Source organism: Pseudomonas mercuritolerans (assembly GCF_025706525.1).
GTDB lineage: Bacteria > Pseudomonadota > Gammaproteobacteria > Pseudomonadales > Pseudomonadaceae > Aquipseudomonas > Aquipseudomonas mercuritolerans.
Genome location: NZ_JAMSHA010000003.1, coordinates 457,802 through 513,959, shown reverse-complemented (window position 1 = coordinate 513,959; position 56,158 = coordinate 457,802). Strand labels below are relative to the sequence as shown.

The window sequence follows — 56,158 nt, the reverse complement described above, 5'->3', positions numbered from 1 at the left end:
TGGCATCATGATGCGCGACAGGTGCGGGTGGCCTTTGAAGTCGATGCCGAACATGTCCCAGACTTCACGTTCGTACCAGTTGGCGTTGGGCCAGATGCTGGTGACGGAAGGCATGCTGAGGTCGCCTTCGGACAAGGCCACCTTGATCATCACGTCACTATTACGCTCCAGCGACATGAGGTGATAGAACACGGTGAAATCGGCGCCGGTCGGCAGCCCTTGACGCTTGGTGCGCAGACGCTCGTCCACGCCGTGCAGGTCATAGAGCATGACGTACGGCTTGGGCAGGTTGCGCAGGAAAGTCAGGACTTCAACCAATTTGGCACGGGCCACCCACAGCACCGGCATGCCGGTGCGGGTTGCCTGCGCGGTGAACGCATCGGCGCCAAAACGGTTGTTCAGTTCGACGACCACATCCTGGTCGTCTGCCTTGTAAGGCGGGATGTACAGAGCACTGCCTGTAGTCATGGTTATTTTTTCGCTTTCGGTCAACGTAAAGAATGAAGCCAGCTTCTCGTTACTTGGAACAGAACTGGATCAGACTTCGTCAGGGCTGCGCAGATTGGTGACTGCGATTCGCTGTTCGCGGCGCTGTTCCTTCTGCGATGGCATGTCGGCGCGATACACGCCTTGATCACCAACGACCCAGGAAAGCGGACGACGCTCCTGTCCAATCGATTCCTGCAACAGCATCAAGCCTTGCAGAAATGCTTCCGGACGGGGCGGGCAGCCAGGTACGTAGACGTCCACGGGCAGGAACTTGTCCACCCCTTGAACCACGGAGTAGATGTCGTACATGCCGCCGGAGTTGGCGCACGAACCCATGGAGATAACCCATTTCGGCTCGAGCATTTGCTCGTAGAGACGCTGGATGATCGGCGCCATCTTGATGAAGCAGGTACCGGCGATAACCATGAAGTCGGCCTGACGCGGCGAGGCCCGGATGACTTCGGCGCCGAAGCGCGCGATGTCGTGGGGCGCCGTGAAGGCGGTGGTCATTTCCACGTAGCAGCACGACAGGCCGAAGTTGTACGGCCACAGGGAGTTCTTACGTCCCCAGTTGACCGCGCCACTCAGCACGTCTTCCAGCTTGCCCATGAAAATGTTTTTGTGGACTTGATCTTCTAACGGATCGGCAACGGTTTCCCGCTGGCCAATCGGATACTGCTCGTTAGGAGCATCGGGGTCGATCCTGGTGAGATTGTATTGCATTGCCAAAGCCTCATTGTTTCAGCTTCGCCTGCCGCTTGCGACGAGCTTCCGGAGCCCAGTCAAGGGCGCCCACTCGGAACAGGTAGACAAGACCTGCCAACAGAATTGCTATGAAAACGAGAGCTTCGACGAATCCGGTCCAGCCGCTTTCGCGGACGGACACAGACCATGCAAAGAGAAAGAGGGCTTCGATATCGAAGATCACGAAGAGCATCGCGACCAGATAGAATTTGGCTGAGAGCCGCAAGCGGGCGCCACCGGTAGGTAGCATGCCCGACTCGAACGGTTCGTTTTTGCTGCGACCCCAGGCTTTTGACCCGAGGAGGCTGGAGACGCCAAGCATGAAGGCACACAGGCCGACGACACCCAGAAGGAAAATGGCAAAGCCCCAGTTGTGGGCCATGAGTCCTGTCGCTTCGGGCATGCTGGTAATCCTTAACAGAGAGCAAAGGTCTCTGAGCTTGATAAAGAAATAAGGCAGTGACGATATGTCGCAGCAATCAATCGGGCTGATTTTATGGCTAAACACCCGGCAAGTAAAATTCCAAAGGCGAAATTATTTACCGGATTAAGGACATAGCGCCTCCTGAGGTCGCTGCGGCCCATGCGTTGCGGGCATTAGCCGGGTTTCCATCAATTATGTTTTGTAGGGTTTGTAACGAACATAGTTGCAGCTAAATGATAATTGATATCGTTTGGCGTGGTTTTGTAACTGTTTAACGAGTGAGTGGCTGGGAAGTTGTCTTACTTGCGCGTTACTGCAAGTAGCGAAGCCTACCGTTTTAGCGGAAATTTCTGACGCTTGTAGCGCTTCAGATCAATGTTTCGTCTCGCGGCTGACGGTAGCCCTGTGGGAGCGAGCCTGCTCGCGAAAGCGAAGGATCAGCCTCCAGATGTGCAAGCTGACTTATCGCCTTCGCGAGCAGGCTCGCTCCCACAGGGGATTTGTAGTGTCTTTGAGATTCCAACAGGCAAAAAAACGCCCCGATCCAGTCGGGGCGTCAATATTGCGGCTCTGCGGTTAGCTTTTATTCGATCCGCAGAGGCCGTTTGCTCAGGTGAAGCCGAATCAGTGGAACTGCTCTTCTTCGGTCGAGCCGGTCAGCGCGGTCACCGAGGACGAGCCGCCCTGGATCACGGTGGTCATGTCGTCGAAGTAGCCAGTGCCCACTTCCTGCTGGTGCGCAACGAAGGTGTAACCCTTGGCGGCGTCAGCGAATTCCTGCTCTTGCAGCTTCACGTAGGCAGTCATGTCGTTGCGGGCGTAGTCGTGCGCCAGGTTGAACATGCTGTGCCACATGTTGTGGATGCCGGCCAGGGTGATGAACTGGTGCTTGTAGCCCATGGCGGACAGTTCGCGCTGGAACTTGGCGATGGTCGCGTCGTCCAGGTTCTTCTTCCAGTTGAAGGAAGGCGAGCAGTTGTACGACAGCAGCTGGTCCGGGTATTCCTTTTTGATCGCTTCAGCGAAGCGACGGGCTTCTTCCAGATCCGGCTTGGCGGTTTCGCACCAGATCAGGTCTGCGTACGGCGCGTATGCCAGGCCACGGGCGATCGCTTGATCCAGGCCGGCACGTACCTTGTAGAAACCTTCCTGAGTACGCTCGCCGGTCACGAACGGCTGATCGTACGGGTCGCAGTCGGAAGTCAGCAGGTCAGCCGCGTTGGCGTCGGTGCGGGCCAGAATGATCGTTGGCGTGCCAGCGACGTCAGCGGCCAGACGGGCAGCGGTCAGCTTCTGTACGGCTTCCTGGGTTGGTACCAGAACCTTGCCGCCCATGTGCCCGCATTTCTTCACCGAAGCCAGTTGGTCTTCGAAGTGAACGCCAGCGGCGCCTGCTTCGATCATGCTCTTCATCAGCTCGTAGGCGTTGAGTACGCCGCCGAAGCCGGCTTCAGCATCCGCGACGATTGGCGCGAAGTAGTCGATGTAGCCGTCATCGCCCGGGTTCTTGCCGGCTTTCCACTGGATCTGGTCAGCACGACGGAACGAGTTGTTGATGCGCTTGACCACGGTTGGCACCGAGTCCACCGGGTACAGCGACTGATCCGGGTACATCGATTCTGCGGAGTTGTTGTCCGCAGCCACCTGCCAGCCGGACAAGTAGATCGCCTGGATACCGGCCTTGACCTGCTGAACAGCCTGGCCGCCAGTCAGGGCGCCCATGCAGTTGACGAAATCTTTCTCTGGACGGAAGGACGGCTTGGCACCCTGGGTGACCAGGTTCCACAGCTTCTCGGCGCCCATCTTCGCGAAGGTGTGCTCAGGCTGAACCGAGCCACGCAGGCGGACCACGTCGGCAGCGGAGTAAGTGCGAGTCACGCCTTTCCAGCGCGGGTTCTCGGCCCAGTCTTTTTCGAGGGCTGCAATTTGCTGTTCGCGTGTCAGTGCCATGGAGATAAACCTCGTCGCGTCTTTTATGAAAAGTTGTTCTGCGGTGGAAAATTCCTGCGCTCGCTGACCAGAAGCTTAGGTGGTCAAGTCGGATTCGGCGGGGTAGGCGACGGGATGAACGATGGGCTCGAGGGGAAGTGAGCAGGTAGTGGCGCGGTGCGGGCGCATTCCGGCGTCGTGGGCCTTTATACGGTCTGCAGCGTGAAGCCGGGTTACCTAAATACGCTTCCGTCCCTCGGGACAACTTCGTTCCAGTCGGCAACCTCGTCAAACACACCTTGTGGGCGGTACAGACACGAAACGGCTCGCGGGGTAGGTGCGAGCGGCGCTTCGAAGGCCCTTGCCAGGGCCTCTGATTAGCGGGAGCGAGGCCATCATGCCTTCGCTTTTTTTTCGCGTCAAACGTTTTGTAGTGCTTTTTTTCAAGCACTACATCTTTCGTCTAATACGACTAATCAGTCAGTTTTCGGTGCTTTAGTCCAGCGTGTCGACTTTCACCCGCAAGGTCATGTCATCACGGCCTTGAGTCGAGTAGCTGCGGGTCAGGCCCTGTTTATCGGCCTGAGTCTGGCTGTTGACGCCCGCCAGAGTGATCCACTCACCGAGGCGCCCGGTGACGGTTGTGTCGGTACTTTGCACGTTCACTACATCGGGACGTTCCTGGCTCATACGGTCACGGTTGGTACTGATCGCCAGATGAACGGTTTCGCCGGTGACGCTGGCGGTGACGTAGAAACCCTGGGTGACGTTGCGGTATTGGGTCTCGCTGCTGTAACCGCCGTAGGAATCGCTCTGGGTGTTGGTGATCGGCACGCTCTGGCCAACCTGGATCAGCGCCGGAGTGCCTTCACTGGTCTGCACTTGCTGAACGCCGCCGTTGCGGCTGGTGGTGCTGCGGCTGATGATCCGGGTCTGGTTCGGCTGAGCGCCGTTGACTGAATAACCTTCGTCGCCACGGCCATTGTTTTCGTTGGTGTCGACGGTGATCAGCAAGCGCTTCGGTGCGGTATCGAGTTGCGCCAGCAGATCCTTCAACTCCTGAATCTTGCCCGGCTCGGCTTTGACGATCAGTTGGTTGCCGTAAGCGCTGACCTGGCCGTCCTGGCCGATGAAATCCTGCGCGACCGGCAGCATGTCGGCGCTGGTGTGGTATTTGAGGGGGACGATTTCTGTGGCTGCCAGCACCGAAAAACTGCAGCCGAGCAGCAGGGTGGTGAGCAGGGTGCGTAGGGACATGTCCGTTATCTCCGCGTTCGAAAGGCTTGATATTGCCAGTTTGTCGGCCCGGGGTGGGGCAAGTTGAATCGTAGACAGCAAAACGCCCCGGCATCCGAAAATGGCGGGGCGTTTTGTGGTGTGCTGGCGGGTATTTGTGGTGAGGGGATTTATCCCCGCTCGGCTGCGCAGCAGTCGCCAAATCCAGCACTCTCGATTCAACAGGCATACCGAGTTTTCTGGATTTGGGGCAGCTTCGCAGCCCAGCGGGGATGAATCCCCTCGCCACAGGGCGCTAAAGGTGTCTCGGGATCGTGTGCTTGCGGGCTTTTGTGGTGAGGGGATTTATCCCCGCTCGGCTGCGCAGCAGGCGCCCAATCCAGCACTCTCGATTCAACAGGCATACCGAGTTTTCTGGATTTGGGGCAGCTTCGCAGCCCAGCGGGGATAAATCCCCTCGCCACAGGGAGCTACAGGTGTCTCGGGATCGCGTGCTTGCGGGCTTTTGTGGTGAGGGGATTTATCCCCGCTCGGCTGCGCAGCAGTCGCCGACCCAGCGCGCTCGATTTAACTGACTCACCGAGTTTGCTGGATTTGGGGCTGCTTCGCACCCCAGCGGGGATAAATCCCCTCGCCACAGGGATCTGGAGGTCTCGGAATCAGGCCGAATGCCGAACCATATCGACATGCGGTATCCCGGCCTCAAGAAACTCCTCGCTGACCAGGCTGAAACCCAAACGCTCGTAGAACGCCGTGGCTTGCACTTGCGCGCTGAGCATTTGTTGCTTCAGGCCGCGCGCTTCAGCTTCGGCGATGACCGCTTGCATCAGCGCGTCACCGACCTTCATCCCGCGCCAGTCTTTGAGTACCGAAACCCGGCCGATGTGGCCGTCGGGCAACAGCCGCGCCGTGCCGATCGGGAAGTCGCCTTCGAACGCCAGAAAATGCACGGCGGTCGCGTCATCGGCGTCCCACTCAAGCTCGGGTGGCACCGATTGTTCGGCGATGAACACCGTTTCACGAATGCGCCGGATCTCGGCGATATCCTTCTGCCAGTCTGCGACACGAACGCGAATTTTATTCATCGGCGAACCCCAGGCTCCCTTGCTTGACCAGTTCGCAGAGCAGGCTGCGGCCGTCTTCGTCGCTCAGCCACTCGCCGAGGTTGTCGGCGTGCAGGGCGTCAGCGGCGCAGATCAGCTTCAGCAGTTCGCGCAGCTTGCCCGGCAGGTAGCGGCTCTGGCCACTGGCGAACAGCAGCAGATCGTCGTCGACTTCCGACCAGGCCAGGCGCGCGCTCGGGTTGCGGATCAGCACGGCGCCGTCCTGCAGGGCGGCGAGGAAGTCTTCTTCTTCGACGTCTTCCGGGCCGACCACCAGTTCCGGGTAGCGCGGCTCGGTCATGTACTGGCCGAACCAGGTCAGCAGCAGACGCTCATCGCTCATGTGCTCGGCGAGCAGGCTTTTCAGGCGATCCAGCGCATCGTGTTGAATCTGGTGCGGATCGACCGCCGGCTTGGCGTCGGCATCGGTGTAGCGTTCTTCGTCGGTCAGGAACTGGCTGAGGAAGTCGGTGAAGTGGGTCAGCACTTCAGCGGCGCTTGGCGCGCGGAAGCCGACCGAGTAGGTCATGCAGTTGTCGACCGCGACACCGCAATGGGCCAGGCGCGGCGGCAGGTAGAGCATGTCGCCCGGCTCCAGCACCCATTCTTCGGTCTCGTGGAATTCAGCGAGGATGCGCAGGTCGGCGTGTTGCAGCAGCGGGCTCTCGGAGTCGCACATCTGGCCGATTTTCCAGTTGCGCTTGCCGTGGCCCTGCAGCAGGAACACATCGTAATTGTCGAAATGCGGGCCGACGCTGCCACCTGGGGCGGCGAAGCTGATCATCACGTCGTCGACACGCCAGCTCGGCAGGAAGCGGAAGTTTTCCAGCAGTTCGCTGACTTCCGGCACGAACTGGTCAACCGCCTGCACCAGCAGGGTCCACTCTTTCTCTGGCAATTTGCTGAACTCGTCTTCGGCGAACGGGCCGCGACGCAGTTCCCACGGACGCTCGCCGTGCTCGATGACCAGGCGCGATTCGACTTCTTCTTCCAGGGCCAGGCCGGCCAGTTCGTCGGCGTCGATCGGGCTTTCGAAGTCAGGAATCGCCTGACGGATCAGCAGCGGTTTTTTCTGCCAGTAGTCACGCAGGAATTCGCGTGCTGTGAGGCCGCCCAGAAGTTGAAGAGGAATATCGGAATTCATATGTAACCTATTGAAAAAAAGTACTTTTCAGACGGGAATAAAAACGCCCGGCGCGGCCGGGCGTCTCAAACGGGGCAAACGGTCGATCAGATGCGTTTGGCTTGTGCCACTGCGTTGCCGATGTAGTTGGCCGGAGTCAGTTGCTTGAGCTCGGCTTTGGCTTCGGCTGGCATGTCCAGGCCATCGATGAAAGTCTGCAACGCTTCAGGGCTGATGCCCTTGCCACGGGTCAGTTCTTTCAGCTTTTCGTACGGGTTTTCGATGTTGTAGCGACGCATCACGGTCTGGATCGGCTCGGCCAGTACTTCCCAGCAAGCGTCGAGGTCGGCGGCAATCTTCTGCTCGTTGAGCTCGAGTTTGCTGATGCCTTTGAGGCTGGCTTCGTATGCGATCACGCTGTGGGCGAAGCCGACACCGAGGTTGCGCAGGACGGTGGAGTCGGTCAGGTCGCGCTGCCAGCGGGAAATTGGCAGCTTGCTCGCCAGGTGCTGGAACAGTGCGTTGGCGATACCCAGGTTGCCTTCGGAGTTTTCGAAGTCGATCGGGTTGACCTTGTGCGGCATGGTCGACGAACCGATTTCGCCAGCGATGGTGCGCTGCTTGAAATAACCCAGGGAAATGTAGCCCCAGATGTCGCGGTCGAAGTCGATCAGGATGGTGTTGAAGCGCGCGATGGCATCGAACAGTTCAGCGATGTAGTCGTGCGGTTCGATCTGCGTGGTGTACGGGTTGAAGCCCAGACCCAGCTCGTCTTCGATGAAGGCGCGGGCATTGGCTTCCCAATCGATTTGCGGGTAGGCCGACAGGTGCGCGTTGTAGTTGCCGACGGCGCCGTTGATCTTGCCCAGCAGCGGCACGGCAGCGACCTGAGCGATCTGACGCTCGAGACGGTAAACCACGTTGGCCAGCTCTTTACCCAGAGTGGTCGGCGAAGCCGGCTGACCGTGGGTGCGCGACAGCATCGGCACGTCGGCGAAACGGATGGCCAGTTCGCGGATGGCGTTGGCAGTCTGGCGCATCAGCGGCAGCATCACGTCGTCACGGCCTTCACGCAGCATCAAGGCGTGGGACAGGTTGTTGATGTCTTCACTGGTGCAGGCAAAGTGGATGAATTCGCTGACCTTGGCCAGCTCCGGCAGCTTGGCCGCCTGCTCTTTGAGCAGGTATTCGATCGCTTTGACGTCGTGGTTGGTGGTGCGCTCGATCTCTTTGACGCGCTCGGCGTGCTCCAGCGAAAAGTTTTCCGCCAGTTCGTTGAGAACGGCGTTGGCCTCGGCGGAGAAGGCTGGCACTTCAGGGATGCCAGCATGGGCGGCCAGGCGCTGGAGCCAGCGCACTTCAACCAGAACGCGGGCACGGATCAGGCCGTACTCGCTGAAAATCGGGCGCAGGGCCTGGGTTTTGCCGGCGTAGCGGCCGTCAACAGGGGAAACCGCAGTGAGCGAAGAGAGCTGCATGGGGTGTTCTCGGACAGTCGGGCAACGAAATGGGGCGCGTATCATACATGAAAAAATCCGCCGGTCCGTCGCCAACTGACCGGCGTATTACGCGTTACAGACTACAAAGCCTTCATGACGCGGCGTTTACTCGCTGCGCATCAACGGATAAAGCTCTTTGAGCAGCTTGCGGCGGCTGATCACCAACTGCCAGCGATGACCACCGAGCTGACGCCACAGGCGCGCCGAGCGGATACCAGCGAGGAGCAGGGCGCGGATTTTCGAGGCATTGCTCGGCTGCTGCAGGTTGCGCATGTCGCCGTGCACCTGAATGCGCTGGCGCAGGGTGCTCAAAGTGTCCTGATACAACGCACCGCAAGCGGCGATGACGTTTTCGTGCGCAGGGCCAAAATGCTCCACCTGCGACTGAATCTGCGGCAGGCGTTTGGCAATCGTCTCAAGCATGTCGTCACGCTTGGCCAATTGCCGCTCCAGACCGAGCATCGACAGCGCGTAGCGCAACGGCTCGCGCTGCAAGGTGCTCGGATCGCGCTCCAGCGCGCCGATCAATGCGCGGTAACCCTCGCGCAGATTGATGTCGTCGCCGCCGTACACGTCCAGTGTATCTTTTGGGTCGCGGACCAGCAGGCTGCCGAGCATGCAGCTCAGGCCCGCTTCGTTGGTCTGGCCGGTCTTGGCGATGCGATCGACCAGCACGGCGGCGAGAAACACACCGCCCAGCGCTGTCAGTTGCTCCTGAGTCGGGCTCATGCCTGGCCGCTCCACGGCTCGGCCACTTCGATCACGCCGCCGCCGAGGCAGATTTCACCGTCATAGAAAACCACCGACTGGCCCGGCGTCACCGCACGTTGCGGTTCGTCGAACACGGCGCGATAGCCGCTGGCGGTTTTTTCCAGGGTGCAGGCCTGATCGCTCTGGCGATAGCGCACTTTCGCCGTCAGGCGCAGCGGCTGGCTCAGGTCGATCGGGTTGACCCAGTAGATTTCCGAAGCGAGCAGGGCGCTGGAGAACAGCCATGGATGGTTGTTGCCCTGACCGACGATCAGCTCGTTGGTCTGCAGATCCTTGCGCAGCACGTACCACGGCTCGTCACCGGCATCTTTCAAGCCGCCGATACCGAGGCCCTGGCGCTGGCCGATGGTGTGGTACATCAAGCCGTGGTGACGGCCGATGACTTCGCCTTCGGTGGTCTTGATCTCACCCGGTTGCGCCGGCAGGTATTGCTTGAGGAAGTCGCTGAAACGACGCTCGCCGATGAAGCAGATCCCGGTGGAATCCTTCTTCTTGGCGGTGGCCAGTTCGTATTTCTCGGCAATCGCGCGGACTTCAGGCTTTTCCAGTTCGCCGACCGGGAACAGGGTCTTGGCGATCTGTTCGCCACCAACGGCGTGCAGGAAGTAGCTCTGATCCTTGTTCGGATCGAGGCCCTTGAGCAGTTCGGTGCGGCCATCGATGTCGCGACGGCGCACGTAGTGACCGGTGGCGATCAGGTCGGCGCCGAGCATCATCGCGTAGTCGAGGAACGCCTTGAACTTGATCTCGCGGTTGCACAGGATGTCCGGGTTCGGCGTGCGCCCCGCCTTGTATTCGGCGAGGAAGTGCTCGAACACGTTGTCCCAATACTCGGCGGCGAAGTTGGCGGTATGCAGCTTGATGCCGATCTTGTCGCAGACAGCCTGAGCATCCGCCAGGTCGTCCATGGCGGTGCAGTATTCCGTTCCGTCGTCTTCTTCCCAGTTCTTCATGAACAGGCCTTCCACTTCATAGCCCTGCTCGATCAGCAGAAGGGCGGAAACGGAAGAGTCCACGCCGCCGGACATGCCGACAATGACGCGCTTCTTGGATGTGTCAGAAGGGGCTGGATCACGCATAGGGGTTCAATGAGTGTCTTGGAAAAGGGCGCGATTCTATCAGGCTCGCGGCCGCAAGGCTAAAGAGAAGGGCGGATCAGTTCGAGGCTGAAGTGATGACCGGCCAGATAATCGTCGATGCAACGGATGATCAGCTCGCTGCGCCAGTTGTCGCGCTGGGCGATTAATTCTTCGCGGGTCAGCCACTTGGCGCCGACGATGCCGTCGTCGAGTTGGTAATCCGGGTGGTGCTGCACGGCTTTGGCGCTGAAGCATATGCGCTGGTAAGTCACGCCGTTGCTCGGTGCGGTGTACAGATAAATGCCGATCACGCCGGTGGGTTCGACGTCCCAACCGGTTTCTTCGAGGGTTTCGCGAATCGCCGCGTTGATCAGGGTTTCATCCGGATCGAGATGCCCGGCGGGCTGGTTGAGCACATTGCGCCCGCCTTTGTGCTCTTCGACCATCAGGAAACGGCCGTTGTCCTCGACGATGGTAGCGACGGTGATGTGGGGGAGCCATTCCATAAAACCTTCCTCAATATCCAGGTTAAAACCCGACCCCCTGTGGGAGCGAGCCTGCTCGCGAAAGCGGTGGGTCAGTCAACGAAGGTGCTGAATGATAAACCGCATTCGCGAGCAGGCTCGCTCTCACAAGGGATTTATATTGTCAGTAAAAACACAAACCCCGGCACAAGGCCGGGGTTTGTGATGTTCCCATTACAACCTTAAACCAGCGCAGCAATCGCCGCGTTGAAGGTTGCGCTTGGGCGCATGGCCTTGCTGATCAGCTCGGCGTCGGCGTGGTAGTAACCGCCGATGTCGACTGGCTTGCCCTGAACGGCGTTGAGCTCGGCAACGATAGTTGCTTCGTTCTCGGTCAGGGTTTTGGCCAGAGTCGCGAACTGCGCTTGCAGTGCAGCGTCTTCAGTCTGGGCGGCCAGGGCCTGAGCCCAGTACATCGCCAGGTAGAAGTGGCTGCCGCGGTTGTCGATGTTGCCGACTTTGCGCGATGGCGACTTGTTGTTGTCGAGGAACTGGCCGGTGGCCTGGTCCAGGGTCTTCGACAGCACCAGCGCTTTCGGGTTGTTGTAGTTCACACCCAGATGCTCAAGGGAAGCGGCCAGGGCGAGGAACTCACCCAGCGAATCCCAGCGCAGGAAGTTCTCTTCAACCAGTTGCTGCACGTGCTTCGGAGCCGAACCGCCGGCGCCGGTTTCGAACAGGCCACCGCCGTTCATCAGCGGCACGATCGACAGCATCTTGGCGCTGGTGCCCAGTTCCATGATCGGGAACAGGTCGGTCAGGTAGTCGCGCAGTACGTTACCGGTCACCGAAATGGTGTCCTTGCCTTCGCGGGTGCGCTTCAGGGTGTACTTCATCGCGTCGACTGGAGCCATGATCTGGATGTCCAGACCGCTGGTGTCGTGATCCTTCAGGTACGCCTGAACTTTCTCGATCACTACGCCATCGTGAGCGCGCATCGGGTCAAGCCAGAAGATCGCCGGCGTGCTGCTGGCGCGAGCACGGTTGACGGCCAGTTTGACCCAGTCCTGGATCGGCGCGTCTTTGGTCTGGCACATGCGGAAGATGTCGCCGGCTTCGACAGCCTGTTCCATCAGCAGCTTGCCTTTGCTGTCGGTGACGCGAACAACGCCGTCAGCCTTGATCTGGAAGGTCTTGTCGTGGGAGCCGTACTCTTCGGCTTTCTTCGCCATCAAACCGACGTTCGGCACGCTGCCCATGGTGGTCGGGTCGAAAGCGCCGTTGGCTTTGCAATCTTCGATCACGGCCTGGTAGATGGTCGCGTAGCAACGATCCGGGATCACAGCCTTGGTGTCGTGCAACTGACCGTCGGTGCCCCACATCTTGCCGGAGTCACGAATCATCGCTGGCATCGAGGCGTCAACGATGACGTCGCTCGGCACGTGCAGGTTGGTGATGCCTTTGTCGGAGTTGACCATCGCCAGCGACGGACGAACGGCGTAGACCGCTGCGATATCGGCTTCGATCTGCGCTTGCTGGTCGGCCGGCAGGGCCTTGATGCGCGCGTACAGATCGCCGATGCCGTTGTTCAGGTTGAAGCCGATCTGGTTCAGCACGTCAGCGTGCTTGGTCAGAGCGTCTTTATAGAACTCGGCAACGATCTGGCCGAACATGATCGGGTCGGAGACCTTCATCATGGTCGCTTTCAGGTGCACCGAGAGCAGCACGCCCTGGGCCTTGGCGCTTTCGATCTCGGCAGCGATGAACGCACGCAGGGCGTTTTTGCTCATCACGGCGCAGTCGAGGATCTCGCCGGCCTGAACGGTGGTTTTTTCTTTCAGAACGGTGGCAGCACCGTCCTTGGCGATCAGCTCGATCTTCACAGCGTCAGCGGCGTCGATCAGGACAGCTTTTTCGCTGCCGTAGAAATCGCCGGTGCTCATGTGCGCGACGTGGGACTTGGAGTCCTTGGCCCAGGCGCCCATTTTGTGCGGGTGCTTGCGCGCGTAGTTCTTCACCGACAGCGGAGCGCGGCGGTCGGAGTTGCCTTCGCGCAGAACCGGGTTCACGGCGCTGCCCTTGACCTTGTCGTAACGCGCCCGGGCGTCTTTTTCGGCGTCGCTGGTCACGGTTTCCGGATAGTCCGGCAGGTTGTAGCCCTGCGCCTGCAGCTCTTTGATCGCGGCTTGCAGTTGTGGCACCGAAGCACTGATGTTCGGCAGCTTGATGATGTTGGCTTCAGGCGTAACGGCCAGGTCGCCCAGTTCGGCGAGGTGGTCGGCTACGGCTTTGTCGCCCAGTTGCTCGGGGAAGCTTGCCAGGATGCGTGCTGCAAGAGAGATATCGCGGGTTTCCACGGCGATATCGGCCGAGGCGGTGTAAGCCTCGATGATCGGCAGCAGGGAATAGGTGGCGAGGGCAGGAGCTTCGTCGGTGAAGGTATAGATGATCTTCGAGCGGGTGGGCATATTCGGATTAACTCTCTCTTCTTTGCTAAAGCGTGCGCAGAAACTCGAGGGGCGCCGGGTAAGCGCGTTCGTTCAAAGTCATCCATGAACCGAATGTCGAGATTCTTCGCGGTGATGTTGGGTGCATCAGTAGAGCGTCAAGCAGTCAGGCTGCGGTAACAACCCGACCAATCAGGCGGAAAGTCTCGTGCTAGAGAGGCCAGCCGTCGTGACCCTGTGGTCAGCGGGCGGCATTATACATAGGTAGCTGGCAATCTGCCGATGGTTCATATGCAACGATTCTCGTCCATTGGTCTAAAGGTCGCAGGGCGCGACCGGGCAAAGACTCGTTACGAATGCTGGAGTTTGGCGCTTTTCCCTTTGCTTTCAGGCTTGTACGAAACGAGATGTGCGCGGCGGCGGAACATAGGGTTTGCGTGTTGATTCAACTGGGTTACGCTCGAAGCAAGCCAGGTGTTCAATCCAAACAATGGAGTTCAGCATGGGTTACAAGAAGATTCAGGTTCCAGCCGTCGGCGACAAAATCACCGTCAATGCAGACCATTCTCTCAATGTTCCTGATAACCCGATCATCCCCTTCATCGAAGGTGACGGTATTGGTGTCGACATCAGTCCGGTGATGATCAAGGTTGTCGATGCTGCTGTTGAAAAGGCCTACGGCGGCAAGCGCAAGATTTCCTGGATGGAAGTCTACGCCGGCGAAAAAGCCACTCAGGTTTATGACCAGGACACCTGGCTGCCGCAGGAAACCCTCGACGCGGTCAAGGATTACGTGGTCTCCATCAAAGGCCCGTTGACCACCCCGGTCGGTGGCGGCATCCGCTCGCTGAACGTGGCCCTGCGTCAGCAACTCGACCTGTACGTCTGCCTGCGCCCGGTGCGCTGGTTCGAAGGCGTGCCGAGCCCGGTGAAAAAGCCCGGCGACGTCGACATGACCATCTTCCGCGAGAACTCCGAAGACATCTACGCCGGCATCGAGTGGAAAGCCGGTTCGCCGGAAGCCACCAAGGTCATCAAATTCCTTAAAGAAGAAATGGGCGTCACCAAGATCCGTTTCGACGAAAACTGCGGTATCGGCGTCAAGCCGGTCTCCCGCGAAGGCACCAAGCGTCTGGCGCGCAAGGCTCTGCAATATGTGATCGATAATGACCGCGACTCGCTGACCATCGTGCACAAAGGCAACATCATGAAGTTCACCGAAGGTGCCTTCAAGGAATGGGCCTACGAAGTGGCGGCCGAAGAATTCGGCGCGACGCTGCTGGACGGCGGTCCGTGGATGCAGTTCAAGAACCCGAAAACCGGCAAGAACGTTGTAGTCAAGGACGCCATCGCCGACGCCATGCTCCAGCAGATCCTGCTGCGCCCGGCGGAATACGATGTCATCGCTACGCTTAACCTCAACGGTGACTACCTGTCCGACGCGCTGGCGGCGGAAGTGGGTGGTATCGGTATTGCGCCGGGTGCCAACCTGTCCGACACCGTAGCGATGTTCGAAGCGACCCACGGTACTGCGCCGAAGTATGCCGGCAAGGACCAGGTCAACCCGGGCTCGCTGATTCTCTCGGCCGAGATGATGCTGCGTCATATGGGCTGGACGGAAGCGGCGGACCTGATCATCAAGGGCACCAACGGTGCGATCGGCGCCAAGACTGTTACTTATGATTTCGAGCGTTTGATGGATGGGGCCAAGCTGGTTTCGTCTTCCGGGTTCGGGGATGCGTTGATTTCGCATATGTAAAAGTCGCAGGCACGCAAAAACCGCCTGACTCGATGGGTTGAGTCAGGCGGTTTTTTATGACCGAATGTTTTGAGGCTTCAACTGGTTGCCGTTTGTTGTTCCGTGGCAATCGAGCTTGGCGTGGGAGCTGCTTCGACCGAAGTTATCTTCACGGCATGCAAGCCTTTAGGGCCATGAACGATCTCGAAGGTCACCGCCTGACCCGCTTTCAGGGTCTTGTACCCTTCCATTTCAATGGCCGAGTAGTGGGCAAAGAAATCAATGTCCTTGCCATCCTCATCGCGACCTTCCCGGGCGTCGGTATTGATAAAGCCGAATCCCTTGGCATTGTTGAACCATTTCACCTTGCCGACAGCCATGCTCAAATCCCTCTGCAACAGACTCCATCGCTGGAGTATCATCCACGACATCCGCAATCGAATTCGATAAAAGAATTGACTCCGCGGATCTTTTTTACCCACTGTGGGCTCTATTGGTTGTAACACCGTTTTCCCGATAGTCAAGGTGACCGGGCAGTCGTAGTTGAAAACGTGTGCAACCGCCCCCACCACTGTATTCGCACAACTGACGAACCTTTTTTTCCATGCATGCAATCAGCCAGATTCGACTAACATTCAATCAGGATCGCCCGCTTCTCCAAAAGGATCTTCCACAGGAGCACGACGACGATTCGGCAGGCGTTGCTGTTCAGGAAGCAAAGCCCGCGCTACAGGCGCCGCCGATGTACAAGGTGGTTTTGTTCAACGATGACTACACACCGATGGATTTCGTCGTCGAAGTGCTCGAGGTGTTTTTTAACCTGAATCGCGAGCTGGCGACCAAGGTCATGCTGGCCGTCCATACAGAAGGCCGGGCAGTATGTGGAGTGTTTACCCGCGACATCGCCGAGACAAAGGCCATGCAGGTCAACCAGTACGCCAGGGAAAGCCAGCATCCGCTACTCTGTGAAATCGAGAAGGACGGTTAATCGCCGACCACTTGGGTATGAGGTGAAGCTATGTTAAACCGCGAGCTCGAAGTCACCCTCAATCTTGCCTTCAAGGAGGCTCGTTCGAAGCGTCATGAGTTCATGACCGTCGAACATCTCCTGCTGGCGCTATTGGATAATGAGGCTGCCGCCACCGTTTTGCGTGCCTGCGGCGCAAACCTCGACAAACTCAAGCATGATCTGCAGGAGTTCATCGACTCCACCACGCCATTGATCCCCGTGCATGACGAGGATCGCGAAACCCAGCCAACCCTGGGCTTCCAGCGTGTCCTGCAGCGTGCTGTTTTTCACGTACAGAGCTCGGGCAAACGCGAAGTGACCGGCGCCAACGTGCTGGTCGCCATCTTCAGTGAGCAAGAGAGTCAGGCAGTGTTCCTGCTGAAACAGCAGAGCGTTGCGCGCATAGATGTCGTCAACTACATCGCACACGGCATTTCGAAAGTGCCGGGGCATGGCGATCACTCTGAAGGTGAACAAGATATGCAGGACGACGAGGGCGGTGAGTCTTCTTCTTCAGGCAATCCTCTGGATGCTTATGCCAGCAACCTCAACGAACTCGCGCGCCAGGGTCGCATTGATCCGCTGGTCGGCCGTGAGTCGGAGGTCGAGCGTGTCGCGCAGATTCTCGCGCGCCGGCGCAAGAACAATCCGCTGTTGGTGGGTGAAGCGGGCGTGGGTAAAACCGCGATTGCCGAAGGCCTGGCGAAACGCATCGTCGACAACCAGGTACCAGATCTGCTGGCCAATGCGGTTGTTTATTCGCTCGATCTTGGCGCTCTGCTCGCGGGTACCAAGTATCGCGGTGATTTCGAGAAGCGCTTCAAGGCGCTGCTCAATGAGCTGAAAAAGCGTCCGCAGGCGATTCTGTTCATCGACGAGATCCACACCATCATTGGTGCTGGCGCTGCGTCCGGTGGCGTGATGGATGCGTCCAACCTGCTCAAGCCGCTGCTGTCGTCTGGCGATATTCGCTGCATCGGTTCGACCACATTCCAGGAATTTCGCGGCATCTTCGAAAAAGATCGCGCCTTGGCGCGACGCTTCCAGAAGGTCGACGTCGTTGAGCCGTCGGTGGAAGACACCATCGGTATCCTGCGCGGTCTGAAAGGGCGTTTCGAGCAGCACCACAATATCGAATACAGCGATGAGTCGTTGCGTGCCGCTGCCGAACTGGCGTCGCGCTACATCAATGACCGGCACATGCCGGACAAGGCCATCGACGTGATCGACGAAGCGGGCGCCTACCAGCGTCTGCAACCGGTAGAGATGCGCGTCAAGCGTATCGAAGTGCCGCAGGTCGAGGACATCGTCGCGAAAATCGCGCGTATTCCGCCAAAGCACGTCACCAGTTCCGACAAAGAGCTGCTGCGTAACCTGGAGCGTGACCTGAAGCTGACGGTGTTTGGTCAGGACGCAGCGATCGATTCGCTGTCGACTGCGATCAAGCTGTCGCGTGCCGGGCTCAAATCGCCGGACAAGCCGGTCGGTTCGTTCCTGTTTGCCGGGCCTACCGGTGTCGGTAAAACCGAGGCCGCGCGACAATTGGCCAAGGCCCTTGGCATTGAACTGGTGCGTTTCGACATGTCCGAGTACATGGAGCGTCACACCGTGTCGCGTCTGATTGGTGCGCCTCCAGGCTATGTCGGTTTCGATCAGGGCGGTCTGTTGACCGAAGCGATCACCAAGCAGCCGCATTGCGTATTGCTGCTCGATGAAATCGAGAAGGCGCATCCGGAAGTCTTCAACCTGCTGTTGCAGGTCATGGACCACGGCACGCTGACCGATAACAACGGGCGCAAAGCGGACTTCCGCAATGTGATCGTGATCATGACCACCAACGCCGGTGCCGAAACGGCCGCGCGGGCTTCGATCGGTTTCACCCATCAGGACCACTCGTCCGATGCGATGGAAGTGATCAAGAAGAGCTTCACGCCGGAATTCCGTAACCGTCTGGACACCATTATCCAGTTTGGTCGCCTCAGTCATGAGGTCATCAAAAGTGTGGTGGACAAGTTCCTTACCGAGCTTCAGGCGCAGCTGGAAGACAAGCGTGTGTTGCTTGAGGTTACCGATGCGGCGCGTAGTTGGCTGGCGGCGGGTGGTTATGACTCGGCGATGGGTGCACGTCCGATGGCGCGTCTGATCCAGGACAAGATCAAGCGTCCGCTGGCGGAGGAGATTCTGTTTGGCGAACTGGCCGAGCATGGCGGTGTGGTGCACATCGACATCAAGGATGGGGAGTTGACGTTCGACTTCGAAACCACTGCAGAGATGGCCTGACGGCTTGATGTGGATTGGAAAGGCGCCTTCGGGCGCCTTTTTGTTGTCCGGTGTTTTTGGGCTTTGGGTGTATATCCGTTGCTGCGGTGATGGCTTATTACGGTTTCGCCCTTACGGCGAGTCACCTTTTTCAAACGCCAAAAAGGTAACCCAAAACGCTTGCTCCTACGTTCGGCCCTCGCAGGCTCGGGTTCCTTCGCTCCGGGACTGATCCGGGCGCAGCGGCTACGGTTTGCTTCGCTGCACCTCCTTCCGCTGTGTCTGGCTGCGCCAGACGGTCGCTGCGCTCCCACGCCCGGATCAATCCCTCCACTCAGCCTTCCGACGTCGCCGGTGGATCAAGATCAAAAGCGGTACTCGAGCTAACGCTCATTGTGTAGGAGCTGCCGGAGGCTGCGATCTTTTGACTTTGCTTTTGCTTTTCTGTGGGAGCGAGCCTGCTCGCGAAGACGGCCTGACAACCGACCTTTTTCTCGTTGATGTACTCGATCCAATTGTAGGAGTGAGCCTGCTCGCGATGGCGCCCTGCAGGTCAACCAATTTCCCTCAGATACCCGCGATCCAACTGTAGGAGCTGCCGAAGGCTGCGATCTTTTGATCTGGCTTTTGTTTTTGCTTTGGCTTTGCCTTTTGGTCCGGCTCTCGATCTTTCGCCCCTTCGGCAGGCTTCGGTACGGGATCGATCCGGGGGGTGGAAGCGTAGCGACCGTACGACGCAGTCGTACACAGCGCGCCAGCGGCAGCATCCGCGGCATCGGATATGCCCACAAAACCCACAAAACCCAAATCCCAGACAAACAAAAACGCCCGGCATAACCCGGGCGTTCTGTATTGACTTGATTAACGAGCGCGGTAAGTGATCCGCCCTTTGCTCAAATCATAGGGCGTCAGCTCGACGCGCACTTTGTCACCGGTAAGAATACGAATGTAGTTCTTGCGCATCTTGCCGGAAATATGCGCGGTTACGACGTGCCCATTTTCCAACTCCACACGAAACATGGTGTTGGGCAGGGTGTCGACGACAGTGCCTTCCATTTCGAAGCTGTCTTCTTTCGACATGCAGTAAAGCCCTCGGTATCCAATGAATGGCCCGGTGCAACTGCGCCAGGCAAAAGCGGCGTGCATTGTGCCCGAAAAATGGGGTTTACGCCAAGGGGTTTAGGCCGCAGGTTTAGTTCAGGACGACCCAGCGCTGATTGATCAGCAATTCAATGGGCCGATATTGCGTCTTGTAGTTCATCTTTTTGCAGTTCTTGATCCAGTAACCCAGGTACACCGCTTCAAGGCCCAGGCGCTGGCTTTCGGCGATTTGCCAGAGGATCGCGTAACGGCCGAGGCTGCGGCGTTCTTCGTTCGGTTCGTAGAAGGTATACACCGCCGACAAGCCGTTGGGCAGCAGATCGGTGACTGCTACCGCGAGCAACCGTCCGTCGAGTCGAAACTCGTAGAATCGCGAGAAGGGCAGGTCACGCACCAGGAACGTCGAGAACTGATCACGGCTTGGCGGGTACATGTCGCCGTCGGCATGGCGCTGTTCGATGTAGCGCTGGTACAGGTCGAAATACTCTTCGCTGAAGTGCGGCTTGACCGGCTGCACTTGCAGGTCGGCGTTGCGTTTGTAGATACGCTTCTGCTGGCGATTGGCGATGAACTGGGCGGAAGGAATGCGCGCAGGCACGCACGCATTGCAATTCTGGCAATGCGGCCGGTACAGATGATCGCCACTGCGACGAAAGCCCATTTCCGACAGGTCTGCGTAGACATGCACATCCATGGGCTGACTCGGGTCGAGAAACAGCGTCGTGGCCTGCTCCTCGGGCAGATAACTGCAAGAGTGGGGCTGAGTGGCATAAAACTTCAAACGCGCCAACTCGGTCATGAATCAACCCTCGGGATAAGCTGGTGGATTAAGTGTAAGCCACCTGCGCAAAAGTCGCTCAGCAAACCCAGATCGCCGAATTCGGTTGGTCGAGATGGCGCTGCAGATAGTCGGCGAATTCGCCCCGCGGAATGGATCGCGCACCGAGGCTGTGCAGGTGATCGGTCGGCATCTGGCAGTCGATCAGCACAAACCCGGCGGCTTTCAAATGCTTCACCAGCGTGGCAAAGCCATATTTGGACGCGTTGTCGGCACGGCTGAACATCGACTCGCCAAAAAACAGTTGGCCCATCGCCAGGCCGTACAGGCCGCCGACCAGCTGTCCCTCGTCCCAGACCTCAACCGAATGAGCGAAACCGCGCCGATGCAATTCTACGTAAGCATCCTGCATGGCCTCGGTGATCCAGGTGCCGTCGGCGTAGTCACGCGGGGCAGCGCAGGCGCGGATGACGGCGTCGAAATCCTGATCGAAGGTCACTTGATAGCGTTGCTTGCGCAGCAGCTTGCCGAGGCTGCGCGAGACGTGCAGTTCGTCGGGAAACAGCACGGTGCGAGGGTCTGGCGACCACCAGAGAATGGGTTGGCCTTCGGAGAACCAGGGAAAGCAGCCATGGCGATAGGCCTGGATCAGGCGGTCGGCGGACAGGTCGCCACCAGCGGCGAGCAATCCGTTCGGCTCGCGCATGGCTTTTTCCAGTGGCGGAAAGGTCAGGGAATTACGTTGTAACCAAGTCAGCATGGCATCCAGGCTTGCAGAAGGGGAGGGCGGTCATGGGCGTGCAGGCCCTGTTGAAGAGTTTGCCGCGAAACGGCGCAGATGTCCTGTACAGATGTCTGGTGCGGTGAGCATCGAGCTGCAACTTGATGTGTCGCCCGTGGTCGTAAGCGTCACCGTGGCGATGCCTGTCGAGCATTTCCGTGCGCCTGATCTGGCCAGCCTCGCTACGTTCATCAAATACAGCTCATAAGCCTTTGTCACAAAAGACAATGCATGCTCCAATTGCAACGCAGTGCGTGTGCGTTTGGCTATGCTCAAGGCCAGGGGCTCAAGCATGGCGTCGGGCGCACAAACCCGTACAATGCCGGGCTGTGACCCGCATTACGCTGCGCACGGTGTTTATGGCTGTGTTTATAAAACCAGTGGCACAGTGTTAAAAGTAGTCTCAGTTGGGCTTTTCACCTTTTTACCTGCCTGGATTGGGCAGTTTTTATCGTCATTCAATAGATGGACGCGCCTCGGGCGCAGGAAAAGAAGCGTTTTGAAGAAGACCACCGAAGCACCCAAAACAGTCGTTCCGCTCTGGCGCCAGCAACTGCACTACCGGCTCAAGGAAGGTGCATTGATCGCCATCGGGGCCTTGTGCCTGTTCCTGATGATGGCTTTGCTGACTTACGGCAAGGACGATCCGGGCTGGAGCCATAACAGCAAGATCGACGATGTGCAGAACTTCGGCGGCCCGGCCGGCTCGTACAGCGCCGATATCCTGTTCATGGTGCTCGGTTACTTCGCCTATATCTTCCCGTTGCTGCTGGCGGTCAAGGCGTACCAGATATTTCGTCAACGCCATGAGCCGTGGCAGTGGAGCGGCTGGCTGTTTTCCTGGCGCCTGATCGGTCTGGTATTCCTCGTGCTCTCCGGCGCTGCGCTGGCGCACATTCACTTCCACGCCGCGACCGGTCTGCCCGCCGGTGCTGGCGGTGCCCTGGGCGAAAGCCTTGGCGATCTGGCGAAGAATGCGCTGAACATTCAAGGCAGCACGCTGCTGTTCATCGCGCTGTTCCTGTTCGGCCTGACCGTATTCACCGACCTGTCGTGGTTCAAGGTGATGGACGTCACCGGCAAGATCACCCTCGATCTGTTCGAGCTGTTCCAGGGCGCGCTCAACCGCTGGTGGTCGGCGCGCACCGAGCGCAAGCAACTGGTCGCGCAACTGCGTGAGGTCGATGACCGCGTCCACGATGTAGTCGCACCGACCGTCACCGACAAGCGTGAACAGGCCAAGGTCAAGGAACGCCTGATCGAGCGCGAGCAAGCGTTGAGCAAGCACATGTCCGACCGCGAGAAGCAGGTGCCGCCGGTGATCGCGCCGGCACCAGCCAAGGCGCCGGAGCCGAGCAAGCGCGTGCAGAAAGAGAAGCAGGCGCCGTTGTTCGTCGACAGCGCGGTCGAAGGCACCTTGCCGCCGATCTCCATTCTTGATCCAGCGGAAAAGAAACAGCTCAACTATTCTCCTGAGTCCTTGGCAGCGGTGGGCCACTTGCTGGAAATCAAGCTCAAGGAATTCGGCGTCGAAGTCACCGTTGACTCGATCCACCCGGGCCCGGTGATTACCCGTTACGAAATCCAGCCTGCCGCCGGGGTAAAAGTCAGCCGTATCGCCAACCTGGCGAAAGACCTGGCGCGTTCGCTGGCGGTGACCAGTGTGCGGGTCGTCGAGGTTATTCCGGGCAAGACCACCGTCGGTATCGAGATTCCCAACGAAGACCGCCAGATCGTGCGTTTCTCCGAGGTGCTGTCGACCCCCGAGTACGACAACTTCAAATCGCCGGTCACCCTGGCGCTCGGTCATGACATCGGCGGCAAGCCGGTCATCACCGACCTAGCGAAGATGCCGCACCTCCTGGTGGCCGGTACCACCGGTTCCGGTAAGTCCGTGGGTGTGAACGCGATGATCCTGTCGATCCTGTTCAAGTCCGGCCCCGACGATGCCAAGCTGATCATGATCGACCCGAAAATGCTTGAGCTGTCGATCTACGAAGGCATTCCGCACCTGCTCTGCCCGGTGGTGACCGACATGAAGGACGCCGCCAACGCCTTGCGCTGGAGCGTTGCCGAGATGGAGCGTCGCTACAAGCTGATGGCGAAAATGGGCGTGCGTAACCTCTCCGGCTTCAACGCCAAGGTCAAGGAAGCCCAGGATGCCGGCGAGCCGTTGAGCGATCCGCTGTACAAGCGCGAAAGCATTCACGACGAAGCGCCGCTGCTGCAGAAACTGCCGACCATCGTCGTAGTGGTGGACGAATTCGCCGACATGATGATGATCGTCGGCAAGAAGGTCGAAGAACTGATCGCGCGTATTGCGCAGAAGGCGCGTGCGGCGGGTATTCACTTGATCCTCGCAACCCAGCGCCCTTCGGTGGACGTGATCACCGGCCTGATCAAGGCCAACATCCCGACCCGTATGGCGTTCCAGGTATCGAGCAAGATCGACTCGCGGACCATCATCGACCAGGGTGGCGCCGAACAACTGCTCGGTCACGGTGACATGCTCTACATGCCGCCGGGCACCAGTCTGCCGATCCGGGTGCACGGCGCGTTCGTCTCCGACGATGAAGTTCATCGTGTGGTCGAAGCGTGGAAGCTGCGCGGTGCGCCGGAATACAACGACGACATCCTCAACGGTGTCGAAGAGGCGGGTAGCGGCTTCGAAGGCAGCAGCGGTGGTGGCGACGGTGATGATCCGGAAGCCGACGCGCTGTATGACGAAGCGGTGCAGTTCGTCCTCGAAAGCCGTCGTGCGTCGATTTCCGCTGTGCAGCGCAAGCTGAAGATCGGCTACAACCGCGCCGCGCGGATGATCGAAGCGATGGAAATGGCCGGCGTCGTTACCTCAATGAACACCAACGGTTCGCGTGAAGTCCTGGCCCCAGGCCCGGTACGCGACTGAAACGCAACGACTCGGGTGGCGCAATGACGCGCCACCCGCTCTCCCACGAGTATTCAAGAGGACTCTCATGCGCCTTATCCGCATGCTGTTGCCAGTACTGGCGCTGACCACACTCACGGCCCACGCTGATGAAAAGGACGTGGCGCGTCTGACCCAGTTGCTGGAAACATCGAAAACCCTGTCGGCCAACTTCTCGCAGTTGACCCTCGACGGCAGCGGTACCCAATTGCAGGAAACCACCGGCAACATGACCCTGCAGCGTCCGGGCCTGTTCTACTGGCACACCAACGCGCCGGCCGAGCAGACCATGGTCTCCGATGGCAAGAAAGTCACCCTGTGGGACCCGGATCTGGAGCAGGCAACCATCAAGAAGCTCGACGAGCGGCTGACCCAGACGCCGGCGCTGCTGCTGTCGGGTGATGTCTCGAAAATCAGCCAGAGCTTCGACATCAGCGCGAAAGAGGCTGGCGGTGTGATCGACTTCACCCTCAAGCCGAAGACCAAGGACACGCTGTTCGATAACCTGCGCCTGTCGTTCCGTAACGGTCTGCTCAATGACATGCAACTGATCGACAGCGTCGGCCAGCGCACCAATATCCTGTTTACCGGGGTCAAGGCCAACGAAGCGGTGCCAGCGTCCAAATTCAAATTCGACATTCCCAAGGGTGCCGACGTTATCCAGGAATAAACACAGGCCCTTTGTGTCAGGGCCTTTGTGGTGAGGGCCTGCTATTGAGAGGCTATTGTGGCGAGGGGATTTGTCCCCGTCCGGCTGCGCAGCAGTCGTCGCTTTTGGGGCGGCTTCGCAGCCCAACGGGGATAAATTCCCTCGCCACAGGTTCTTCAGCAGATTTCAGAAAATCAGAGGTTTCAACGCTACGTGATGGATCTGTTTCGCAGTGCACCGATTGCCCAACCCTTGGCCGCGCGTCTGCGTGCGGCCAATCTGGATGAGTACGTCGGTCAGGAACACGTGCTCGCTCGCGGCAAGCCTCTGCGTGAGGCGCTGGAGCAGGGCGCGTTGCATTCGATGATCTTCTGGGGGCCGCCGGGCGTGGGCAAGACCACCCTGGCGCGGCTGCTCGCGGAAGTCTCTGATGCGCACTTCGAAACGGTTTCGGCGGTGCTCGCCGGGGTCAAGGAAATCCGTCAGGCCGTTGAGATCGCCAAGCAGCAGGCCGGCCAGTACGGCAAGCGCACGATCCTGTTTGTCGATGAAGTGCACCGCTTCAACAAGTCGCAGCAGGACGCGTTTCTGCCGTACGTGGAAGACGGCACGCTGATCTTCATCGGCGCCACCACCGAAAACCCTTCGTTCGAACTCAACAACGCCTTGTTGTCGCGGGCACGCGTCTACGTCCTGAAAAGCCTCGACGAAGCGGCGCTGCGCAAACTGGTGCATCGGGCTTTGACCGAAGAGCGCGGGCTGGGCAAGCGCAACCTGACACTGAGCGATGAAGGTTTTCAGATGCTGCTGTCCGCCGCTGATGGTGATGGCCGGCGCCTGCTCAATCTGCTGGAAAACGCCTCTGATCTGGCCGAAGACAACAGCGAAATCGGCACTGATTTGCTGCAAAGCCTGCTCGGCGATACACGCCGACGCTTCGACAAGGGCGGGGAAGCGTTCTACGACCAGATATCGGCGCTGCACAAATCGGTACGCGGCTCCAATCCCGACGGCGCGCTGTACTGGTTTGCGCGGATGATCGACGGCGGTTGCGATCCGCTGTACCTGGCGCGGCGCGTGGTGCGCATGGCCAGCGAAGACATCGGCAACGCCGACCCGCGTGCGCTGAGCCTGTGCCTGGCGGCGTGGGAAGTGCAGGAGCGTCTCGGCAGCCCTGAGGGCGAATTGGCAGTCGCCCAGGCCATTACTTATCTGGCCTGTGCACCGAAAAGCAATGCGGTGTACATGGGCTTCAAAACTGCACTGCGCGCAGCTGCTGAAAACGGCTCGCTGGAAGTGCCGCTGCATTTGCGCAATGCACCGACCAAGCTGATGAAGCAATTGGGTTATGGCGACGAATACCGCTACGCCCACGACGAGCCGGACGCCTATGCCGCCGGCGAAGACTATTTTCCGCAAGAACTCGAGCCGATTCCGTTCTATCAGCCAGTGCCCCGTGGCCTGGAGTTGAAGATCGGCGAGAAGCTCAATCATCTCGCTCAGCTCGATCGTCTGAGCCCTCGGCAGCGGAGAAAATAGTGGTCCCATTGATCCTTGCAGTGTCGGTCGGCGGTGTTGCCGGGACATTGTTGCGCTTCGCCACCGGTAATTGGGTCAGCGCCAATTGGCCGCGGCACTTCTATACCGCGACGCTGGCCGTTAATATCGTGGGCTGCCTGCTGATTGGCGTGTTGTACGGCCTGTTTCTGATACGCCCGGAGGTGCCGATCGAGGTGCGCGCCGGGTTGATGGTCGGCTTCCTCGGGGGGCTGACGACTTTTTCATCCTTTTCACTGGATACGGTGCGCCTGCTGGAAAGCGGGCAAGTGTTGCTGGCCCTGGGCTACGCCGCACTCAGCGTATTCGGCGGGCTGCTCGCGACGTGGGCCGGCCTGTCCCTGACCAAACTTTGATAACGAGAAACCGACATGCTCGATTCCAAACTGTTACGTAGCAACCTTCAGGACGTAGCGGACCGCCTGGCTTCCCGTGGCTTTGCCCTGGACACCGCGCGCATCGAAGCGCTGGAAGAACAGCGCAAGACCGTCCAGACCCGCACCGAAGCACTGCAGGCTGAGCGTAACGCGCGTTCCAAATCCATCGGGCAGGCCAAGCAGCGTGGCGAAGACATCGCGCCGCTGATGGCGGACGTCGAGCGCATGGCGGGCGAGCTGAGCGCCGGCAAGGTCGAGCTGGACGCGATCCAGACCGAACTGGATTCGATCCTGCTCGGTATCCCCAACCTGCCGCACGAATCGGTTCCGGTCGGCAAGGACGAAGACGACAACGTCGAAGTGCGCCGCTGGGGCACCCCGACCCAATTCGATTTCGAAGTGAAAGATCACGTCGCCCTCGGCGAGAAGTTCGGCTGGCTGGACTTCGAAACCGCCGCCAAGCTGTCCGGCGCGCGTTTCGCCTTGCTGCGCGGCCCGATCGCCCGTCTGCATCGTGCACTGGCGCAGTTCATGATCAACCTGCACGTCAACGAGCACGGCTATGAAGAGGCTTACACGCCTTATCTGGTTCAGGCTCCGGCGCTGCAAGGCACCGGCCAGCTGCCGAAGTTCGAAGAAGACCTGTTCAAGATCGCCCGCGAAGGCGAAGCGGATCTGTACCTGATCCCGACTGCCGAAGTGTCGCTGACCAACATCGTTGCCGGTGAAATCGTCGATTCCAAGTTGCTGCCGATCAAGTTCGTTGCCCACACCCCGTGCTTCCGCAGCGAAGCCGGTGCGTCGGGTCGCGACACGCGTGGCATGATCCGCCAGCACCAGTTCGACAAAGTCGAAATGGTCCAGATCGTCGAGCCATCGCAATCGATGGAAGCGCTGGAAGGCCTGACCGCCAACGCCGAAAAAGTCCTGCAACTGCTCGGTCTGCCTTACCGCACCCTGGCGCTGTGCACCGGCGACATGGGCTTCAGCGCGGTCAAGACCTACGATCTGGAAGTGTGGATTCCGAGCCAGGACAAATACCGCGAAATCTCCTCGTGCTCCAACTGCGGCGACTTCCAGGCGCGGCGCATGCAGGCTCGTTTCCGCAACCCGGAAACCGGCAAGCCCGAGCTGGTGCACACCTTGAACGGTTCCGGCCTGGCGGTCGGTCGTACTCTGGTTGCCGTGCTGGAAAACTACCAGCAGGCCGACGGTTCGATCCGCGTGCCGGACGTGCTCAAACCGTACATGGGTGGCCTTGAGGTCATCGGCTAAATGAAATATCTGCCGCTGTTTCACAACCTTCGCGGCAGTCGTGTGTTGGTTGTCGGTGGGGGGGAAATTGCCTTGCGCAAATCCCGCCTGCTGGCCGATGCCGGTGCGCTGCTGCGGGTGGTCGCACCTGAAATCGAAACGCAACTGGCTGAACTGGTCGCTGCCAGCGGCGGTGAATGCGTGTTGCGCGGTTACGCCGAAACGGATCTGGACGGTTGCGGGCTGATCATTGCCGCTACCGACGACGAAACGCTCAACGCGCAAGTCTCCACCGACGCCCATCGGCGTTGCGTGCCGGTCAACGTGGTCGATGCGCCGGCCTTGTGCAGCGTGATCTTCCCGGCGATCGTCGATCGCTCGCCGCTAATCATTGCCGTCTCCAGCGGCGGTGATGCGCCGGTACTGGCGCGCCTGATCCGCGCGAAAATCGAAACCTGGATTCCTTCCACTTACGGTCAATTGGCAGGGCTGGCTGCGCGTTTCCGTCATCAGGTGAAAAACCTGTTTCCGGATGTTCAGCAGCGTCGTGGCTTCTGGGAAGACGTTTTCCAAGGCCCGATTGCCGATCGTCAACTGGCCGGGCAGGGCGCTGAAGCCGAGCGCCTGCTGCAGGCTAAGGTCGATGGCGAGCCCATGGTCACCACAGGCGAGGTTTATCTGGTCGGTGCCGGTCCGGGTGATCCGGATCTGTTGACCTTCCGCGCGCTGCGTCTGATGCAGCAAGCCGATGTGGTGCTCTATGACCGCCTGGTGGCGCCGGCAATTCTTGAGTTGTGCCGTCGCGATGCCGAGCGGGTGTATGTCGGCAAGCGTCGCTCCGAACACGCCGTGCCGCAGGATCAGATCAACCAGCAACTGGTCGATCTGGCCAAGGCCGGCAAGCGTGTGGTGCGGTTGAAGGGCGGCGATCCGTTTATCTTTGGGCGCGGTGGCGAAGAGATCGAAGAACTCGCGGCCCACGGTATTCCATTCCAGGTGGTCCCGGGCATTACGGCGGCCAGCGGTTGCGCTGCTTATGCGGGGATTCCGCTGACCCATCGAGATCATGCGCAGTCCGTGCGGTTTGTCACTGGCCACTTGAAGGATGGTTCCACCGATCTGCCATGGGCCGATCTGGTCGCCCCGGCGCAGACGCTGGTGTTCTACATGGGCCTGGTGGGTTTGCCGATCATCTGTGAGCAGTTGATCAAGCACGGTCGCGCGGCGGATACCCCGGCGGCATTGATCCAGCAGGGCACCACGGTCAATCAGCGGGTTTTCACCGGCACGCTGGCGGATCTGCCGCAAATGGTGGCAGAGCATGAAGTGCATGCGCCGACCCTGGTGATCGTCGGCGAAGTGGTGCAGCTGCGCGAGAAACTTGCGTGGTTTGAAGGGGCTCAGGCGCAGGTCTAAACACCGCGTCGTTCCCTTCGCGAGCAGGCTCGCTCCCACATTGGATCTGTGTCATGCACAAATCCGGTGTGGGAGCGAACCTGCTCGCGAACGGGGTCTCGAACCAATACCGAGCTAATCAACCCCGGCGCCAAACCCCTTTCCCGATCAACCGCTCGCGATCATGCGCCACGCTGAAATCCTGCTGCGGCCCCTTCGGCACCACGCCGGTCGGGTTGATGGTTTTGTGGCTGCCGTAGTAGTGATGCTTGATGTGCTGGAAATCCACCGTCTCGGCAATCCCCGGCCACTGATACATCTCGCGCAGCCAGTTCGACAGGTTCGGGTAGTCGGCAATCCGCCGCAGGTTGCACTTGAAGTGGCCGTGATACACCGCGTCGAAACGAATCATCGTGGTGAACAGGCGCACATCGGCCTCGGTCAGGTATTCCCCGCTCAGGTAGCGATTGGCACCCAGCAGTTGCTCCAGATGATCCAGCTCGGCAAATACTTCATCGAATGCCTGTTCGTAGGCCTGCTGCGACGTGGCGAACCCGGCACGATAGACGCCGTTGTTCACCGCCGGATAGATCCGCTCGTTCAGCGCATCGATCTCATTGCGTAGCGGCTCCGGGTAAAAGTCCAGATCGTTACCTGTGATCCCGTCGAAGGCGCTGTTGAACATGCGGATGATTTCCGCTGATTCATTGCTGACGATGCGCTTGAGTTTCTTGTCCCACAGCACTGGCACCGTCACGCGCCCGGTGTAGTCAGGCGTGTCAGCGGTGTAGCGCTGGTGCATGAAGTCGAAGCCATCGAGTTTGTCGCCGGTCGAGCCGAGCGCTTTGTCGAAAGTCCAGCCGTTTTCCAGCATTAGCCAGCTGACCACCGACACGTCGATGAGACTTTCCAGCCCTTTGAGTTTGCGCAGGATCAGCGTGCGATGCGCCCAAGGGCAGGCGAGGGAAACATAGAGGTGATAGCGCCCGGCTTCAGCAGTGAAACCGCCTTCACCGCTGGGGCCTGGCTGACCGTCGGCGGTCACCCAGTTGCGGCGTTGCGCTTGTTCGCGCTGGAACGCGCCGTCCTTGCTGCTTTCGTACCACTTGTCCTGCCAGTGGCCGTCGACGAGTAAACCCATGATCAAGACTCCCAAAACCAATATTTGTTGGAGTCGAGTCTATTCCGATGAGTTCGAACAAAAAGCGCAAAGATCGGGCGCTAATGATCGGTTAGATCGATGTGTTGCGCGCCGCCCAATACTGCTCGGCGGTTGCGAAGGCCTGTTCGCGATTCTGACCGAGACCGCGCAGGGCAAGGGCCATGGTCGCAATCAAGGCCATTTGCGGGTAACTGTCGACCACATCGCCACGCCACACGGCTTTCAAGTGTTCGGTGTCCAGCGAGGCGGGTTTGACATGGCGCTGCGCTGACAGCTGCGGCCATTCTTCATCCCAGCTCTGACCGCTGCTGGTGCCATAAAGGTGGCTGGTGGCGTCGGGGTTGATCTCGATTTCACCGCCATCGCCCTTGACCACAATTGCCGTGTCGCCGAGCAAGCCGCTGGCATCGCGATGCACCGCTTGGTAGCCCGGGTGGAAAATGCTTTGCAGGCCGCAGCGTGCGCCCAACGGATTGAGAATCCGCGCCAGCGAGTGGATCGGCGACCGCAGGCCCAAGGTATTGCGCAGGTCGATCATCTTTTGCAACTGCGGCGCCCAGTCCACCAGCGGCATAAAGGCCAGGCCGCCGTTGTCCAGTGCCGTGCCGACCTGCTGCCAATCACGGCACAGGGGAATGTTCAGTTCGCCCAGCAGTTGTTCGCTGTACAGACGCCCGGCCGTGTGCGCGCCGCCGCCATGCATGAAGATCCGCACGCCGTTTTGCGCCAGGCACTTGGCCGCCAGCAGATACCAAGGCAAATGGCGTTTTTTGCCGGCGTAGGTCGGCCAGTCCAGGTCGACATTTAATCCAGGCGCTTGCAAGCGTGCGCGCAGGGCTTCGGTGAAACCGGCCATTTCCTCGGCGCTCTCTTCCTTGTGCCGCAGCAACATCAGGAAGGCACCCAGTTGCGTATCTTCGACTTGGTCATCGAGCACCATGCCCATGGCCTCGCGGGCTTCTTCGCGCGTCAGGTCGCGGGCGCCGCGCTTGCCCTTGCCGAGAATGCGCACGAATTGCGCGAACGGGTGCTCGGCAGGCGTTTCGAGGGTCAATGCTGGAAAGTCGTTCATAGGCAATTCGTCGGTTTGGGCAGGCCCGCCAGTTTCGCGGCGAGTTTGGCAGGGGTGCCTTTGAACAGTCGGTTCAGGTGCAGGCTGTTGCCTTTGTCGGCGCCGAGTTTCAACGCGGTGTACTTGATCAGCGGACGCGTGGCCGGCGATAGCTGGAATTCGGCGTAGAAGCTACGCAGAAGCTCGAGGACTTCCCAGTGTTCAGGCGTCAACTCGATGTCTTCGGCGGCGGCGAGGGCGCTGGCGACTTCGGCCGACCAGTCGCTGAGGTCAACGAGAAAGCCGTCCTTGTCCAGTTCGATGGCGCGGGCGCCTACGGTCATTGAATTCATAGCCAGCTGTTGACCTTGGCGTGATGGATCGACAGTTCGACGAAGGCCGGGTAGTCGATGGCCTCGGCCCAGTCTGGAATCTCGATCGCACGCGCCTGTGCGTCCTCAACCAATACAAAAAGTTTGATTGGTCGCTCTTGCAGAGCAGAGAACGGCGCAGTGTCCGGTTGCAGCGCATACACCGCATCGCCGGACAACAACACGGCATCGGCGCTGCCGAGCAGGCGCAGGCAACTGCTCAGGCGATCGTCGCCGAACGGGGAATGAGACAACACATGCAAAGTCGACATCAGAGGGTAATCACCTGATCGTAGCGGTCAATAAGGGCGGTGATTTGATCAGCGGCCAGTGGCTGCGCTTCGTCCAGCGACAGGTTGCCAAGACCGCGAGCATTGGCGCTTTCGACGCAATAGAACAGCTCTTCGATACCAAACATCGGTAGCGCCTGCAGATTGGCGCTGAGGTCTTTCTGCTGCACGGCCTTGGCGTTCTGCCCGGCGGCCAATTGCAGCACGCCGTCATCGAGAAACAGCAAACCGATCGGCAGATCGAAGGCGCCACCGGCGAGCACGATATCCAGCGCTTCCCGCGCACCGGGGCCGGACCACGGCGATTGGCGGCTGATGATCAACAGCGATTTGGCCATGTTCAAGCGCCTCCGAAACAGATGAGCCGATCAGCGTCCTGCACGGCGTCGTGCAATTGACCCAGACCAGACAATTCCCACGGCGCGCTGAGCGAAATCGCTTCACGCTGGTAACGCTTGGCTTCTTCTTCGTTCAACACACCACGGCGCAAAGCGGCGGCGATGCAGACCACGCCATCAAGTTGCTTTTCGTTGATAAAGGCACGCCATTGCTTGGGCACGTCCAGTTCATCCTGCGGGGTCACCACCGCATCGGAGGCGTTGAACACGCCGTCCTGATAGAAGAACAGCCGAACAATCTCATGGCCGCCGGCCAGCGCGGCCTGGGCAAACAGCAAGGCACGGCGCGAGGAGGGCGCATGGGCGGCGGAAAACAGCGCGATGGCGAACTTCATGATGGACTCGATCAGCGAAACTGCGGCCATGATAAAGCTTTATTGCGCGTGCCGCGAAATCTGGTAATACGCGGTTCACTGTGGGAGCGAGCCTGCTCGCGAAAGCGTCGTCTCGTTCGAGATCAGTTTCGGCAGTCACACCGCCTTCGCGAGCAGGCTCGCTCCCACGGAAGATTTGCGGCGGCTGGATTACGGGGTGATGCCGTAAAGATCGCAATACTCGATCCAGCCCATCCCCGCCATTTCCGCCACTTCCCGATGCACTTCCAGCCGTTGCGCCTGATATTCCTCGGGCGAAGCAGCGGTCAGCTGCAACGTCAGCTCCCAGGCGAACAACCTCTGTCTCTCCGCTTCTTCCTCAAACGCCTCATGCAAGCGTTCTTCGCGATACTGCGCCTGGGTTTCGCCCTTGGCTTGAGCCAGCAGCGGGTTGAGATGGTCGAGGGTTTCACGTAGTTCGGGTCGCGCATCGAGAAACAGTTTCAAAGCCTGTTCATGTCGCTGGTCGCTAGGCGCCATGTAATTTCCTTGTGTGACTGATGACCATAGGGTGCCGCACCTGCTTGCGCATGTCGCGCATAAAAACAGTAAAGCAGAACGATTTGCCGCGTCGCAGTGCTACAGTCCGCTTTTTTCTCGATGAGCAAATGCAATGCGAATGCTGATGGTAGTGCTGGCGGCGGCCCTGTTGGCCGGGTGCGCCGGTTCGGTGATGAACGATGCTCGCAGCAAGAGCCCGGACAAGGTCCTGACCTCGGACAAGCCGGAGAAAGACGTCGCCCGGTGCGTGCAATTCGCCTGGCAGGACGAAGCGGTGTTTGGCGTCGACGCGGCGGCCTATCTGGAACCGCGCGAGTCCGGCGGCACTACGGTTTATACGCGTTCGGCAGAGTCGTTTGTCGATGTGATCACCGAAGCGTCAGGTACGACCTTGAACTATTACGCGCAGAAGAGTGATTTTGTCGCGATGCGGCGGATGGCGGCGATGGCGACCTGCCTGTGATTATGGGGTGAAGCGGTTGACGCTTTCGCGAGCAGGCTCGCTCCCACAAGTTGTAATGCATTGCACTGTGGGAGCGAGCCTGCTCGCGAATACGGCATGACTCAATCGATCAGGCGCTTCTGAAAGTAGTGCCGCTTGTGCCCCGGTGGGTAGTCAACGATTTCCCCAAACTGGCTGAACCCCAGCTTCCTGTAGAACTCCGGCGCCTGAAAATCGAACGTGTCGAGCCAGAGGCCGTAGCAATTCTTTTCCCTGGCCAAGGCTTCCGCCTGAGCCATCAATTTCGAGCCGATACCCTGTCCGCGACCCTGTTCCGGCACGGACAGCAGCTCGATGAACATCCAGCGAAAAATCATTCGCCCGTACAAACCGCCCAGTATTTCGCCATTTTCGTCTTTGACCATCAAGGCGAACGGCTCGGATTTCGAACCGCCGGTTTGAGCATCGTTGTATTCGATCAGCGGCTGCAGAATGGCCTGACGCTGTTCCTCGGTAGGGCTCTGCGTCAACTCGATACGCAAATTCATGCATGACTTCCTTGTGTAATTGAACGCCCAGCCTAACCCGTCCGGGCAAACGCCTCCAAGCCCTTCGATCGAACAAGCGGAACCGTCAAACCAGCGTTGCGGTCTAGGCTTTTATCGCGTCTTTCCCTGAGCGCGATTGATGAGGAAATCCCGTGAATATTTTTGAAGCCCTGCGCGAAAGCCACGAGCGCCAGCGCACTTACGCCAAGGCTTTGATCGCGACCAGCGGCGACAGCCCTGAGCGGGTCGAGGCCTACAAGCAGCTCAAAGCAGAACTGCAAGCCCATGAAACCGCTGAAGAGCGGCATTTCTATATTCCGTTGATGGAAATCGATGAAGGCGTGGACCTGAGCCGCCACGCCATCGCCGAACACCACGAAATGGACGAGATGATGGAAGAGCTCGACGAGACCGAAATGTCCAGTCCGGCCTGGCTGGCCACGGCCAAAAAGCTTTCCGACAAGGTTCATCACCACCTCGAGGAAGAAGAGCACAAATTCTTCCAGATGGCCGGCAAGCTGCTCGACGATAAACAGAAAAGCCAACTCGCCGGGCAGTACGAAAAGGAGTATCAGGCGCAACTGTCTGAATGACCAAAGGCGACTCGGCGTGTAGGTGTTCAGCTACACGTTGAGTGCGATGCGTCGTCGAGCACTGGTTATGCATCCAGTGTTTCCGGGGCTTTTTACGTCTTGCACACTGGGACTGTGACAAAAGCGCCGATGGACAAAAAATTCACCTCCGTTAGCTTGAAGGCCTCTCCTCGGGAAGGAGAGTTCTCAAATCAACGGAGTGAGCAAGATGAATCAGGCAATCCCACAAACCCAACTCAAACACGGTCGTGTCATCTCGCCAGCGAGTCGCGGCGCAGTGGCCATCGACCTCGGCCTGCTCGGCGCTTGGCAAGTCAATGAAATGGAGGGCGGCAAGAACTTTCCGGCCCTGGACGCCGGACCGTTCCCCCAACCCTTCGAGACCGACTCGGACAGCGTCGCGCCGCCGGCCGATGGCTACATTCTCAGCGGCGGCAAGACCGATGCCCGCGATTGCGTCAATTACACCGCCGACGAGATGAGCAAGAAGCTCGGTCGTTCCTTCAGCTGGCCGCTGCTCAATGTCGATCCGGGGCAGATTCTCAACGTCACCTGGGCCTACACCGCACCGCACACCACCCGAGGTTATCGCTGGCTGATCACCAAAGACGGCTGGGATCCCCAGCAACGCATCAGCCGTGGGCAGCTGGAAACCCAGCCGTTCTTCGAAGACTTCTACCCGCATGTGCCGTATTACAGCCATGCTGATGAATTGAAGGCCAAGGTCGATCATCAAGTGAAGCTGCCTGCGAACAAGCAGGGTCATCACGTCATTGTGCTGATGTGGATCGTCGCCAATACCGGCAACGCCTTCTACCAGGCCTTCGACGTCGACTTCCAGTAACAACCCAGGCTGAACGAGCCCGGTAGCGCTGCCGGGCTTTTTTTGTCGGCGCAATTGATCGACCATGGCAGTCCCCCCATGAAGACAGGATCAGACGCGATGTCCAACACAGCCGAACGGGTCAACATCGTCGACACTCAGGTGTTGTCCCACGACTGGTATCTGCTGAAGAAAATCACCTTCGATTACCACCGCAACAACGGCGAGTGGCAGCGCCAGACCCGCGAGGTCTACGACCGGGGCAACGGCGCGGCGATTCTGCTGTTCAACCGCGAAAAGCGCACGGTGGTGCTGACCCGCCAGTTCCGTTTGCCGGTGTTCGTCAATGGTCACGATGGTTTGCTCATCGAGGTGGCGGCGGGGTTGCTGGAAGGTGCCGCCCCAGAGCAACGCATTCGTGACGAAGCCGAGGAGGAAACCGGTTATCGCGTGCATGACGTGAGAAAGGTGTTCGAGGCGTACATGAGTCCCGGTTCGGTGACGGAGAAGCTGCACTTCTTTATCGCCGAATACGACGCCGCGTCCAAAGTCAGCGACGGTGGTGGCCTGGAAGAGGAAACCGAAGAACTGGAAGTGCTCGAGTGGGGCTTCGATGAGGCACTGGCAGCGTTTCAACGCGGCGAGATCTGCGATGCCAAGACCATCATGCTGTTGCAGTACGCAGCGATGAATAACCTCTTCGCTTGATTCGGGCAGGAGCTGCCAACGTCTGCGATGGCTCGGCATACTGGCTGAACGGGGAGGCGCAATACGTAAAGCCGGCCATACTGCTTGTTGCTCCTGAAGCGTTGCCCTGCGTTTTGCGCAGTCCCCAAAAACAAAAAGAGATCGACTCATGAAGTACGAACCTTTGGCCAGATCGCTCATTGCGACCTCTCTGGCGCTCAGCTGTCTCATGGCTCACGCGGCATCAGTGGCTCCGGTGGCGGCGGAAAACGGCATGGTGGTCACCGCGCAACATCTGGCGACCCATGTCGGCGTCGACGTTTTGAAAAACGGCGGCAATGCCGTGGATGCGGCAGTGGCCGTGGGCTATGCGCTGGCGGTGGTCTATCCGGCTGCGGGCAACCTTGGCGGCGGCGGGTTCATGACCATTCAACTGGCGGACGGGCGCAAGACCTTTCTTGATTTCCGCGAAAAAGCGCCGCTGGCAGCGACCGCCAACATGTATCTGGACAAGGACGGTAACGTCATTCCGGAACTGAGCACGCGCGGCCATCTGGCCGTCGGGGTGCCGGGCACCGTGTCCGGCATGGAGCTGGCGCTGAGCAAATACGGCACCAAACAGCGCAAGGAGATGATTGCCCCGGCGATCAAACTGGCCGAAGACGGTTTCGAACTGCAACAGGGCGATGTCGAGTTGCTTGAGTACGCGACGGATGTGTTCAAGAAGGACATGCGCGATTCCGGCTCGATCTTCCTCAGCAACGGCGAGCCGATGCAGGTCGGGCAGAAACTGGTGCAAAAGGATCTGGCGAAAACCCTGCGGACGATTTCCGACAAGGGCGCCGACGGCTTCTACAAAGGCTGGGTCGCCGATGCCATCGTCACCTCCAGTCAGGCCAACAAAGGCATCATCACCCAGGCTGACCTGGACAAATACAAAACCCGCGAACTGGCCCCGGTTGAGTGCGATTATCGCGGCTATCACGTGGTCTCGGCGCCACCGCCAAGCTCCGGCGGGGTGGTGATCTGCCAGATCATGAATATCCTCGAAGGCTATCCGATGAAGGACCTGGGCTTCCATTCGGCTCAGGGCATGCACTACCAGATCGAAGCGATGCGCCACGCGTACGTCGATCGCAACAGCTACCTTGGCGATCCGGATTTCGTGAAAAATCCCATCGAGCATCTGCTGGACAAGAACTATGCGACCAAACTGCGCAACGCCATCCAGCCGCAAAAGGCCGGCGTGTCGGCTGAGCTCAAACCCGGTGTAGCGCCGCATGAAGGCAGCAACACCACGCACTATTCGATCGTCGACAAGTGGGGCAATGCCGTTTCGGTCACTTACACCCTTAATGACTGGTTCGGCGCCGGCGTGATGGCGAGCAAGACCGGGGTGATCCTCAACGACGAGATGGACGACTTCACTTCCAAGGTCGGCGTGCCGAACATGTACGGGCTGGTCCAGGGGGAGGCCAATGCCATCGCACCGGGCAAGGCGCCGCTGTCGTCGATGAGTCCGACCATCGTCACCAAGGATGGCAAAGTGGTGATGGTGGTCGGCACGCCGGGTGGTAGCCGGATCATCACCGCGACCTTGCTGACCATGCTCAACGTCATCGATTACGGCATGGGCCTGCAGGAAGCGGTTGACGCGCCACGCTTCCACCAGCAGTGGATGCCGGAGGAAACCAACCTCGAAGACTTCGCCGCCAGCCCGGATACGAAAAAAATCCTGGAAAGCTGGGGTCACAAGTTTGCCGGCCCGCAGGATGCCAACCACATCGCCGCGATTCTGGTCGGCGCGCCTTCACTGGACGGCAAACCGGTTGGCAAGAATCGCTTCTACGGCGCCAATGATCCACGGCGTAATACCGGCTTGTCTTTGGGTTACTGAGCGGAGTAAAAGAGGGGCGGGCGCAAGTCCGCCCCATCTCAAGGACTGATCAAGGAAGGCTCGACATGACCACCGCATTACTGATCATCGACGTCCAGCAGGCGCTGTGTGCTGGTGAATATCAGTGCTTTGAAATCGACCGCGTGATCGCCACGATCAACGATCTGAGCCAGCGCGCCCGCGACGCTGGCGTTCCAGTGGTGTTGATTCAGCATGAAGAAAAGGACGGTCCATTCGTGCATGGGGCGGACGGTTGGCAACTGGCTAACGGTCTGCTGACTTCGACGAAAGACCTGCTTGTAGGCAAAACTACCGGGGACTCTTTCTACCAGACCGATCTCGGCAAGCTGCTGCCCAGCGAGGACTTCGAACGCCTGATCATCTGCGGCCTGCAAACCGATTACTGCGTCAACGCCACAGTGCGCAGCGCGCATTCACTGGGCTACGACATCGTCATCGCGCAGGATGCGCATTCGACGGTGGATAACGGCAACATGAGCGCCGAGGACATCATTGCCGAACACAACAAGGACTTCGCCGCCCTGACCAGTTCCGTGGCACGAATCGACGTCAAACCGGCAACCCAAATCACCTTCTGAACTCACACAAAACCCCTGTGGGAGCGAGACTGCTCGCGAAAGCGCTGTTACAGCCAACATCAAACCGACTGATATACCGCCTTCGCGAGCAGGCTCGCAGGGGGTGAGCAGGCTCTACGACAACGGCGATTTACGGCAGCAGCACTGGCATACTCCCCGCCGCCCGAAGAATGGAATCTCTCGATGTTCGCTATCTCCCTGCGTCACGCCGTGGCGCTGACCTCTCTCGTCCTTGCCTGCACCGCTCACGCCAGCAGTTTCGATTGCACCAGCGCCGCCAGCAAAACCGAAAAAGCCATCTGCAGCGATCCCTACCTCTCAACCCTTGACGACAAGCTCGCCGAGCAATGGCGGACAACGCTGGGCAAAGTTGCCGATCCCAAGGCTCTGAAAACCGACCAACGCCAATGGCTGAAAAACCGCAACGCCTGCGGTGCCCTGAGCGCATGTCTGCGGCGCGAATACCTGATGCGCCTCACCGAGCTCGAACACGCGGTTCAGCCGTTCAGCTGGGACGCCACCTGGCAACTGATTCCGCGCGGCACTTCGACATCGGCGGCCGTCGTTACCCAGCGTCGTGATGCCACGCATATCGACATCGATATATCAGCAGGCGAGGGCGCCAATTCTGGCGATCTGACTGGCGTTGCCCAACTTAAAGACGCAACTGCCGTTTACGCTCAGGACGCCTGCAAACTCACCTTCACGCCAGTCAATGGCGTACTGAACGTCACGCAAACCGGTGCCGATTACGATTGCGGCGCTGGCATGGGCGTGTATTACGCCGGTCGGTACGTTGCTTCCGAACAACCGCTGAAGCTGGATTACGATCTGCTCAGCCTCGGTCTGGCTCGCACGCCCGCAGAAGATCAGGCACTGCGTTCGCTGCTCAAGACTGACTACCAGAAACTCGTGGAAACCTCCGGTTCATTGCAGGTCGGCGAGGCCTCAAAAGATGTGCCTGATGCTCAGGTGGTAGAAATATGGATGCGTGGTCTGGGTGGCATCGGCATCCTGATGAGTGCCGACGACGCGCAGGTCTGGCTGATCTTCAAAAGCTACGATGACCGCGGCAAGGAACATCTTCGTTACTACACCAATGCGCAGCAGTGGAAGCAGAAGCTCCCTGATGTTCTGCAAGCCTGGTATGAGCGCTTCAAAAACAATGGAACGTCGGAACTGGAATTCATGCCCTGACCATGCTCGAAGCTTCGATGCGAACTATTTTTTCCCTTCAGCCTTTTCATAATCGATTGCTGTCTCTAGAATCCGCCCGCTTCTGCGGTGGAGGCGTATTGCCATCATCTGGTAATCATCTAAGGGACGGACATCATGCAATTCGGGAAAATGCTGGCGCTGGGGCTGGTTCTTGCGCTGGGCGGTTGTGCCAGTTTCACCAAAGACGAAGTGGCCCCGGTGACACTGCCGTCGATGGCCAACTACGCCAACAAGCCAAACGTCTACGTCGATTTCGACTTTTACCAGGGCGAACCGAAAAGTGCCTCGGCAGTGGAAGTGCCGCAAGCGCGCGATCAACTCAAGCCACAGCTGCAGAAGATTCTTGCCGATTCCGGCCTGTTTGGTCGGGTCACGCTGGACGAATTCGAGAAACAGCCGGGTGACTACAGCCTGCGTCTGAAAATGTACAACCATCCACCGAACGCCGGTTCCATGGTGCTGGCCTTCATCAGTGGTTTGAGCATGATGATCATCCCGGCCTACGGCAGCGATCAGTACACCCTGAGCCTGGAAGCGCAGGATGGGCAGGGTCAGGCCGTGACGACGGCGAGCAACCACGACGCCGTGGGCACCTGGATCGGCATCTGGTTCATTCCGCTGATGGCCAACACGCCGAAGGACGCGGTGAACGACACCTTCACCCGTCAGGTCAATGCGCTGCTCAAGCAGATGGTTGATAACAACAACCTGAAGTACTCGGCACTGGACGCCGGTATTCCCCGGGCATGAAGCCAAAAAAGAGCCGCAATCGCGGCTCTTTTTTTGTCGGTTACTTCAGCGCCTGGATAAATTTCGGATCGCTGTACAGCTCTTTGAGCAAATCACGCAGCATCGGGTTGTAGGCGTTGACCGCGTTCGGGATCGCGATGAAACCGAAGAAGCTGCTGCTCCACTGGCTGCTGACATCTTTGGTCGCGTCGTACACCACATCACTGCCGTTGAGCAGAGTGAAGCGTGCAGCGAGCTGGCCGTCGCCTGTGCCCATCCCGGCGGACAGGTTGTTTTTCACCACAAGAACCTTTAACTGACGCTGAGCCTGCGGGTCGAGCAGACCGGCCTTGCGCAGTTCTTCGGTGATCGCGTCCTGAATGTGCGCCGGGATGCTGCCGGACGGCGAGCGGACAGGGTTGGCGCGAACTACCAGAGAACCTTCGCCTGATTCGGCGGTGACCTGCGGATTGCTGATCGCATTCAGAGGCGGGGTCTGCTTGAGCTTCTGAACGTTTTCATAACTCGGCTCGTAGCGGGTCATGGTCATACCACAACCTTGCAGCAGCAGCGCCAGCATCGGGATCAACAGCAGAGACTTCTTCACGGCAATACCTTGCACAGAACATAAGGGGGTGCGAATTATGGGCAGAGTGCCATCATTGAGCAATCAGGTTTTCCATTTCCAGCCCGCGCCAACCGATGTCAGTGTTTCACTGGCCCGAGGCCGAACAATTCCGTAACATTCGCCTCCCTCTTTTTTCGCGAAAACAGCGGCCGTGCTCGACGGCCGCTCTGTCAGGTAAGCCATGAAACCGATTCGTCTGCGCGCCGATGTCCTCGCCGGACTCACCACCTCGTTCGCCCTGTTGCCCGAATGCATTGCTTTCGCGCTGGTCGCGCATCTCAATCCGCTGATGGGCCTGTACGGCGCGTTCATCATTTGCACGCTGACAGCGTTGTTTGGCGGCCGACCGGGCATGGTTTCCGGTGCGGCGGGTTCGATGGCGGTGGTGATCGTCGCGCTGGTGGTGCAACACGGCGTGCAATATCTGCTGGCAACGGTGCTGCTCGGTGGTCTGATCATGATGGCGTTCGGGCTGTTGCGCTTGGGCAAACTGGTGCGCATGGTGCCGCATCCGGTGATGCTCGGTTTCGTCAACGGCTTGGCGATCATCATCGCCCTGGCGCAACTGGAGCATTTCAAAAGCGGCGAGCACTGGCTCAGCGGTACGCCGCTGTACCTGATGACCGGGCTGGTGCTGCTGACCATGGCCATCGTTTACATCCTGCCGCGCCTGACCAAAGCGGTGCCGCCGGCCCTGGTGGCGATCCTTGGCGTCGGCCTGCTGGTTTACCTGTTCGGTTTGCCGAGCCGCACCCTCGGCGACATGGCGCACATCGCCGGCGGTCTGCCGACTTTCGCCATGCCGGACATTGCGTGGAGCCTGGAAACCCTGCGCATCATCGCCCCGTACGCGATCCTGATGGCGATGGTCGGCCTGCTGGAAACCCTGCTGACGCTGAACCTGACCGACGAAATCACCGAAACCCGTGGCTACCCGGATCGTGAGTGCGTGGCGCTCGGCGCGGCGAACATGGTGTCCGGCGCGTTCGGTGGCATGGGCGGTTGCGCGATGATCGGGCAGACCGTGATCAACCTCAGCTCCGGCGGGCGCGGGCGCTTGTCCGGCGTGGTTGCCGGTGTGCTGATTCTGTTGTTCATTCTGTTTCTGTCACCGCTGATCGAGCGTATTCCGCTGGCCGCGCTGGTCGGGGTGATGTTCGTGGTGTCGCAGCAGACTTTCGCCTGGGCGTCGTTGCGGGTGATCAACAAGGTGCCGCTGCACGATGTGCTGGTGATCATCGCGGTGACCACCATCACCGTGTTCACCGATCTGGCCACGGCCGTGCTGTGCGGGATCATCATCGCTGCGCTCAACTTCGCCTGGCAGCAGGCGCGCGAACTGTATGCCGATGAACATCTGGAGGCCGACGGCAGCAAGCTCTATCGCCTGCACGGCACGCTGTTCTTTGCCTCGACCACGCCGTTTCTCAATCAGTTCGACCCGGCCAACGATCCGGCCAAAGTCACTCTCGACTGCCGACACCTGAGCTTTGTCGATTACTCGGCGATTGCCGCGTTGAAAACCCTGCGTGAGCGCTACGCCAAGGCTGGCAAGCATCTCCAGGTGTTTCATCTGTCGGAGCGCTGCAAAAAATTACTCAAGCGCGCCGGCGTCGATCACGACTGAAATCGCTGGCGTTGCATCCTTGAGCCAGGTCTTGCCGAGAATTCGCGAGACCTGTTCGGCGGAGTAGGGCTTGGCGAGAAATTCGAAACCTTCGTAACCGCTGCGGGCCAGTTCTTCGCTATAGCCAGAGGTCAGAATCACCGGCAGATCGGGACGGCGCTGGCGCAACTCCTTGGCCAATGCGACGCCGGTGATGCCCGGCATTACCACGTCGGAAAACACCGCATCGAACGCCATGGCATCGCCGCCGGCCAGTTGCAGGGCTTCTTCGGCGTTGGTCGCCCACGCGGTTTCATAACCCAGATCCTGCAGAATCTGGTTGGCGAAACGGCCAACCTCCAGATTGTCCTCGACCACCAGCACCCGACGTCTTTCGCAGGCCGGCTGCACCTCGCCATCGTCCTCGGTATCGTCGAGTTCAGCCTCGTCCGCCGGCACTTGCGGCAAATACAAGGTGAACTCGGTGCCTTGGCCGAGGACGCTGGAAACATCGACGTTGCCGCCCGATTGCTTGGCGAAGCCGAACACCTGCGACAGCCCCAGCCCCGTGCCTTTGCCGACAGCCTTGGTGGTAAAGAACGGCTCGAAGATGTGTTCGAGGGTGTGTGCGTCGATGCCGGCACCGGTGTCGGCCAGGGCAATCGACACGAAATGGCTGCTGGACCCAGCGTGGCCGCGAATCGGCGGCAGCGCTTTGTGGCACTCCAGGCGCAATTTCAGCTCACCCTGACCATTCATGGCGTCGCGGGCGTTCAGGGCGATGTTGATCAACGCGGTTTCAAACTGACTGAGATCGACGCGGATGTAGCAGGGGTGAACCGGGCGCTCGACGCACACGTGAATCTGCGCGCCGGTGACCGATTCGAGCATCTCGCCGATGTTTGCCAAACGTTCGCCGGCGTCGACTACCTGCGGATTGAGCGGCTGACGGCGGGCGAAGGCGAGCAACTGGCTGGTCAGCTTGGAGGCGCGCTCGACCGTATCGGAAACCGCGCGCATGTAGCGCTGGCGGCGTTCTTCCGGGAGGTTGGGCTGGCGCAGAAAATCCACCGACGAGCGAATGATCGTCAGCAAATTGTTGAAATCGTGGGCCACGCCGCCGGTCAATTGGCCGATGGCTTCGAGCTTCTGCGACTGGCGCAGCGCCGACTCGGCCTGGGCCAGACGCAGGCTGCGCTCTTCGACCCGTTGCTCCAGCGTGGCATTGAGTTCGGCCAATGCAAGCAAGCCCTCGCGCACGTTGGCATCGGCGCGCACCCGTTCGATGTGCGCCCAGCAACGTTCGGTGACTTCGCTGAGCAGCGCCTGTTCGAAGCTCGACCAGACACGCGGCACTTTGTCGTGAATGGCCATTAACGCGGTAAGACGGCCTTGCTTGATCAGCGGCACGCAAATGGTGGCGGTGATGCCTATGCTCTGAAAGGTCGCTGATTCTTCCGGCGGCAATTCGCTGCGGTTGTCGTGGATCACCAAAGGTTGACCCGCGCGCAGAAGACGTACTGCTTTCTCGCCGAAATCGCGCAAACGGTAGTGGCCGACGATGCTCGGCGAACCCGGCGCTGCATAGTCGCCGCGAATGGTGAAACCATCTTCGTCGGCATCCATGTCGGCGTAGGCGCAATTGGACAGACGCAGTTGCTCGACCATCAGCCGCGTGCTTGCCGCCAGGATTGCTTGCGCATCCGTGGCATTGGTCACCGCTTCGCCGATGGCATCGAGGACGGCCAGGCGTCGGTTGAGATAAACGGTCTGGGTGGTCTCGGTGACGGTGTCGATCATGCCGACGACATTGCCGTGGGAGTCGCGAATCGGGCTGTAGCAAAAAGTGAAGAACGCCTGCTCCGGGCCTTTGCCGCGTTCGATCTGCAGAGCGAAGTTTTCGATGTAAGTGGCCTGGCCGGCGTACGCGGCCTCAGCAATCGGGCTGATCTCGTGCCAGGCTTCCTTCCAGATGTCGCTGAAAGGGCGTCCCAACGCGTGCGGCTTGTCGCCGAGAATCGGTACGAAGGCGTCGTTATAGAGTGTGATGAGTTGCGGGCCCCAGACGATCGCCTGAGGGAAATGCGAGGCGAGACTGAGCGAGACAGTGGTCTTGAGTACATCGGGCCAGTTTTCCAACGGGCCGAGGGGCGAATTTGCCCAGTCGTGACGGCGGATCTGCCCGGCCATCTCGCCGTTGTCTTGCAACCAGTCTGTCATGGGGTTCGTGTCTTTCCGGGCATTTGTCTGAGAACAAAGACCTGCGCACAGGCTGTTTGGTTTCAGCGCACCAGACACTGTTTGCGCTGCGAATTATTCTGACCTACATCATGGCAGCAAAAAACAGCGGTGGCGAAAAGAGCGTCTTTTCGCCACCGGTTTTATCCTCGGATCGTGAGCGACTGCTCAGGCCTCGACGGCCGGGAAGTCAATGTCGGTCAGCGCCGTGTTGTTCAGGTAGTTGGTCAATGTCTGCACGGCGACCAGGGCAATCACTTCGATGATCTTGCGGTCATCGATACCGGCAGCGCGAGCGGCGGCCAACTGTTCATCGCTCAAGTGGCCACGGGTTTCGGTCAGTTGGCGGGCGAGGGCGGCGTAGGCATTCAGTTCGCCATGACGTGCCGCGATGATGTCCTGCGCCGACAGCCCGGCTTTGCCGGCGAACACGGTGTGTGCGGACAGGCAATAGTCGCAACCGTTGACCTGCGAAGTGGCGAGGTAGATGGCTTCCTTCTCTTTGCCGCTCAATGAAGTCTTGCCGAGGATGGCCGAGGCTTGCAGGTAAGTGTCGAATGCAACCGGCGCTTGGGCGAGGGTGGTGAAGACGTTGGGCAGGAAGCCGATTTTTTTCTTCACACCTTCCAGTGCAAGACGGGTGGCATCGGTGGCGGTGTCGAGGCTGATTGCAGGGATGCGGCTCATGGTGATTCTCCGAAATTCCGCAGCGAAGTGCAGCGGCGATGGAGAGATATTAGGCACTGCCAATAGCGCTTTGGCGGCAAATCGTCGAGGATATGCGACAGATCGTCCAGATATGCCATCCGGAGTCAGCCATGGATCGCCTTTCCACATTACTCAGTCATTTCGGTGTGAACGCCGGCACCTTCCATAGCGGCGCGTTTTGCGGCGTGAGCGTTCACAAAGGCGAACCGGTCGGCCATGTGCATGTTCTGCAAGCCGGGGCGTTGCTGCTCAAACCGGGCAACGAGCGGGAAATTCGCCTGGAAGAACCGTCGCTGATTTTCTTTCCCCGGCCTTTCACTCACCGGATGTTTGCCGACGAGGCCATGGCCAGCCAGGTGGTGTGCGCCTCGCTGAGCTTCGACGGTGGCTCAGGCAATGCCCTGGCCGCCGCGTTACCGGACTATCTGGTATTGAAACTCACCGATATCCCGGAATTGCGCAGCACCCTTGACTGGCTGTTCAACGAAGCTTTTGAAGGGCATTGCGGGCGCGTGGCGGTGATGGATCGCCTGTTTGAATTGCTGGTGATTCTGCTGCTGCGCCATCTCATCGGCAGTCGTGATCAGCAACCGGGCATGATGGCCGGGCTGGCGGATCCGCGCGTGTCTCGCGCCTTGAACCTGATCCACGAGCAGCCGCACAAGCCTTGGAGTGTCGCTGATCTCGCTGCAGCGGCGAACCAGTCCCGCGCCGGTTTTGCCGAGCAGTTTCGCCGCGTGGTCGGGCAGACGCCGGCCGATTACCTGTTGAGCTGGCGCGTCAGTCTTGCGCAGAAACGCCTGCGCGAAGGCCGCCCGATTGCATTGATTGCCGAGGAGGTTGGATACGAAAGTCCGTCGGCGCTGGCCCGGGCGTTTCGGCGCAAGACCGGGCTCAGTCCTCGGCAATGGAAAGCCGAACACTGAACATTACCTGGCGAATTTCTTCGCTCCGGCCACGCAAAGAATCACCCCCAGCGTGACGCCGAGCATGCCGACACTGACCTGCTCATGCAGCAACGTCGCCGCCAGTGCCAGACCAAAAAACGGCTGCAGCAACTGCAACTGCCCGACGGCTGCGATTCCACCTTGTGCCAGACCGCGATACCAGAACACGAAGCCGATCAGCATGCTGAACAGCGACACGTAGCCCAGGCACATCCACGCAGGCAAGCTGATGTCGGCGAACGAGGCGGGCGCCAGCCACAGGCTCAGCACTGTCATCAGCGGTAACGACAACACCAGCGCCCAGCAGATCACCTGCCAGCCGCCGAGGCTGCGCGACAGTTTCGCGCCTTCGGCGTAACCGAGGCCGCAAGCCAGGATCGCCGCGAGCATCAGCAGATCCCCGGTGGGCGAGGCACTCAAGCCTTGGGACAGGGCAAAGCCCACCACCAGCGCACTGCCCAGGATCGAGAAGATCCAGAACACCGGCCGTGGCCGCTCACCGCCACGCAACACGGCAAATATCGCCGTGGCCAGCGGCAGCAATCCTACAAACACAATCGAATGCGCTGACGTTACGTGCTGCAATGCCAACGCAGTCAGCAGCGGAAAACCCAACACCACGCCCAGCGCCACGATCAACAGCGACAGCCACTGATGGCGCGACGGTCGCTGTTGCTTGAACAACAGCAGAAGTCCGACCGCCAGTGCGCCGGCGATCGCTGCTCGCACCACGGTCAGAAACACCGGATCGAATTCCAGCACCGCCAAACGTGTGGCCGGCAGCGAACCGCTGAAGATCAGCACGCCGATCAAGCCGTTGATCCAGCCACTGGTTCTTTCCAGCGAGGGGTTGTTTGCAGTCGATGTTGTGTCCATGTCGGTGGCACTCAAGAAGTGGCTTGTGTCGCTGCGATCCTAGGGCCGAGAATCAGCACAATCAAAAAATTGTCATGGATACAGCCGACATGCCGCGTTCCCGTTACAAGACCCTGGTTGACCGCTATGCGGCAGACATTCGTGGCGGACGATTGGCGCCGGGCACGCGACTGCCAACGCATCGGCAGCTGGCGAGCCAGGAAGGACTGGCACTGGTTACCGCTTCACGGGTTTATGCCGAGCTTGAAGCGATGGGCCTGGTCAGTGGTGAAGCCGGGCGCGGCACGTTTGTCCGGGAAACGTCGCTGGCGCCGGGGCAGGGCATTGATCAGAAAGATGTCGCGGTCGGCATGATCGACCTGAATTTCAACTATCCCTCCTTGCCAGGTCAGGCTGAACTGTTGCGCACGGCGTTGCGCCAACTGGCGTTGTCCGGTGATCTGGAAGCGCTGTTGCGTTATCAACCCCACGCCGGGCGTGCCCACGAACGCGCCTCGGTGGCGCGACATTTGTCGACACGCGGCGTGGCGGTTGAAGCCGACCAAGTGCTGATCGTCAACGGCGCTCAGCAAGGTTTGGCGGTGACGCTGATGGCTCTGCTCAAACCCGGCGATGTGATTGCCGCCGATGCGCTGACCTATTCGGGATTCAAGGTGCTGGCCGACGCGCTGCATCTGGAAGTGCTGGCGATCCCGATGACGGAGCACGGCCCGGATTTGCCGGCACTGGACAGACTCTGTTGCCAGCGTGCGGTGCGCGCCGTATACAGCATGCCGACGCTGCACAATCCGCTGGGCTGGGTCATGCCACTGGAACAGCGCGAACGATTGGTGGCGATTGCCCGCCGCTATGATCTGACACTTATCGAAGATGCGGCCTACGCGTTTCTGGTCGAGAACCCGCCATGCCCGTTGATTGAACTGGCACCGGAACGGACGTTTTACGTATCGGGCCTGTCGAAAAACATCGCCACCGGATTGCGGGTCGGCTTCATTGCCGCGCCGCTGCTTCAAGTGCCCGCACTGGAGCGAATCATTCGCGCGACGACGTGGAACACCCCCGGGGTGATGACCGCCATTGCCTGTGGTTGGCTCGATGACGGCACCGTCACCGTGCTTGAAGAGCAGAAGCGCAGCGATGCCATGGCTCGACAGGCCTTGGCCGCCGAGGTGCTGAAAGGGCTGCGCTACATTGCTCATCCGGCTTCGTATTTTTTGTGGCTGCCGTTGCCGGAAGACGTGCGTGCCGATCAGATCGTGGTGGAGTTGATGCAGCAGCAGATTTCGGTCACCAGCGCTGAGCCGTTTTCGCTGTCGGCCCATACGCCCCATGCGATTCGTTTGGCTCTCGGGTCGGTGGACATGCACGTGTTGCGTCAGGCGTTGATCACCGTCAGAACGATCATCGGCGCTTATCTGTAAACTGCGCCCACGCCATGCAAAGTCAGGTTTGGACTGTTCAATGAAATTCACCACGATACTGTTTCTCGCCTTGATCTTCAGCGCCAGTGCACAGGCTGAGGGCGACCCTGAGGCCGGGGCGAAAATCTTTCCGCGTCTGTGCGGCGGTTGCCATCAGGTTGGCGAGTCGGCTCGTTCGGGGTTTGGTCCGCAGTTGAACGGCATCATTGGCCGGGCTGCCGGGACTTCGGCCAATTATGTTTATTCCGATGCGATGAAGAACTCGGGGATTATCTGGGATCGGGCGACGTTGAAGGCTTATCTGGAGGATCCGAAAGGGGTGGTGCCGGGGACGCGGATGATTTTCTGGGGGCTGAGTGATGAGGAGAAGTTGAATAATTTGTTGGCTTATCTGCAGATGTTCAGTGCTGAGCCCTAGTCGGGCGATGGTTTCCTGGCTGATTGAGTACATATCCATTGCTGCGGTAACGGCTGCTTAGGGTTCCGCCCTTACGGCGGGTCACCTTTTTCAAACGCCAAAAAGGTAACCCAAAAGGCTTGCTCCTGCGTTCGGCCCCTCGTAAGCTCGGGGTTCCTTCGCTGCGGGATCGATCCGGGCGCAGCGGCTACGGTTTGCTTCACTGCACCTCCTTCCGCTGTGTCTGGCTGCGCCAGACGGTCGCTGCGCTCCCACGCCCGGATCAATCCCTCCGCTCAGCCTTCCGACGTCGCCCGTGGATCAAGATCAAAAGCACTCGAGCTAACGCTCATTGTTGAGTGGGGCGGCTTCGCCGCGGGCAGCTGCGCTGCTTTGCTTTTCTGTGGGAGCGAGCCTGCTCGCGAAAGCGGTTCTCCAGCCGGCCCAAATTTCCGCTATTACCCCATCCCTGTGGGAGCTGGCTTGCCAGCGATGGGGTCGGTGAGCCGGCCTGTCTCTGGTTGATATACGCCGGTGTCAGTGGGCATGGAACGCCACCTGATTGCGCCCCGCAGCCTTCGCCTGATACAGCTGCTGATCGGCACGTTTGATGAGTGCCGTGTGGTTGTTGTCTGCCGGATCTGCCAGGCCGAGACCGATACTCACCGTGACGTTGCCGACGCCGGGAAACTGCGCTTCGGCGACCGCCGTGCGAATCTTTTCGGCGACGACTTCCGGAGTGTCGGGTTGTGCGACTTCCGGCAGCAGTACGGCGAACTCTTCGCCGCCGTAGCGGGCGACGAAATCGGTGCTGCGTACGCTGTTCTGGATCAAGGTCGCCAGTTGTTGCAGGACCTCATCACCGACCGCGTGGCCGTGGCTGTCATTGATACGTTTGAAGTGGTCGGCATCGATCAGCAGCAGGGCAAACGGGCGTCCGGTGCGTCGGGACAGCAGCGAATACTCAGTGATTTTTTCGTCAAAACGGCGACGGTTGTAAACGCCGGTCAGGCCGTCGTGAGTGGCCAGGCTCAGCAGCTCGGCGTTGGCCTCGGTGAGTGCGGCGGTGCGTTGCGCCACGGTGGCTTCCAGCGAGGCGTTGGCTTCTTGCAGTTCGCGCTCCTTGCCGAGCAGTGACTGCGTCATCGCGTCGATGGACTGGCCGAGCTGGGCGATTTCCAGCACCGGGTGCTGGAGCTGGAACTGTGCGCCGGCCTGGTTGTTTTGCACCTGTTTGGCCGAGCGTGCCAGTTGTTCGATCGGCCGGCTCAGGTACAGCGCCAGATAATAAGCCACCAGACCGAAAACGATGGCGGCGAATACGCCGAGGATCAGCAATTCGTATTGCAGCATCCGCGCCGGTTGCAGCGCAGTCTCCAATGGCTGGCGAATGGCGATCGACCACGACAGCGCCGTTCCCGATGGCGTCGGCACGGTGACCATGCTGGTCAGGTAACCGTTGGCCGCCGTCCAGCCAGGCAATATCGAATCGGTCATTGCCAGTTCTTGACCCATCAGCGCTTCGGGGTAGAGCACCTTGCCGTCGTGGTCGACGATCAGCGCCTGGATATCCGGCGCCGAGTTCTTGTGGGAAAACGCCGCCGACTCGACGATGCGCGTCACCCAGCTCCAGTGCGCATGTGCGCCCAGCACGCCAATCACCTGCCCTTCAGCATTGTGGACTGGCGCGGCGAAATCGATGAAGCGCAGCGGCTCGCCATTGGGCAGACCCGGCAACAACTTGGCCAGCAACACTGCTTCGTGGGGATCGCCGGTGTATTGCCGGCGCAAGCCGATCTGGAACCACGGGCGTTTCTGCACCGATTGACCGACCAGCAGATCATTGACGGCCTGGCGCACGTTGCCCTCGGCGTCGGTGACGCCCATCCACGCATATTCGGCGCGCGCCTGGGTGCGCAACTGCATCGACTTGAGGATGGCTGGATTGTCCAGATCACCACGCTCCAGATGCGGCGCGCGACTGAGCAGGTAAACCTCCAGTTGCCGTTCGCGCAGTTGTTCGCCCAATAGCGTCGCCGCCGCGCGCGCCGTGTTCAGCAACGCGTTGCCGCTGGCCTGTTTCATTTGTTCGGTGGCGATGTGACCGACATAAAAGCCGACGCTCAATAACGTCAGCAGGGACAAACCGCCGAACCACAGGGTGAGATGGCTACGCAGACTGGCTTTGAACATGGAGGCGGGTGTCTGTCTTTATTGAAGTGGCGCCATGGTATGCGACATCGCCGACGGCGGGCCAGCGAACGGGTTCAAGTAAATACAAAGAAGATTGATGCCAATGAGCTATCATTTTGTTTAGAATGCGCGCCGCCCGAGAGACGGATCCCGGGCGTTTCCCCATGGAGTTTTACTGTGAAATACCTCAGCAAAGTAGTCGCCGCCGCACTGTTCGGTGTGGTTCTGGCAGGTTGCACCGGCGCCCCGATGAAAACCGCACATTACGATAGCAACCAGTACACCGTGGTCGGCCACAGCGAAGCCTCGGCTACCGGCCTGCTGCTGTTTGGTGTTATCCCGATCCGCCAGAACAGCCGCTTCGTCCGCGCGCAAGATGCGGCCATCAAAGCCAAGGGCGGCGATGCGATGATCAACACGCAAGTTCAGGAAAACTGGTTCTGGGCCTGGGTCCTGACCGGCTACACCACCACTATCTCCGGTGATGTGGTCAAGCTGAAAACCGCGCAGTAAGCGACGGCTGAATGCAAAAAAGCCCGGCTGATCAGGCCGGGCTTTTTCATGGGTGCTGCGTACCAGCGATTGATTCATGCGACGCGACGTTCGAGCAGACGATCCGAACCACCTTCGGCAAGACGGCGTTCGATCAGTCGATCTGAACCGCCTTCAGCAACGCGGCGTTCGATCAGACGGTCAGAGCCACCTTCAGCAACACGGCGTTCGATCAGACGATCGGAACCACCTTCAGCAACGCGACGTTCGAGCAGACGATCCGAACCACCTTCGGCAACACGGCGTTCGAGCAGACGGTCCGAACCACCTTCGGCAACACGGCGTTCGAGCAGACGATCCGAACCACCTTCGGCAAGACGGCGTTCGATCAGACGATCAGAGCCACCTTCAGCCAGACGGCTTTCGATCAGCTTGTCCGAGCCGCCTTCAGCGACCAGGGTGTGAGCAGGCGTTACTGCAAAAGCGTTAACTGCGAAAACCGAGAAAGCGATGCCGAGAAGGGTTTGGCGTTTCATGATCGTGTGCTCCAGAAAGTTGTTTGTTTGTCTGGAGCCGATGTTACGCCGCGCAGTTTTTATGAGAACTTCATTGACGTGATGGTGAACATCGACGCCGATGATGTTTGCCAGGAGCGTTGATTCAGAGCGCTTTTGCCCGGATGCACAACTCGCCGCTGGCACGAATCAGCGCCAGGTCGTGCAGCAAATCGGCGGCCAGACCGTTGCGGACATCGGCCAGCCATGCTGGGCAATTCGGATCCTGGCGATAGGGCGCGAAGGCGGCGTACTGCTGCAACAAGCGCTTTTGCAGTTCATCCAGGCGCGGGCGGATCTGTTTGCCCAGATCCGGACGCGGTGTGTCCGGTGCAGCACCTGCCGCTTGCCATTGCGCGAGCAGACCGTATTGCACCAGTTTGTTCGCTTCCATCTGTGCGGCGATCAGTTGCGCGACGTCGTCCGGATCGAGTTTGTGTTCGGTGGCCAGAGTTCGGGCATTGGCGATGACCTGCGCCTCGCGCGGGCTGTCCTGAATAGGCTTGCCGCTGTCCCATTTGGTCAACGCAACCAGATCACCGATGCTCAGGCGTTCATTCAAAGTGGCCAGTAGCGGTTTCAATGAAGCAGGCGCCGCTGCGGGTTCGGCCGCCTGAGCGTAGGCGGCCGACAGAGCGAGGAGGGAGCCAAGCAGAAAATTTGCAACGTTACGCATGAACCGAGCCTCAATAGTACGTGTCGACAGAGTCGCTGATTTACCACAGCCGCAACACTGACACAAAGCGATGCACGGCATTTACACAAATGCAAAACAGACAATCAACACCGTCTGGAAATGTTGATTGCACGCTGCACGCAACTCACCGAAGCTATCGTCAATCAGGCCTGCCGCCGTCGAGATGGACCTCCATTCAATGCAAAGCGCCACCTTCGCCAAACCGCTCTGGCAAACCTATCTGCTGTTTCTCGCGCCGATGGTGCTGTCGAACTTCCTGCAATCGATGTCCGGGACGGTCAACAGCATCTACATCGGCCAGATGCTCGGCACTCAAGCGCTGGCGGCAGTGTCCGGCATGTTCCCCGTCGTATTCTTTTTCATCGCCCTGGTCATCGGCCTTGGTGCTGGCGCGGGCGTGTTGATTGGCCAGGCGTGGGGCGCGCGCGAAACGCATATGGTCAAGGCGATCGCCGGGGCGACGTTGCTGCTGGGGGTGTTGATCGGTCTGGTTGCCGCAGTGCTCGGCACATTGTTCGCGCGCCAGGCACTGACCGGGCTGGGCACGCCGATGGATGTGCTCGACGATGCGGTGGACTATGCCCACGTCATGTTGTGGATTCTGCCATCGCTACTGGTATTCGTGCTGTTCACCCAATTGCTGCGTGGTGTCAGCGATACGCTGTCGCCACTGCTCGCGCTGATCGTGTCCACCGCCGTGGGGCTGGCGCTGACGCCGGCGTTGATTCGCGGCTGGCTGGGTTTGCCGCCATTGGGCATTCAGAGCGCGGCGTATGCCGGGCTGGCGGGGAATCTGTCGGCGATGGCGTGGCTGGCCTGGCGGCTGATTCGCAAGGGCCATCCGCTGGCGCCGGATCGAGAGTTCTTTGCCGCGCTGCGACTGGACCGGGTCATTCTCGGCAAGGTCCTGCGCATCGGCCTGCCAACCGGCGTGCAGATGATCGTGCTGTCGTTATCGGAGCTGGTGATTCTGGCACTGGTCAACCAGCACGGCTCGCAAGCGACGGCGGCCTATGGCGCAGTCACCCAGATCGTCAACTATGTGCAATTCCCTGCGCTGTCGATTGCGATCACCGCGTCGATTCTCGGCGCCCAGGCCATCGGCGCCGGGCATCTGCAACGCATGGGGCCGATCCTGCGCACCGGGCTGTTGATCAATGTGTGCCTGACCGGTGGCCTGATTGTGCTGGGTTATCTGTTGTCGCACTGGTTGCTGGGCCTGTTCCTGACCGAGGACTCGACCCGGGCGATGGCCGAGCATCTGCTGCACATCATGCTCTGGAGCCTGTTGGTATTCGGCTTCCAGGCCATCATCGGCGGGATCATGCGCGCCAGCGGCACGGTACTGGTGCCGGTGGTCATCTCGATTATTTGTGTGGTCGGCGTCCAGTTGCCAGCGGCTTACTGGCTCGACGGGCAGTTCGGTTTGCAGGGTGTGTGGATGGCGTTTCCGGTTGCCTACCTGGGAATGCTGATTTTGCAGACCCTCTACTACAAGCTGGTCTGGAAGCATCAGAAGATCGAGCGGTTGGTCTGAGCACTGCGGATGAACATTTAACTGTTCTGCCGCACAAAAGCATCGTAGCGTATGCGCCCACAACAATAAGGACATTACGAGGGTTGAAGTGGGAGCTTATCGACTGCTGTTGGCCGTACTGGTTGCTATATCTCATATGGGCAAAACCTTCGCTGGGCTCAACCCTGGCGTGATCGCCGTCATTTCGTTCCTGATCATCAGCGGATTCGTGATGACCTCGCTGATCGAGCGAAACTACCCCGAGCCGAGGAAGATCGGTTTGTTCTATGTCGATAGGGCGCTAAGGCTGTATCCGCAATTTCTGGTCTACTTCGTCGCCTCGTGTTTGGTTGTTTATCTCCTGTTGCCCGGTACACCCCAAGCGGCCGAGCTGACATTGAAAACCTTGTCCACCAGCCTGCTGATGTTACCGCTCGGTTATTACATGTTCGGCGTCGGCGGGACCGAGATCCTGCCACCGGGCTGGTCGCTGGGGCTGGAAATGAGTTTTTATCTACTGATCCCGTTTCTGCTGATTTTCAAAGCGCAGGGTGTTGCCTTTGCGGTATCGGTCGGGATTTTTCTGCTGGCGTGCCTTGGCTTTATCAATACCGATATCTATGGATATCGTTTGCTGCCGGGAGTGTTGTTCATCTTCCTGTGCGGCTGCTATCTGTACCAACGCAATCTCAGAGCAATGGTCGTTGTCACCGGCACAGCCGTTGCGGCGGGACTGCTGTTTGTGGCGATCATGCTCGGATGGATCGAGCGTCGTCCCTTCAATGCCGAAGTCACTCTCGGTATCGCCGTGGGCATTCCTTTGGTCTACCTGTTGACCAGACTCAAGTTCCATCGGATGGACGAGTTCCTGGGCAACATCAGTTATGGCGTGTTTCTCAACCACTTTGTGGTGATGTATCTATTGCGAGGTTTTTGGCCCGTCGCGTATGACGCCAACGTTGTCGGAGCAGTGCTGGCGTTGTCATTTGCCTGCAGTGGTGTGACGTATTACTGCGTCGAGCGCCCAGCGCTGAAATTGCGTCACCATTTGCGCAGGGGGACCAAGCAGC

General features: G+C 59.4%; 56 protein-coding genes (2 of these 56 cut by a window edge). 25 read left to right on the top strand and 31 right to left on the bottom strand.

From position 1 onward, the window contains the following. From nuoC to ND528_RS10805, 12 genes are all read right to left on the bottom strand, one after another. A protein-coding gene (nuoC, locus tag ND528_RS10860) for an NADH-quinone oxidoreductase subunit C/D (RefSeq protein WP_137214783.1) crosses the window boundary here: on the bottom strand, positions 1–468 show its beginning. 1,317 nt of this gene lie to the left of the window's left edge; only the first 468 of its 1,785 coding nucleotides appear in the window; its start codon is at positions 466–468; the stop codon falls past the left edge of the window. 69 nt (positions 469–537) lie between these two features. Then, positions 538–1,212, bottom strand: a complete 675-nt coding sequence (locus ND528_RS10855) for a NuoB/complex I 20 kDa subunit family protein (protein WP_016775278.1) — start codon at positions 1,210–1,212, stop codon at positions 538–540. A gap of 10 nt (positions 1,213–1,222) precedes the next feature. Further along, positions 1,223–1,636, bottom strand: a complete 414-nt coding sequence (locus tag ND528_RS10850) for an NADH-quinone oxidoreductase subunit A (RefSeq protein ID WP_003223812.1) — start codon at positions 1,634–1,636, stop codon at positions 1,223–1,225. Between the two features lie 645 nt (positions 1,637–2,281). After that, positions 2,282–3,607: an isocitrate lyase gene (gene aceA / locus ND528_RS10845; RefSeq protein WP_016775277.1), complete on the bottom strand. Its 1,326-nt coding sequence runs from the start codon at positions 3,605–3,607 to the stop codon at positions 2,282–2,284. 474 nt (positions 3,608–4,081) lie between these two features. Next, positions 4,082–4,843, bottom strand: coding sequence for a secretin N-terminal domain-containing protein (locus tag ND528_RS10840; RefSeq protein WP_024013416.1), 762 nt, complete (start codon positions 4,841–4,843; stop codon positions 4,082–4,084). A 638-nt stretch (positions 4,844–5,481) separates the two neighbouring features. Further along, entirely contained in the window at positions 5,482–5,907 is a 426-nt protein-coding gene (locus ND528_RS10835; protein WP_025108996.1) for a GNAT family N-acetyltransferase, read from the bottom strand. Beyond that, positions 5,900–7,069, bottom strand: coding sequence for a ribosomal protein uL16 3-hydroxylase (locus ND528_RS10830; protein WP_016775274.1), 1,170 nt, complete (start codon positions 7,067–7,069; stop codon positions 5,900–5,902). Before ND528_RS10830 ends, ND528_RS10835 begins: the two co-directional genes overlap by 8 nt. Before the next feature lie 86 nt (positions 7,070–7,155). After that, positions 7,156–8,526 (bottom strand): adenylosuccinate lyase, encoded by a 1,371-nt coding sequence (gene purB, locus ND528_RS10825; RefSeq protein ID WP_003223822.1) that lies wholly within the window; start codon positions 8,524–8,526, stop codon positions 7,156–7,158. 126 nt (positions 8,527–8,652) lie between these two features. Continuing rightward, the gene (gene hflD / locus ND528_RS10820) at positions 8,653–9,276 is read right to left on the bottom strand and encodes a high frequency lysogenization protein HflD (protein ID WP_130912656.1); all 624 of its coding nucleotides are present in this window, start codon (positions 9,274–9,276) and stop codon (positions 8,653–8,655) included. Next, complete coding sequence (mnmA, locus tag ND528_RS10815) at positions 9,273–10,397, bottom strand: tRNA 2-thiouridine(34) synthase MnmA (RefSeq protein WP_071172900.1); 1,125 nt, start codon at positions 10,395–10,397, stop codon at positions 9,273–9,275. Before mnmA ends, hflD begins: the two co-directional genes overlap by 4 nt. Before the next feature lie 59 nt (positions 10,398–10,456). Next, positions 10,457–10,903, bottom strand: a complete 447-nt coding sequence (locus ND528_RS10810; RefSeq protein WP_137214787.1) for an NUDIX hydrolase — start codon at positions 10,901–10,903, stop codon at positions 10,457–10,459. A 200-nt stretch (positions 10,904–11,103) separates the two neighbouring features. Further along, the gene (locus tag ND528_RS10805) at positions 11,104–13,329 is read right to left on the bottom strand and encodes an NADP-dependent isocitrate dehydrogenase (RefSeq protein ID WP_137214788.1); all 2,226 of its coding nucleotides are present in this window, start codon (positions 13,327–13,329) and stop codon (positions 11,104–11,106) included. Between the two features lie 481 nt (positions 13,330–13,810). Here ND528_RS10805 and icd point away from each other — a divergent pair, with 481 nt between their 5' ends. Then, positions 13,811–15,067, top strand: coding sequence for an NADP-dependent isocitrate dehydrogenase (gene icd, locus ND528_RS10800; RefSeq protein ID WP_263470299.1), 1,257 nt, complete (start codon positions 13,811–13,813; stop codon positions 15,065–15,067). A gap of 77 nt (positions 15,068–15,144) precedes the next feature. On the opposite strand, the gene ND528_RS10795 is transcribed toward icd, so the two are convergent. Continuing rightward, entirely contained in the window at positions 15,145–15,426 is a 282-nt protein-coding gene (locus ND528_RS10795) for a cold shock domain-containing protein (protein ID WP_130912652.1), read from the bottom strand. A gap of 224 nt (positions 15,427–15,650) precedes the next feature. Between ND528_RS10795 and clpS the strand changes: the two genes are divergently transcribed. Together clpS and clpA are read left to right on the top strand one after the other, a co-directional pair. Further along, positions 15,651–16,034, top strand: a complete 384-nt coding sequence (gene clpS, locus ND528_RS10790; RefSeq protein WP_011334948.1) for an ATP-dependent Clp protease adapter ClpS — start codon at positions 15,651–15,653, stop codon at positions 16,032–16,034. 30 nt (positions 16,035–16,064) lie between these two features. Beyond that, positions 16,065–18,335, top strand: coding sequence for an ATP-dependent Clp protease ATP-binding subunit ClpA (gene clpA, locus ND528_RS10785; RefSeq protein WP_016775266.1), 2,271 nt, complete (start codon positions 16,065–16,067; stop codon positions 18,333–18,335). Positions 18,336–19,175: 840 nt separating this feature from the next. Here the strand turns inward: clpA and infA are convergent. From infA to aat, 3 genes are all read right to left on the bottom strand, one after another. Continuing rightward, the gene (gene infA, locus ND528_RS10780) at positions 19,176–19,394 is read right to left on the bottom strand and encodes a translation initiation factor IF-1 (protein WP_002553999.1); all 219 of its coding nucleotides are present in this window, start codon (positions 19,392–19,394) and stop codon (positions 19,176–19,178) included. Between the two features lie 112 nt (positions 19,395–19,506). Beyond that, a complete protein-coding gene (locus ND528_RS10775; protein ID WP_212616665.1) occupies positions 19,507–20,214 on the bottom strand; it encodes an arginyltransferase in 708 nt (235 codons plus the stop codon). Between the two features lie 58 nt (positions 20,215–20,272). Further along, positions 20,273–20,953 (bottom strand): leucyl/phenylalanyl-tRNA--protein transferase, encoded by a 681-nt coding sequence (gene aat, locus ND528_RS10770; RefSeq protein ID WP_130912871.1) that lies wholly within the window; start codon positions 20,951–20,953, stop codon positions 20,273–20,275. Here aat and ND528_RS10765 point away from each other — a divergent pair. The 7 genes from ND528_RS10765 (at position 20,898) to cysG (ending at position 29,153) form a co-directional block, all read left to right on the top strand. After that, entirely contained in the window at positions 20,898–21,182 is a 285-nt protein-coding gene (locus ND528_RS10765) for a hypothetical protein (protein ID WP_178083770.1), read from the top strand. The genes aat and ND528_RS10765 overlap by 56 nt on opposite strands. 291 nt (positions 21,183–21,473) lie before the next feature. After that, the gene (ftsK, locus tag ND528_RS10760) at positions 21,474–23,882 is read left to right on the top strand and encodes a DNA translocase FtsK (RefSeq protein WP_041477069.1); all 2,409 of its coding nucleotides are present in this window, start codon (positions 21,474–21,476) and stop codon (positions 23,880–23,882) included. A 67-nt stretch (positions 23,883–23,949) separates the two neighbouring features. Then, positions 23,950–24,570 carry an outer membrane lipoprotein chaperone LolA gene (lolA, locus tag ND528_RS10755; protein WP_056788905.1) on the top strand — a complete coding sequence of 207 codons (621 nt, stop codon included), beginning with the start codon at positions 23,950–23,952 and terminating at the stop codon, positions 24,568–24,570. Positions 24,571–24,765: 195 nt separating this feature from the next. Further along, entirely contained in the window at positions 24,766–26,088 is a 1,323-nt protein-coding gene (locus ND528_RS10750) for a replication-associated recombination protein A (RefSeq protein WP_263470298.1), read from the top strand. After that, positions 26,088–26,462: a fluoride efflux transporter CrcB gene (gene crcB / locus ND528_RS10745; protein ID WP_016775261.1), complete on the top strand. Its 375-nt coding sequence runs from the start codon at positions 26,088–26,090 to the stop codon at positions 26,460–26,462. Before ND528_RS10750 ends, crcB begins: the two co-directional genes overlap by 1 nt. Positions 26,463–26,477: 15 nt before the next feature. Then, on the top strand, positions 26,478–27,758 hold the full coding sequence (serS, locus tag ND528_RS10740) for a serine--tRNA ligase (RefSeq protein ID WP_125927824.1): 1,281 nt from the start codon (positions 26,478–26,480) through the stop codon (positions 27,756–27,758). After that, positions 27,759–29,153: a siroheme synthase CysG gene (cysG, locus tag ND528_RS10735; protein ID WP_263470297.1), complete on the top strand. Its 1,395-nt coding sequence runs from the start codon at positions 27,759–27,761 to the stop codon at positions 29,151–29,153. A gap of 118 nt (positions 29,154–29,271) precedes the next feature. Here the strand turns inward: cysG and ND528_RS10730 are convergent, their stop codons facing one another. The 7 genes from ND528_RS10730 to ND528_RS10700 all read right to left on the bottom strand — a co-directional run bounded on the left by ND528_RS10730 (position 29,272) and on the right by ND528_RS10700 (position 33,258). Beyond that, positions 29,272–30,273, bottom strand: a complete 1,002-nt coding sequence (locus ND528_RS10730; protein WP_263470296.1) for a glutathione S-transferase family protein — start codon at positions 30,271–30,273, stop codon at positions 29,272–29,274. 91 nt (positions 30,274–30,364) lie between these two features. After that, complete coding sequence (locus ND528_RS10725) at positions 30,365–31,366, bottom strand: glycosyl transferase family protein (RefSeq protein ID WP_130912874.1); 1,002 nt, start codon at positions 31,364–31,366, stop codon at positions 30,365–30,367. Continuing rightward, on the bottom strand, positions 31,363–31,698 hold the full coding sequence (locus tag ND528_RS10720; protein WP_016770652.1) for a TusE/DsrC/DsvC family sulfur relay protein: 336 nt from the start codon (positions 31,696–31,698) through the stop codon (positions 31,363–31,365). The genes ND528_RS10725 and ND528_RS10720 overlap by 4 nt, the downstream gene beginning before the upstream one ends. Further along, positions 31,695–31,988, bottom strand: coding sequence for a sulfurtransferase complex subunit TusB (gene tusB / locus ND528_RS10715; RefSeq protein WP_130912875.1), 294 nt, complete (start codon positions 31,986–31,988; stop codon positions 31,695–31,697). Before tusB ends, ND528_RS10720 begins: the two co-directional genes overlap by 4 nt. Then, positions 31,988–32,344, bottom strand: coding sequence for a sulfurtransferase complex subunit TusC (gene tusC / locus ND528_RS10710; RefSeq protein ID WP_137214796.1), 357 nt, complete (start codon positions 32,342–32,344; stop codon positions 31,988–31,990). Before tusC ends, tusB begins: the two co-directional genes overlap by 1 nt. A gap of 2 nt (positions 32,345–32,346) precedes the next feature. Continuing rightward, entirely contained in the window at positions 32,347–32,739 is a 393-nt protein-coding gene (tusD, locus tag ND528_RS10705) for a sulfurtransferase complex subunit TusD (protein ID WP_122508166.1), read from the bottom strand. Positions 32,740–32,928: 189 nt separating this feature from the next. Beyond that, on the bottom strand, positions 32,929–33,258 hold the full coding sequence (locus ND528_RS10700; protein ID WP_016770659.1) for a DUF6388 family protein: 330 nt from the start codon (positions 33,256–33,258) through the stop codon (positions 32,929–32,931). A gap of 133 nt (positions 33,259–33,391) precedes the next feature. On the opposite strand from ND528_RS10700, the gene ND528_RS10695 reads away from it, so the two are divergent. Beyond that, positions 33,392–33,742, top strand: a complete 351-nt coding sequence (locus ND528_RS10695) for a hypothetical protein (RefSeq protein ID WP_024013401.1) — start codon at positions 33,392–33,394, stop codon at positions 33,740–33,742. 101 nt (positions 33,743–33,843) lie between these two features. Here the strand turns inward: ND528_RS10695 and ND528_RS10690 are convergent, their stop codons facing one another. Then, positions 33,844–34,269 carry a GNAT family N-acetyltransferase gene (locus ND528_RS10690; RefSeq protein ID WP_130888681.1) on the bottom strand — a complete coding sequence of 142 codons (426 nt, stop codon included), beginning with the start codon at positions 34,267–34,269 and terminating at the stop codon, positions 33,844–33,846. Positions 34,270–34,421: 152 nt separating this feature from the next. Here ND528_RS10690 and ND528_RS10685 point away from each other — a divergent pair, with 152 nt between their 5' ends. The 7 genes from ND528_RS10685 to ND528_RS10655 all read left to right on the top strand — a co-directional run bounded on the left by ND528_RS10685 (position 34,422) and on the right by ND528_RS10655 (position 40,836). Next, the gene (locus ND528_RS10685; RefSeq protein ID WP_024013399.1) at positions 34,422–34,862 is read left to right on the top strand and encodes a hemerythrin domain-containing protein; all 441 of its coding nucleotides are present in this window, start codon (positions 34,422–34,424) and stop codon (positions 34,860–34,862) included. A gap of 208 nt (positions 34,863–35,070) precedes the next feature. Further along, positions 35,071–35,706 (top strand): lytic polysaccharide monooxygenase auxiliary activity family 9 protein, encoded by a 636-nt coding sequence (locus ND528_RS10680; protein WP_263470295.1) that lies wholly within the window; start codon positions 35,071–35,073, stop codon positions 35,704–35,706. Positions 35,707–35,805: 99 nt separating this feature from the next. Beyond that, a complete protein-coding gene (locus ND528_RS10675; RefSeq protein WP_263470294.1) occupies positions 35,806–36,393 on the top strand; it encodes an NUDIX domain-containing protein in 588 nt (195 codons plus the stop codon). Between the two features lie 148 nt (positions 36,394–36,541). Then, positions 36,542–38,269 (top strand): gamma-glutamyltransferase, encoded by a 1,728-nt coding sequence (gene ggt, locus ND528_RS10670; RefSeq protein WP_122750609.1) that lies wholly within the window; start codon positions 36,542–36,544, stop codon positions 38,267–38,269. A gap of 65 nt (positions 38,270–38,334) precedes the next feature. Beyond that, entirely contained in the window at positions 38,335–38,868 is a 534-nt protein-coding gene (locus ND528_RS10665) for a cysteine hydrolase family protein (RefSeq protein WP_263470293.1), read from the top strand. A 183-nt stretch (positions 38,869–39,051) separates the two neighbouring features. Continuing rightward, positions 39,052–40,065: a lysozyme inhibitor LprI family protein gene (locus tag ND528_RS10660; protein WP_263470292.1), complete on the top strand. Its 1,014-nt coding sequence runs from the start codon at positions 39,052–39,054 to the stop codon at positions 40,063–40,065. 135 nt (positions 40,066–40,200) lie between these two features. After that, positions 40,201–40,836 carry a hypothetical protein gene (locus tag ND528_RS10655; protein ID WP_130912885.1) on the top strand — a complete coding sequence of 212 codons (636 nt, stop codon included), beginning with the start codon at positions 40,201–40,203 and terminating at the stop codon, positions 40,834–40,836. A 40-nt stretch (positions 40,837–40,876) separates the two neighbouring features. Here ND528_RS10655 and ND528_RS10650 read toward each other — a convergent pair whose 3' ends face one another. Next, positions 40,877–41,422 (bottom strand): hypothetical protein, encoded by a 546-nt coding sequence (locus ND528_RS10650; RefSeq protein WP_130912886.1) that lies wholly within the window; start codon positions 41,420–41,422, stop codon positions 40,877–40,879. Positions 41,423–41,624: 202 nt separating this feature from the next. On the opposite strand from ND528_RS10650, the gene ND528_RS10645 reads away from it, so the two are divergent. Then, positions 41,625–43,070 (top strand): SulP family inorganic anion transporter, encoded by a 1,446-nt coding sequence (locus tag ND528_RS10645; RefSeq protein ID WP_263470291.1) that lies wholly within the window; start codon positions 41,625–41,627, stop codon positions 43,068–43,070. Here ND528_RS10645 and ND528_RS10640 read toward each other — a convergent pair. Continuing rightward, positions 43,038–45,269 carry a response regulator gene (locus tag ND528_RS10640; RefSeq protein WP_263470290.1) on the bottom strand — a complete coding sequence of 744 codons (2,232 nt, stop codon included), beginning with the start codon at positions 45,267–45,269 and terminating at the stop codon, positions 43,038–43,040. The two genes, ND528_RS10645 and ND528_RS10640, sit on opposite strands and share 33 nt — an antisense overlap. A gap of 186 nt (positions 45,270–45,455) precedes the next feature. Further along, entirely contained in the window at positions 45,456–45,974 is a 519-nt protein-coding gene (locus ND528_RS10635) for a carboxymuconolactone decarboxylase family protein (protein WP_263470289.1), read from the bottom strand. A gap of 131 nt (positions 45,975–46,105) precedes the next feature. On the opposite strand from ND528_RS10635, the gene ND528_RS10630 reads away from it, so the two are divergent. Further along, positions 46,106–46,921, top strand: coding sequence for an AraC family transcriptional regulator (locus ND528_RS10630; RefSeq protein WP_263470288.1), 816 nt, complete (start codon positions 46,106–46,108; stop codon positions 46,919–46,921). A gap of 3 nt (positions 46,922–46,924) precedes the next feature. Here the strand turns inward: ND528_RS10630 and ND528_RS10625 are convergent, their stop codons facing one another. Further along, a complete protein-coding gene (locus tag ND528_RS10625) occupies positions 46,925–47,818 on the bottom strand; it encodes a DMT family transporter (RefSeq protein WP_263470287.1) in 894 nt (297 codons plus the stop codon). 89 nt (positions 47,819–47,907) lie between these two features. Between ND528_RS10625 and ND528_RS10620 the strand changes: the two genes are divergently transcribed. Both ND528_RS10620 and ND528_RS10615 read left to right on the top strand, forming a co-directional pair. Next, positions 47,908–49,239 (top strand): aminotransferase-like domain-containing protein, encoded by a 1,332-nt coding sequence (locus ND528_RS10620; RefSeq protein WP_263470286.1) that lies wholly within the window; start codon positions 47,908–47,910, stop codon positions 49,237–49,239. A gap of 40 nt (positions 49,240–49,279) precedes the next feature. After that, positions 49,280–49,657: a c-type cytochrome gene (locus tag ND528_RS10615; protein WP_263470285.1), complete on the top strand. Its 378-nt coding sequence runs from the start codon at positions 49,280–49,282 to the stop codon at positions 49,655–49,657. Positions 49,658–50,173: 516 nt separating this feature from the next. Here the strand turns inward: ND528_RS10615 and ND528_RS10610 are convergent. Further along, positions 50,174–51,829, bottom strand: coding sequence for a sensor domain-containing diguanylate cyclase (locus tag ND528_RS10610; RefSeq protein WP_137214811.1), 1,656 nt, complete (start codon positions 51,827–51,829; stop codon positions 50,174–50,176). Positions 51,830–52,006: 177 nt separating this feature from the next. Between ND528_RS10610 and ND528_RS10605 the strand changes: the two genes are divergently transcribed. Beyond that, positions 52,007–52,342: a hypothetical protein gene (locus ND528_RS10605; protein WP_101162605.1), complete on the top strand. Its 336-nt coding sequence runs from the start codon at positions 52,007–52,009 to the stop codon at positions 52,340–52,342. Between the two features lie 74 nt (positions 52,343–52,416). Here ND528_RS10605 and ND528_RS10600 read toward each other — a convergent pair whose 3' ends face one another. Both ND528_RS10600 and ND528_RS10595 read right to left on the bottom strand, forming a co-directional pair. Further along, positions 52,417–52,857: a phage infection protein gene (locus ND528_RS10600; protein ID WP_263470284.1), complete on the bottom strand. Its 441-nt coding sequence runs from the start codon at positions 52,855–52,857 to the stop codon at positions 52,417–52,419. Positions 52,858–52,981: 124 nt separating this feature from the next. Next, the gene (locus ND528_RS10595; RefSeq protein WP_130912851.1) at positions 52,982–53,551 is read right to left on the bottom strand and encodes a chorismate mutase; all 570 of its coding nucleotides are present in this window, start codon (positions 53,549–53,551) and stop codon (positions 52,982–52,984) included. A 199-nt stretch (positions 53,552–53,750) separates the two neighbouring features. Here ND528_RS10595 and ND528_RS10590 point away from each other — a divergent pair, with 199 nt between their 5' ends. After that, positions 53,751–55,109 carry an MATE family efflux transporter gene (locus ND528_RS10590; RefSeq protein ID WP_212616644.1) on the top strand — a complete coding sequence of 453 codons (1,359 nt, stop codon included), beginning with the start codon at positions 53,751–53,753 and terminating at the stop codon, positions 55,107–55,109. 88 nt (positions 55,110–55,197) lie between these two features. Next, positions 55,198–56,158, top strand: the 5' portion of a protein-coding gene (locus ND528_RS10585) for an acyltransferase family protein (protein WP_263470283.1). Its footprint extends 65 nt past the window's final position; only the first 961 of its 1,026 coding nucleotides appear in the window; it begins with the start codon at positions 55,198–55,200; the stop codon falls past the right edge of the window.

Coding starts and splice junctions, on each gene's coding strand:
- aceA (WP_016775277.1), bottom strand. CDS start 3,607: ATGGCACTGACACGCGAACAGCAAATTGCAGCCCTCGAAAAAGACTGG.
- clpA (WP_016775266.1), top strand. CDS start 16,065: ATGTTAAACCGCGAGCTCGAAGTCACCCTCAATCTTGCCTTCAAGGAG.
- ND528_RS10655 (WP_130912885.1), top strand. CDS start 40,201: ATGCAATTCGGGAAAATGCTGGCGCTGGGGCTGGTTCTTGCGCTGGGC.
- clpS (WP_011334948.1), top strand. CDS start 15,651: ATGCATGCAATCAGCCAGATTCGACTAACATTCAATCAGGATCGCCCG.
- ND528_RS10635 (WP_263470289.1), bottom strand. CDS start 45,974: ATGAGCCGCATCCCTGCAATCAGCCTCGACACCGCCACCGATGCCACC.
- mnmA (WP_071172900.1), bottom strand. CDS start 10,397: ATGCGTGATCCAGCCCCTTCTGACACATCCAAGAAGCGCGTCATTGTC.
- icd (WP_263470299.1), top strand. CDS start 13,811: ATGGGTTACAAGAAGATTCAGGTTCCAGCCGTCGGCGACAAAATCACC.
- infA (WP_002553999.1), bottom strand. CDS start 19,394: ATGTCGAAAGAAGACAGCTTCGAAATGGAAGGCACTGTCGTCGACACC.
- ND528_RS10850 (WP_003223812.1), bottom strand. CDS start 1,636: ATGCCCGAAGCGACAGGACTCATGGCCCACAACTGGGGCTTTGCCATT.
- ND528_RS10725 (WP_130912874.1), bottom strand. CDS start 31,366: ATGAACGACTTTCCAGCATTGACCCTCGAAACGCCTGCCGAGCACCCG.
- ggt (WP_122750609.1), top strand. CDS start 36,542: ATGAAGTACGAACCTTTGGCCAGATCGCTCATTGCGACCTCTCTGGCG.
- ND528_RS10625 (WP_263470287.1), bottom strand. CDS start 47,818: ATGGACACAACATCGACTGCAAACAACCCCTCGCTGGAAAGAACCAGT.
- hflD (WP_130912656.1), bottom strand. CDS start 9,276: ATGAGCCCGACTCAGGAGCAACTGACAGCGCTGGGCGGTGTGTTTCTC.
- ND528_RS10640 (WP_263470290.1), bottom strand. CDS start 45,269: ATGACAGACTGGTTGCAAGACAACGGCGAGATGGCCGGGCAGATCCGC.
- purB (WP_003223822.1), bottom strand. CDS start 8,526: ATGCAGCTCTCTTCGCTCACTGCGGTTTCCCCTGTTGACGGCCGCTAC.
- ND528_RS10620 (WP_263470286.1), top strand. CDS start 47,908: ATGCCGCGTTCCCGTTACAAGACCCTGGTTGACCGCTATGCGGCAGAC.
- ND528_RS10805 (WP_137214788.1), bottom strand. CDS start 13,329: ATGCCCACCCGCTCGAAGATCATCTATACCTTCACCGACGAAGCTCCT.
- ND528_RS10765 (WP_178083770.1), top strand. CDS start 20,898: ATGGCTTTTTCCAGTGGCGGAAAGGTCAGGGAATTACGTTGTAACCAA.
- aat (WP_130912871.1), bottom strand. CDS start 20,953: ATGCTGACTTGGTTACAACGTAATTCCCTGACCTTTCCGCCACTGGAA.
- ND528_RS10775 (WP_212616665.1), bottom strand. CDS start 20,214: ATGACCGAGTTGGCGCGTTTGAAGTTTTATGCCACTCAGCCCCACTCT.
- ND528_RS10630 (WP_263470288.1), top strand. CDS start 46,106: ATGGATCGCCTTTCCACATTACTCAGTCATTTCGGTGTGAACGCCGGC.
- ND528_RS10615 (WP_263470285.1), top strand. CDS start 49,280: ATGAAATTCACCACGATACTGTTTCTCGCCTTGATCTTCAGCGCCAGT.
- ND528_RS10840 (WP_024013416.1), bottom strand. CDS start 4,843: ATGTCCCTACGCACCCTGCTCACCACCCTGCTGCTCGGCTGCAGTTTT.
- tusC (WP_137214796.1), bottom strand. CDS start 32,344: ATGGCCAAATCGCTGTTGATCATCAGCCGCCAATCGCCGTGGTCCGGC.
- ND528_RS10680 (WP_263470295.1), top strand. CDS start 35,071: ATGAATCAGGCAATCCCACAAACCCAACTCAAACACGGTCGTGTCATC.
- ND528_RS10730 (WP_263470296.1), bottom strand. CDS start 30,273: ATGGGTTTACTCGTCGACGGCCACTGGCAGGACAAGTGGTACGAAAGC.
- ND528_RS10700 (WP_016770659.1), bottom strand. CDS start 33,258: ATGGCGCCTAGCGACCAGCGACATGAACAGGCTTTGAAACTGTTTCTC.
- ND528_RS10660 (WP_263470292.1), top strand. CDS start 39,052: ATGTTCGCTATCTCCCTGCGTCACGCCGTGGCGCTGACCTCTCTCGTC.
- ND528_RS10595 (WP_130912851.1), bottom strand. CDS start 53,551: ATGCGTAACGTTGCAAATTTTCTGCTTGGCTCCCTCCTCGCTCTGTCG.
- ND528_RS10610 (WP_137214811.1), bottom strand. CDS start 51,829: ATGTTCAAAGCCAGTCTGCGTAGCCATCTCACCCTGTGGTTCGGCGGT.
- tusD (WP_122508166.1), bottom strand. CDS start 32,739: ATGAAGTTCGCCATCGCGCTGTTTTCCGCCGCCCATGCGCCCTCCTCG.
- ND528_RS10750 (WP_263470298.1), top strand. CDS start 24,766: ATGGATCTGTTTCGCAGTGCACCGATTGCCCAACCCTTGGCCGCGCGT.
- ND528_RS10600 (WP_263470284.1), bottom strand. CDS start 52,857: ATGAAACGCCAAACCCTTCTCGGCATCGCTTTCTCGGTTTTCGCAGTT.
- ND528_RS10810 (WP_137214787.1), bottom strand. CDS start 10,903: ATGGAATGGCTCCCCCACATCACCGTCGCTACCATCGTCGAGGACAAC.
- ND528_RS10675 (WP_263470294.1), top strand. CDS start 35,806: ATGTCCAACACAGCCGAACGGGTCAACATCGTCGACACTCAGGTGTTG.
- ND528_RS10645 (WP_263470291.1), top strand. CDS start 41,625: ATGAAACCGATTCGTCTGCGCGCCGATGTCCTCGCCGGACTCACCACC.
- ND528_RS10690 (WP_130888681.1), bottom strand. CDS start 34,269: ATGAATTTGCGTATCGAGTTGACGCAGAGCCCTACCGAGGAACAGCGT.
- ND528_RS10695 (WP_024013401.1), top strand. CDS start 33,392: ATGCGAATGCTGATGGTAGTGCTGGCGGCGGCCCTGTTGGCCGGGTGC.
- ND528_RS10795 (WP_130912652.1), bottom strand. CDS start 15,426: ATGGCTGTCGGCAAGGTGAAATGGTTCAACAATGCCAAGGGATTCGGC.
- ND528_RS10665 (WP_263470293.1), top strand. CDS start 38,335: ATGACCACCGCATTACTGATCATCGACGTCCAGCAGGCGCTGTGTGCT.
- ND528_RS10835 (WP_025108996.1), bottom strand. CDS start 5,907: ATGAATAAAATTCGCGTTCGTGTCGCAGACTGGCAGAAGGATATCGCC.
- ND528_RS10590 (WP_212616644.1), top strand. CDS start 53,751: ATGCAAAGCGCCACCTTCGCCAAACCGCTCTGGCAAACCTATCTGCTG.
- ND528_RS10720 (WP_016770652.1), bottom strand. CDS start 31,698: ATGAATTCAATGACCGTAGGCGCCCGCGCCATCGAACTGGACAAGGAC.
- cysG (WP_263470297.1), top strand. CDS start 27,759: ATGAAATATCTGCCGCTGTTTCACAACCTTCGCGGCAGTCGTGTGTTG.
- ND528_RS10855 (WP_016775278.1), bottom strand. CDS start 1,212: ATGCAATACAATCTCACCAGGATCGACCCCGATGCTCCTAACGAGCAG.
- ND528_RS10830 (WP_016775274.1), bottom strand. CDS start 7,069: ATGAATTCCGATATTCCTCTTCAACTTCTGGGCGGCCTCACAGCACGC.
- tusB (WP_130912875.1), bottom strand. CDS start 31,988: ATGTCGACTTTGCATGTGTTGTCTCATTCCCCGTTCGGCGACGATCGC.
- serS (WP_125927824.1), top strand. CDS start 26,478: ATGCTCGATTCCAAACTGTTACGTAGCAACCTTCAGGACGTAGCGGAC.
- lolA (WP_056788905.1), top strand. CDS start 23,950: ATGCGCCTTATCCGCATGCTGTTGCCAGTACTGGCGCTGACCACACTC.